A 55,121-nucleotide genomic window follows, 5' to 3' on the forward strand; every position below is an offset into this window, starting at 1 on the left:
GACGCCAGCAGGTCATACCCGAGCCGAAGCCCAACTCCTGCGGCAGGTACTCCCATTGGATGCCGGTGTGCAGCACGAACAGGATCCCGCACAACCCTTGCCGGCCCGGCACCCGCGGCCGGCCCGCCACCAGTTTCGGACCCGGTTCGGGCAGCAACGGCTCGATCAACGACCACAGTTCATCCGAGACAATCCAGGGCTTCGGCTGGTGCTTCCCCACGACTGCACCAACGAGCCATCGCAACGACAGTCACATGATCAACTCACTTCTGTTAGGACCCCTAAGCCGGCCTTGCGGACGGTCTCGACCAGCAGCACACCCCCGGCCTGCGAGACCACCGCCAGGCCGCCGCCCTCGATGCGGACGCGCGGGTACGACCCGATACGCTTCTTCACCTGGAGAGTGCTTCTTTCCGTGCAGCCGACAGGACCCTAGACAAGTCCCATCGTTGCAGGCCAGGAGCACTCTCCGCTTATTTGATCAAGTCTCGGACACCCCGACTCGTGAAAGCGCGAGGTTAGGTGTGGTTCAGAGATAGCGCGGAAGTCCGCCGAGGTCCGGGAGCTCGTCCTCGAAATCGCAGGTGGCAACGGCGTCGAGGCCGCGGTTCCAGACTGCTTTGAGCACGCGGGACACTGCTTCGACGAGGATGGGGTCCGGGTCGTCGGCTTCCGCCTCGATTGTGAACGGCCACCCGATGAAGTCGGCGGCCAGCCCGTCGTCCGGGTTGTGCCGGATCTCGAAGACAGTCCGGCCTGATCGGATCGTGTAGTGATCGTCGGCGGATGCTCCGAGGGTTGCCGCGACGAGCGCGGTCACGGACTCGCAGTTGCCGCCTCGCAGGTAGATCTGGCAGCTGCCGTAGTCCTTTGCCGTGTTCACGTTGCCTGCTCCTGTCGCTCGACCAGGGTGCCGTTCTCGAACTGGGCCCCGGTGCGGACCAGGGGGACCAGGTGGGCTTCGGTGATCGCGCGCCAGCCAGTTTCTGGGCGGGCTCGATGAGCTTGACAGGCACGGTCCCGGAGGGGGCGGGGGTCGGCTCGGATTCTCGTCGTACTGGTGTGGTCCGGCTCTGGGACTCGGTTGGGTATGGCACCACCGTCTGCGGCACGTGAGCCGGGTAGGCTGCGCGTTCGCCGCAGCGGCTTCGCCCGCGCCGGGAACATGCCAATGCAGGTTCTGGTGGACCACCGCGGGATGGAACTCGGAGCGGCAGGTCAGGTGTCGTCGGTGATGGGTGTGAGGGTGTCGAGCCAGACGTCGAAGACGAAGCGTGTGCTGTTGGGGCCGCCCTCCAGCCACCAGGTGCTGACCGTGGCGACGTCGTCGGTGATCTCTTCGATCGTGCACTGGATGCTGGTGGGGCATGGGTAGGGCGAGGTCGGCTGCAGCTCTCCGCCGAAGTAGACGGTTTTGCCGACCAGCTGGTGGGGGCGGTCGTAGACGTCGGCGAACTCCACCAGGATCAGGCCCGGGAACGGATCGTCGGTGAGCCAGCAGACAGCGGTAGCGGGCAGTTCGCAACCATCAGCCTCGCCCAGATTTGTCCCCATGTCCGCACACTACCCATCGGGTGTCGCACGGCACTACGGGTGCAACGGCACCAACGAAGCACTACTGCAGGCTGGGTGCCGCCGTTGTCCCGGGGGTGTTGAGGAGTTCACGGATGAGGTCTTCGGTCTCCGTTTCCAGTGAGCAGTCCAGTGTCTGGTTGATGTGTTGGATGCGGGTGATGGTGGTGCGAAGTCCGTGCCGGTTGCCGGCGGCGTGTTCGATCCGGAGGGCGTCTCGGTACAGCAGCTCTGCCGTGTCGTCGACTTCGAGCCCTGTTGTCACAGCTCGGCGGGCCTTGTCCAGGTCATGGTGTGGGCCTGCGGTCATGCGGTGGGTGGCGATGGTGTGGGCGACGTCGATGATGCGGGTGATCATTTCTTGTTGGTAGGGCTCGGCCCAGGGCAGCGGTTTGCCGCCGAAGGGGCGTCCTCGTACCAGGCTGAGGGCTTTTTCCAGGTCTGGCAGGCCGGCGGGTCCCTGGGGCAGCGCGTGTTCGGCGAGCTGGAGGAACCTCGTCCAGTCGCACCGCACTGCGGGGGCCAGGCGGTAGGGGTCGTCGCCGGTGTGACGGCGCGGAATGTAGGGATTGCCGGAGGGGTCGCTGCCCAGGGCGCCGCGTAGGCCTCGCAGCCGCGCATTGAGGGTGTTCACACTCCACGGGTTGAGCGGGTCCATGTCGGTGCACAGCACGTCGGCGGAGCGGCCCGGCCGGAAGTACAACAGTGCGGCGAGCTGGCTGATGCGCGGTCCGTGCCCGGAGGCAGTGACGCCGTCCACCTCGACCGGTCCCAGGACGCGGATCTCCGGCGCGCGCAGATCATGCGCCGCACCCTCCGCTACCGCCGCTGGCTCCGTACTGTTCTCGGCGCTGTCCTTGCGGTCGTCGTTCCCCGCGGCCTCTGCGCCGGAAGCCGGCTCGGTAGCCGTCGGCGGAGGTCCCTGGGTGTCCGGCGCATACTCGTCGCCGGCTGAAGGTGACGCCCCGGGCAGCGGACGCAGTCCGGACGGATCGGTACTGGCAGCGACCAAAGCCGCAAAGACCCCACTAGCCAAGCCGGCATCCGCAGCGGTCTGCGGGTCCGGGGCCTCGGCAGCGGCGGCCGCCGGTGCGAGGGGCTCGTCGGTTGGCGTCGGCTGGGGCAGCTGGTCGGGTTCGGTGGGGACGTCCTTCCAGGGGCCTTCGGCGGGCTGGGCTGGCTCCCCGGACACTGCGAGTGCGGTGGTGATCTGCTGGTAGGCGGCGTATTTCAGGCGCTGCACGGTGATGTCGGTACCGGCATAGGCAAGGCGCTGCGGGGTGTGGAGTGAGGCGTTGAGGATCTCGGCGTCGGGGAAGTGCGCGGCGGTCGAGGATGCCGGGGCGATCAGGGTGACGGGGACCGGTCCCGCCTTGTCGATGACATCGGCGAACCGCCACGACGTGTCCGCGTCGAGCGACGACGCGCACAGCAGCAGGTAGGGCTGGTCCTGGGTGTCGGGCATCTGGTGTGCTTCCAGCAGCCGCTCGCCGAGGTCACGCAGCGCGTGCGCGGCTTGGCGCATGTGGGCGATCCGCGCGGTCGGCAGCAGTTGCGGCAGGTCTTCGCCGAATCCGATGGTGACGATTTCGACGTCGCTGGCCCACGGGCTCATCCCCAGCTCAAGGGCGAGGGAGGTGCAGACTTCGGTGATGTGCACGGCGCTGCCGTCGAGCAGCAGGGCGGGCAGGGCGGCGAGGTTGAGCAACTGCAGGTCACCTGTGTCCGTGTTGCCGATGGTGACCAGCCCGGGGTAGGGGGCGGGCACGTCGCGGGCGGCTTTCTCGTCCAGGAGGTCGGCGTCGTCGGGCAGAGTCCACCAGCCCGATGTCCCGGACACGAACGGTGCCACCGGCTCCTGGGCGAGGTCCTCGGGCAGGACGTCGATGGTGTGCGTGCCGATTCGCGCGGCCCGCAACGCCGGCAGTCTCGGCGAGGGGTGGTCGGCGGGCAGTTGGTGGGCCAGGGTGCGCAGGGCCCGGTCCAGGCGGACGGCGCCGCCTACCTCGGCGCTGCCCACTTCGGCGGCGGCCGCCAACTGGGCCTCGGCCGTCGAGGTTTCCGGTGCGATGGCGATCTTCTGGCCGGGCTTGCGGCGGCGGCGTTGCAAGGTTCTGCGCAGGGCGAGGGCCCCGGTGATGGCGGCTGCCAGTAGTGCGCCGGCGCCCAGCACGACGCGCAGGTTCAGCGAACTGCCGGCCGGAGCTGGCTCGGCCGTGGGTGCCGCGGTCGGGGAAGACGCGTCGGAGGCGGACACCTCGGGTGATGCCGGGGGAGAGGCGGTCGAGGGCGCACCGCTGCTGCTTGGCCCAGGAACCGTCGAGCCGGCTGGAGAAGGAGCGAGCTGCTCGTGGTCTGGCCCGGGGCGCGCGGTCGGCTGGCTGCTGGAGTCAGACGGCTCTGGTGCAGCGGTGGTGGACGGGCTGGGGGCCGGTGGCTGCGCCTCTTGGTTGTTGTCGTGTCCGGGCTGGTGCTCGTCGTTGGGGGCGGGCGCGGGCTGCTCGGAGTCCTGCTCGTCCTCTCCGGTGTGGTCGCGTGCTGGTGGCGGGGCGTCCGGGGTGCCGGCGCCGGGCACGGTGACGTGCTGGCCTGGGTAGATGACGTCGGGGTCGGTGATGGCCGGGAGGCCGTCCGGCTGGGGCTGGTCCTTGGTCGCGGTGAAGAGTTCCGGCCACCGGTTGCCGTCATCGAGTTCCTCCGCGGCGATGGTGGACAGGGAGTCGCCCGGTTCGACGACTTCCACCTGCGCACGCTTGTCGGCCGCCGCCGGAATGACCTGGTCGAGCTGCGTGTGGAGGTCTCTCGCTGGGCTGTAGGAGGCGGGCATTTTCAGCTGCCAGCCGGGCTGCAGGAACCCGTTGGAGCGGAACACCTGGCCATCGGTCATGGTGTGGCCCTCATTCAGGGCGGCGATCTGACGCCACTTTTCGCCGTCGCCCAGTTCCTGCTCGGCGATGCTCCACAGGCTCTCCGCGGGCCGCGTCTGGCGCACCGTGTAGGTCGGGGACGACGTGCGCCCGGTTGCCGTGGACGCTCTGTCGGCTCCGGCGTTGTGCCCCGCCTGGGTTTGGGCGGGAACGTGGGCCGCCGATGCGGCCGGGGCGGCCTGCGCGTCGGAGGCGAGAGCTGAACTGGTGGGCAGCAGTACCAGGATGCTGCCGATCAGCAGCGCCGCGGCGCGCTGGGAGGAGCCGAGCCCGCGTGGGGCGTGCCAGGTCCGGCCGCGTAGTTGCGCGGACAGTTCGCGCACCGTGCAGTACGTGAACTGCGCCCACCCGATCCAGCCCACCGCGATGATGAGCAGCAGGGCTGCCGAGCCGGTGTCCTGGCGGTCGAGGAGGTGCGCGAGGTCGTCGCGTCCGGCCTCCCACAGCACCGGGGTGGCCCAGGCCAGCAGCAGCGGCAGTCCCACGACCGCGCCGGCCAGGACCAGCAGGCTCAAGCCGGCTGTGACCCCACGGGCCACGCGGCGGCCTGTGGTGACGGTGGGGGTGGTGCCCATCAGGTGTTTCCTTCGGGTGCGTTGACGCCGTACAGGAGAGTGGCCTCGCCATGGCCGGACACCGGCAGCGAGCCGATCCCGGCGACGGAGAGGAAGGTCGTGTCGTAGGCGTCGTTGACGTCGACCGTGAGGGTGGTGCCGTCCCCCGACACGGTGACGGTGCCGGTGGCGCCGGCGGAGGCGAGGTAGGCGCGGGCTGCGGCCACCGCGTCCTGCGGTTCCACCACGACCGCCTCACCGGGGATGGCCTGGGCGGGGTCGATGGCCTGCCCGCCGGCCCGGGCCGCTTCACCGGCGAGGAAGTCGGCGCGTTCCAGGGCGCGCATCCTGCTGCCCCCGTCGACGGCGATGCCGATGATGCCGATCAACGCGATGACGCACACCGCGACGAACACGGTCACCCCGCCCTGGTCATCGAACGCGGCGTGCCGGGCTCGCCGTTGGACGCTTCTCCTCATCAGGGCCTCCCGTGTCGGAAAGGTCGTCAGTTCGGCAGCTGTCGCTCCACCGTCGTCGTCGACCACCCGGCCGTCGCCGCCGCCACCCCGGCGCAGTGACCAAGCCTTGCCCCCGCCGAGCTCGCGGCCGGCCCGCCCCGTAGCCTTGCGGCTATGCCCACCGCTCCCAGCGTCTGTCACTGCGTCGTCTGCCAGGACATCAACGAACTGGACTCCCGCACCCAGTCGACCGTCGACACCATCCATCAGCACGGCTGGCAGGTCATGATGATCCCCGCCGACGGCCTGGGACCGGGCTGGGCCTACACCATCGGCCTGTGGCACCAGCACCGGATACCCGAGCTGGCCATGTTCGGCCTGGACATCTCGATGATGCAGACACTCCTCAACGACCTCGCACAGCGATCTGGTGAGGGGCAGTTTCTGGAAGCCGGCCAGGAGCGGCACGACATCGCGAACGTCCCAGTCGTCCTCAAAGAGGTCGACTACCGCTGGTACAAGGCGTTCTTCGGCACCGCGATCGGCTACTACCGCAAGCCGCCGTTCCCGTTCCTCCAAGTCGTCTGGCCCAACCGCGACGGAGCCTTCCCCTGGCAGCCCGGTGGAGAAGACCGCCTGGACCGCCAGCCCCGGTTGTCGCTGAGTCCCGACGAACACCCCGTCGGGGTCTGGACGCAGGATCTGTGAACAGGCAACTGCAGTGTCATCGCGGACAATGACGTCATGACGCGCTGGTTCCGCAGCTACTGGGCCGAGGAAGACACCTGGTTCTACTTCGAGGCCGACGCCGACGGCCTTGTCACCCGCCAGGTCGAACTCCACGGACCACTCGAGAAACCCGTCGCCGCAGCCTCTTCGACCGAATGGGAAGCCGCCCGGCAGGCCGGAACCCTTCGAGACTACGAAGCGACATACGGGGCCACGGCGGAGGTTGCTGTCCACGAGTGGGACGCGCACGAGCCGCAGGATCTGACCGCCGAAGAGTTCGAGACCGTCTGGCTCGCCGCACGAGCAACCTGCCAGGCAAGAGCCCGAGCACGCTCCACGCACCGCCCGTGAACCCAAGCGCTCCCGCGCCGTCACTGCTCAACACCTGCACTTCGGTTCGTACGCCATGGCACGTCAGAATTCGCGAACCCAAGAGCTCTCTGCCGGTACTGATCCACTACCGATGTGGCAGTGGAGGTGAGGGTGCGGGTTCCCGGGACCGGCAGCAGCAGGTCGGAGAGGGTGACGGTGCAGGTCACCGTCACGGTGACGGTTCCGACCTGACCGATGGGCACGGCCAGTCCGCCGGCGTCTACGGCCACACTGGTGGAGGCGCACGCGATGCCCTGGTCGGTGAGGGTTTCGGCGGCCGCGGCGTACGCGGCCTGTTGGGCGGCGGCCACCGTGCGGTGGATGGACGCCTCCCGAGCGGCGTCCTCGGCCGCAGCGTCGATCTTCGCCCCGGAGGTGACGATCCGGCCGCCCGCGATCGCCAGGCACAGGAACATGACCAGCAGCGGGACGATGATGGCTGCCTCGATCGCCACGCTGCCGTCATCCGCCCCGCCCCGCTGCACCCAACAAGCCCTGCGTCGCGACGCGTTCATTGACCCGGCACCGTCCACCGTTCCACGGCCCCGGACGCTGACTGCCTGACCTGCAGTCCTGCTATGCCCGGGATCATCGACTGCGCCGTGCCTGAGACCTCGATGCGCACGCGTTGCCCGGTGCTGCCGGCAGTGGAGACGGTGTAGCCGAGCAGGCTGTCACCCGCCGCCCTACCCAGGACCTCGCGGGCCTTGGCGGTGCCGTCGGCGGGCGAGGCCTCGTACGCGCGGGCTGCGGTGAGGCCCTCGCGGGCGGCGGTCAGGGCGATGGAGCGGGCGTAGTACCACATGGACGCCTGGATGACGGCGATCGTGGCCAGCAGGATGAACGGGTAGACGATCGCCATCTGGAGGGAAGCGTCCCCGCGGTCGTCGCGCCATCGCTGCCCGCGCCACCAGGCTCTGAGCCGGTCGCCGTTCAGCATCAGATGCCGTTGAGGCTGGTGTTGTACTTGTTGATCACGACGGCGATGGTGCCGGCGATGAGCAGGGCGCCGGTGACGGCAGCCACCCAGATGATGACGGTGGTGATGCTGATGTCACCCCGGTCAGGGCGCCGGCTCAGCTCGGCCAGACCTTCCTCCAGGCGCTCGGTCAGCAAGCGGACGGCACGGTAACTACGGACTGCCAGGTGCTTCATCGGAGTGCTCCTCCACCAAGTTGAGTGAGTTGCGTTGGACGGGTTGTTCAGACGGTGAGCATGCGGATCACTGCGGGGAACGCCATCAGCAGCATGACCAGCACAGCGAGCAAGGCGCCGGGGGCGGTCATCTTCTCGCTGGCGGCGTTCGCCTCGGCGGCCTGCGCGGTGAGCAGCTCGGTGTTGAGCGCGGCCGTTCGTGCGCGCAGGGCTTTGTAGACGGCGGCGCCGTCGGTGGCCGAGCCGCGCATGATGTCGGCGACATCCGCGAGGCCTGGTAGGTCGTAGGTGTCGGCCAGTTCGGTGAGCGCCTGGTAGGGCGGGATTTTCTCCAGGCGGGCCCGGCGCAGCGCCCCCTGCAGATACAGGAAGGGCCAGCCGTGGCCCACCGCGGCCGCCTTCTCCAGCGCTTCGGTCGGCCCGGCGTCAGCGGCCCGCTTGAGTGCGACCAGGTCGAGGTAGGCGGACAGGGCGTGCGCGAACTCCTCCCGCGCCCGTTTGGCCTGGTCGCGCACCGCGAGGTCGGGAGTGATGAACAGCAGCCCCGCGATGGCGAGTCCGACCACGGCCGGCACGTAGAACGGCAGCGAGATGCCCGCGATGATCCAGGGGATGGTCACCAGTACCGGGCACAGCAGTCCCAGCCCAGCGAGCGACGTCTTCTTCAGCATGAAGGTGCCCGGCCCCTGCCCGAGCAGGGCAAGGTTGGTGGCCGGCACCTTCACGCCGGGCAGCCGCTCCAGGCGGGCCAGCAGCCAGCGCCCCCAGACTTCGTCCCGGTCGAGCACCTCCTCCTGCGGCATGCTCAGCGTCCCGGGTGCGCTGCGGGCCAGTGCGGCGGCCAATGCGGGCTGCGGCTGCAGCAGTTCCCACACGAACAAGGCCACGCCCCCACCCACCAGGCCGCCGGTGATGACGACGGGAAACAGGTTCACGACCGGGCTCCTTCCGGCTCGAGCCCGACCACCGCTGCTGACGTCTCCACGCTGGGGGCGGGCAGGCGGACGGTGCTGCGGGGGTCGGTGATCAGGAAGCGGGGGATGCGGCGGAAGGTGCCAAGTTGCCGCATCATCGCCAGCACCGCGACGAACCCGGCGGTCAGGAAGCCGAGTACCAGCTGGCCCAGCAGGGTGGAGTACGGGCGGGTGTAGGAGGGCACGAAGAACCCGGCGACGATCACGCCCAGGGTGATGATGGTCATCCACCGCACGGTGGTGCGGGGCTTGGCCCGGTCCGCCTCGATGGAGCGTTTGCGGCCGACCTCCTCGCGGACCGTGCCCGCCAGATCCTCCAAGGCCTGGGCCAGGCCCGGGCCACGGTCGTTCACGGACAGGATCAGCGCCGCGGTGACCTTGTCGGCGGTGACGTCGTCGAGTTCGGCGGCGAAGGCACGCAAGGCTTCCTCGGGCCGCCAGCCGCGGCGCAGCCGCTCCGACAGACTCGCGATCTGCGGAGCGAGGGCGTCCGGGGCCCCCTTCCGGCTGGTGATCATCGCCTGTTCCAGGCCCATGCCCAGCCTGAGCAGCCCGGCCAGGCGTTGGGTCCACTCACTCAACGCTTCCAGCTGGCCGATGCGCTCGGCCGCGATCTTGGACGGCGTGATCAGCCCCGGCACCCCCACCACGGCCGCGCCCAGCAGCAGGCCGGCCACAAAGTTCCCGGAGACCAGCCACACCGCGCCGAAGACCACAAGCGCGCAGACGGCAAGGGTCCGCCGGCGCAGCCGCACCTCCTCACCCTGCTCCTGGCCCGCGCGCAGCGCCTGCCAGCGCTGCCCCAGCGGGGCCCGGCGGGGCGCGGTGGTGCCGACGATCCCGGCGACGGTGCCAATCAGCCCGCCGACCACGGCCATCCCCGACAGCAATGCGAGCATCAGGGTCATCGGCTGGCCCCCACCTTCAACGCCAGCGGCGCAGTCCAGGCACCGTAGGGGTGCTGCAGGAGGGTGGAGTCGAAGCCAACCCGGCGCAGGTCATCGACGCAGCCGGGGTCCATCCGCGGCACTGCCCGCAGTTCGCCGAACTCGATGCCGGGGGAGAAGATTTCGTTCATGGCCGGGCGGCCGGACTCCCCGATCCCGGTCAGCTCCAGGACGTGGGAGACATAGCGGTGACGGCGGCCGCCGATCCGGGTCTCGTCCGTCATGTCGACGAACACGATGAAGTCCAGCCCGTTCGCGGTCTGCCGGTAGGCGAGTTGTTCGGACAGGTTGCCCTGGGCGAGCGCATACAGTTCGGCGATCCGGTCGACGATGACGTCGGGGCGACGCGCGTGGATCGTGCACAGGTTGCCGCCCGCACCATTGGTCAGCGCCTGCATCATCGCGACGATCTCCGGGCCGCGGACCTCACCGACCACGATCCGCTCCAGCGACATCCGCAACGCCGGATGCAGCAGGTCCAGTAGCGTCACCTCGCCCGCGCCGCGGCCGGTGGCGTCCTTCTCGCCGTTGGACTCGCGTCCGATGAGGGAGACGACCTGGCGGTGGTAGCCGTTGGTGTGGGCGAACAGTTCGTCCTCGGTCTGGATGGTGGCAAAGCGGGTCTCGGGGTCGAACTCGCGCAACATCGCCCGCAACAAAGTGGTCTTCCCCGCTTTCTGCTTGCCGGCGATCATGATGTTCTTCTCCGCCCGCACGCACGCGCCCAAAAACTCGCGCAGGATCGGATCGATGGTCCCCAGGCGGACCAGTTCGTCCAGGTCGGCGTGGGAGACCCGGTGCCGGCGGATGACCGCATACGTCATCGGCCCGAGCCCGGTGATGGCCTGAAGCCGGGAGCCGTCCTGCAGCGACAGCGCGAGCGTCGGGTGCGCGGTGGAGATGGTGCGCTCGCTGTGCCCCGACTCCCGCGCCAACTCCCGCAGCAGATCCAGAAGTTCTTCTTCAGAGTCCGCGATCGGGCCGACCCTGCGGCGCTCGCCGTCGCCGTAGTCCAGCCACACCTCATCCGGGCCCTGGATGATGATGTCCTCGACCCGCTCGTCATCCAGGTACGGCTGCAGCCGCCCGGCCCGGTAGAGCAGGTCGTAGACGGCACGCCGCAGCGCGTCGTCCTCCTGGGCAGTCGTGCTGAGGCCGCGCTCGAGGCCCTGGGCATCCGCCCACAGCGCAACGGCCTCATTGATCCAGTTCAGGCACTGCTGTTCCTCGGTGGCCCGGTCCGCCTCCGGGTTTTTCTTCAGCAACTCCTCACGCTGGCGGGCCACCTGGCCGGCGATATGCCGTGCCACCCGGTAGTCGACTCTGGTCTGAGGAACGGCAGCCCCCAGGTGTTCCCCGCTTGCCGCGGACCCGAGGGGGACGCCGTTCGTCTGGCGCGGCCACCCTGGCGCGCGGCCGGGCGGCGGGGTCACTGTCGGGTTGTCGTGCAGCGGCCTACCGCGCATGGGACACCTCCCCACTGGCCGCCCCGGTGCCTGCGCCCGTGCCGGGGGCGATGCGGGCCCGTTGCACGGCGGCCCGCTGCACCAGCAGGGTGGCGCCGGTGCGGGCCGCTTTCATCAGGCCGGATTTGGCGAAGCGGCGCGGCTGCTCGGCGCCGTCGGACAGCACCTTCGCGTCCTGCGGGGCGTAGGGCAGGGTCGCCACCACCGGCGCCTGTAGCACCCGCTGCACCTCACCAGCCGGGTAGGGGCCGTCATCGATCAGGATCAGGCCGACGCCGCCGACCCGCTCCTCAAGTGCGCTCACCCGAGCCTGCGCGGCCTGCAGGCAGCGCAGCGTATTCCGCACCACCACCAGCGTCGTGTCGGCTTGTTCGGCCAGCACACCGGAGGGGCCGAAGGCTCCGCTGCGGCCGAGGTCGATCAGCACGTCGTGTCCGTGCTCGGCGTCGATACCGCGGAACATGACCGCCAGGGCCTTCCATACCGGCGTCAGGCTTGCCGCTTGCGCCGGATCGGTGATGCCGGGCAGCAGCATCCGATCCCGCGGCGACTCCGCGGTGCCGTCCTCGCTGCTCAGGTCGATCAGCTGGCGCCAGAACGCTTCGCCGAACTCGCCCTTGCGGACGGCAACGCTGAGATTGCGCAGCCCGTAGCGGTCGCCGAGCGTGCCCTGCAACAGGCCGTGCAGCACCGCCCCGCCGTCCGGGTCACACTCAGCCAGAATCATCTTCCGGCCCTGCCCGAGCGGCCAGTTCAGCAACAGGGCCAGCGCACTGGTCGTCACCCCCGGCGCGCCGCTGCAGCCGGCTAAGGCGATCACACTCATCAGCTGCCACCCGGAGCATCGAGCACCAGGCGCAAGGTGCCGGCCGCCACCCACGCCGCGACCCTCGGACCGTCCGCGGCAGCGGTGGCGACATCAACCACCACCACACCGCTCCCGGGAGCGGCCTCGGAGGCCTTCACCACCCGGCCCGCGAGCGTCTTCGGTGACGTGTCGCTCTCCGACTCCGACTCCGACGCCGCCGCGCCCTGGGCGGGGACATGAACCAGGCGGACCTTCTGGCCCGGCACCAGCGCGGTAGCCGGCACCTGCTCCGGCTTCAGACCGATCGGCACCAACTGCTCGCCCGCCTTGACCAGCGAATCCTTCGTCACCTGCGACGGGGCCAGCAGCGAGCCCGGCTTGAGCTCGACCGCGGCCCGCTTGCCCACCACCGTCTCCAGCTCGTCGGCCTCGACCGCCTTCACCGCCGGGTCCAGTGCGACGGACGCCCGGCCCAGATCCTGCTCGGTGAGCACCTGGCCAACCTGGACATCGCGGACCACCGTCACCACATCGGTGCGCTGGGCAACCTGCAGCAGCAGGACCGCCACCCCTGCCCCGCCCGCGGCAATCAGCGCCAGCGACAAAGCGATCATGCCCGGGCGGCGTCGGCGCGCCGAGACACGTGGCGGCCGCACCGGGCTGGCAACCTGCCCCTGCGGGGGCACGCCGGTCGAGGGCGCGGGACGGTCATGTGTAGTGCTCACCACTTCATCCTTCCGGCGGGCTTCACCTGACGACCTGCAGCTCACCGATCGCTACCTGTGCCTGGGACTGTCTGACCTCGGTGAACTGGCCAGCTTCCCCGCCACCGTTAACCTGCCAGTCCACCGTCCACGTGGACGTGGCCGTGACGCTGTACTTGCCGCCGGCTTTGGAGACGGAGCTGCGCGTGTAGGTGTGGCCGCAGGTCGGCGACTCCTGCTTCCCGTACGACGCCGCATACGCGGTGCCAGCACCATTGCAGGAGACGGTCGCTCCGTCGCCCATACCCCAGACGATCTTGGTTACCTTGGCGGTTGCCGTGACGGTCACCCCGCCTGCGGTGGCACTGGTGGTGTTCGGCCCGAACGTAGTGGGGCTCTTGTTCACCCACATCCACATGGGAATGCCCACGACGTACTTGCCGACGCCGCGGGGATTCGCGATATCCGGACCGGTGAGCTGCATCTTGCTGACGGCCTGATGAGCCACAACAACGGGGTCGACCGCTGGGACGTCTGCAGCACCGTCAGCGACGAAGTAGGTGTAGACAGGGGTGCCACCCTCTCCGGTAGCGCAGGCCCGCTCGTACACGGCCTTGCCGTCTCCGGGAGACTCGCCCTTCCAGTACATGCTGCCCTTGGGCGGCTGTGGGTCGAGCTTCCTGACCGTGCACACAGGCTCCGCACTGTCTTTCCCGCTGTCGGCGCCGGCTGGTTGAGAGCCCGATCCCGGAGCTGAAGCGTCGTTGTCGGCCTCGCACACCACCCACTTGCCAGCTCCACTGCACTCACCGCCCTCGGGCGGCCCGGCTAATGCCTGTGAGGGCCACAGCAGCGACAGGGCGGTGACGGAGGCGAGTGCGAGGGTAGTGCGCCTCAGCAGGCGTCTTGCTTCGGCGTGACGTTGACGATCTTCCACCGCTTCCCCCACTTCTCAGCGTCTACTTTCGTGACGTAGCGAACGAGCCTCTTCTCCGGCATCTGCACTGGCTTGCGGGTCTTGCTGTAGATGAACTTCCAGTCGGTGCTGTTCAGGCAGTCCGTCAGCTGAGCCGAGGGGACCTGCTTCGCCGATGAGAGATGGTCGACTTCGGCCTCGTGCGTAGGGGCACCCGTCGTCACGATGCCCTTGGACCGCAGATCCTTGAGGTCAGCCTCAGTGCTCGACTGGGCTTCGGCGGCGGCGTACTGGGCGAAGTCGGTCCCCTTCGTATCCCCCTTGGAGTACGCCTTGACCTGCTCCGCCCAAAAGGCCGCATAGGCGTCCAGGACGGCCGACTTTTCTACCGCCTGAGGGTCTGTGCTGATGGAAGGCGTAGGTGTAGCAGTGGCCGGCGCGCTCGTGACTCCTGATGGAGATGCTGATGCGGTGCTGTCGGAGTCCCCGTCGGAGTCGCTGCACGCGGTCAGCAGGGCCAGGCCGGTCACGGCCATCAGAGCGGCGTGCTTTCGGATGCGAACGGCGGAAGGCCGGGATGGGTGTCGGTGTGCTCGTGTCACGTTGTCTCCCCGTACGACGCGTGCGACATGACCGCTGTCTGCGCCCGCCGCTCATGGGCGTTCTGGGCGCACGGCCGCTTCCAGCTGCTGTGATGCTTGTATGTGACCGCAAGGTAACGCATATGCCAGCCAACTAGGCCGCGGGCTCGGTGAGTTGACTCAAATCCCTCGGGTCGTCTCTGGGCACATGTGGGACCAGAAGGCGATCGACGGGGGTGTGGATTCGTCTGTTTGGGCCGCGCACGATTCCCGATACCCGCAGTACCGGGACGCAGCGCTTGGGCGAACGTCACTGCTTCTCCTTCTCCGGGGCCTGCCGGCGCTCGGCACCGTCCTGGTCCGCGATCAGCTGAGTGATGTCGGCCCGATCGGATCCGATATCGAGGATCTTGGGCGGAGCGAGGGTGGCCCCTGTGCGCAGCGCGAGGCCGGAATCGTTCGTGCCGCGGTCGGCCCTTGCGGCATCGGCGGACCTCAGGGTGCCGGGAGGGGGTGTCGTGTCCGTGGAGGGCGTGGCGCCGGTCGCCGCGCTCAGGGCGATTGCCGCGGCGGCTCCGGCGGCGAGCAATGCGGTGAGGACGAAACGGATCGATTGCATGAAGACCGTCACCTCACCCGGAGATCGTGATGTTCGCGGTGTCGAACAGGGGCAGGTGGAAGCCGACTGTGGCGGTGCTCGGCGGTGGCGCGGGGAACTGCATGAAGACGCGCACGCTCTCCCCGGGCTCGAGGGTGGACAGGCCGGTCGTGGTGAGCGGGCGGTCGTCAGTGTCGCGCAGGACGTAGTAGCGCTTGCGGGCTGAGAAATCGACGACCGTCGCACCGGCCAGCGACGGCCCGGTCCTGAGAACGTCCGTCTCGTTGCCGCGCAGTGCGGCCGGGACCGCGGTCGTCTCGGATCGGGTGTTTGTCAGGTTGCCGCGGACGGTGAGGTATCCGGCCGCCCGGTCCCGCTCGGCCACCGTGATTGTCAGGACCAGCCCGTTGCGTCCGGCAAGCTCCGCCTGCGGATCCGGCGTCCGTTCCTGCGGGTTGGGCGGTGCGGCATCGCCCTCCTGCGGGGTGGCCGCTGCCGCACGGTCCGGCAGCGTGCTGCTGCCTGAGTCCGTGCAGCCGGCCATTGCCAGCATCATCCCCACCGTGATTCCCACGGTCGACAGGCGCGTTCTGTGCTCTGTGGTGTCCCGTCTCCTCATGGCTCTGTGTCCTTTCGGGTCGGATGGACGATGCGCAGGCGTTTGTGCGACAGGTTGCGGGGGCCGGCCGGTCATCGGGCGGGCCCGGTGGGCGGCCATACGGTGATCACGTCGCCGTCCAGGGTCACGTACCGGTCGGGGAAGCGGTGGCGGACCGCAGCGAGGTCTTGCGGGTCGAAGTCGCCGGTGCCCTGGATGACGCAGGCGCTCCCGACGCAGGAGACGGTCCGCGTCAGGGGCGGCCACTCGTCCACGCCACATGCTTCGTCGTTGCGAATCGGTTCCGTTGCTTGCGCCATCAGGAACTCCTAAGTCCGGCTATACGTAAGGAGTTAGCCCTCTCAGTCTCGCCGCGTGGCAGACAATTTATGGTTCGCGTGCGCAAACTACAAGGGGTTTCTGGGGTAGTTGCAAGGCTGCGACATTCACCCCTTGAGTCCCACGCGCCGCGTCACAACTGCGTCAACGGGCGGGAGTCGCCGCCGACCAGCGATACCCACACGTCGGCGGTAGGGCCGCGCTCTTCGGGGGCGTCGACAGCGGCTCCCAGTGGTTAGTTCCATCCGTGCTCCTCGTTCGACTGGTGGGCGGCGGTGCCGGCAGGAGTGTGCGCGGTGAGGAAGGCGGCGACTTTCTCCAGTTGCTGTGCGGCGCGTGCGGTGAGCTGGTCCAGCGGGAGCGCCCCGGCCTTGGCCTGGGCGGCCCGCTCCAGTTCGGGAACCCGGTTGGGGCGGGCCTGGGCGGCGAAGACGGTGTCGAGGTGGGGGCCGCGCAGTTGGACGGGCCCGACACGGTGGCCGCGCACGGTCAGGGAGATGTAGTGCTCGAAGCGGTCCATGGTGGCGACCCGGTCCGGGCTGGGGTTGTCGCCCCACTCGGCGGTGACCGGGGCGATGGCGGATTTCGATCCGGCGGTGGTGGCCAGGGTGGAGGCGTTCTGCAATAGGGACAGCCGGACCGGGGTGGGCAGGCGGGACAGCAGCTGGGTCATGCCGTGGACGTGGCAGCGGTACTTGCGCAGGTCCTCGAACATCGCGGCGATGGTCTCCGGCGCGGCTCCGGTCAGGGTGATCAGTTCGTCGAAGTAGGGGCGGAACGGCACCCGCTGCTCGGGGGGTGTGTCGCGCCGGGAGCGTGCAGCGCGCAGCAGGTCTCGGGCGAGCAGTGCGGTCAGTAGGCGGTCGGTGGGTCCGTTGCCGCCCGGGCACACCCACACGATCATCCTCGAGTCCATCGCCGTGCGGATGTTGTAGGCGCCGATGGGTTGGCCGAGGAAGGCGCGGGTGACGGGGTTGGCGGCCAGGCGGGCGATCGGGTTGAGGACCACAGCGAACGCGTCCGGCGGCAGCGTCGGGAACACCGCCTTCCACCACGCCCGGGCTTCCCTGTCCAGCTGGTCGGCGACCGCGGCGAGCGCGGCCGCGCGGAACCCGGCGTCGGTGAGCAGGGCCCGGACATGGAAGATCGTCGCCTGGTCCTCGGGCCGGCCGGCCTGGCAGGCCTTCTCGTTCACCGCGACCAGGACGGTGAGCGCGGCGGTGAGGATGGTGAGCGCGCGCGGAGCCGTCGCGTCGTCCCAGGCCAATGCGGCCCCGTAGGCGTCGGCGATCGCTTCGACGACCTCATGGGCTGCCGGGCCGTGGTGCATGCCGAGCGGATTCCAGGAACTGACCCGCGGGTTGGCGCCGAGGCCGTTGAGGTCGACGAGGGCGATCCGCGACATCACATGGTCGTGTGCCAGGAACGGGGTGGCCCGTGGCCAGGAATCGCGGTGCGGGTCGACGAAGACCAGCCCGCCGCCCGCGTGCGCCCAGCCGATCGCCTGCGCCAGCGCCCGTTCGGTCTTACCGCCGCCCGCCTTGCCCGTCCCGACCTCGAACAGCGTTTCCTCGGCGTACGTGGCCACCAGCCGTGGCTTGCCACCCGGACCACGGTAGATGCCCTGCAGCAGCAACTCGGGATCGCCGAAGATAAAGGTCGGCAACTCGCCGGCCAGCACCGGCAGACGACAGTTCACAGTCGGCGGCTTGAGCAACCCCGTGAGCTCTTCCAGCCGCACCCAGTTCGCGCGGGGCGGCTGGCAGTGCCCCAGGGTCCAGCGGCGCTCGAAAGCGCGGCGGGTGGGCCAGTGGTCGGCGCCGACACGCCACGGCCCGAGCCGCCAGCCGCGCATCGCCCACCTCGAGCGGCCGCCGAACACATCGAAAGCGGCCTGGAGTTGAGCGAGGCGGGCGTGGGCACGGCCTTCGACGTTGGAGGCACACATCACGAGCAACTGCACGCGCACCAGGTGGTCGTCCTCGGCGAGCTTGCCCAGCGCCTCGGCCGGCTCCACCCGGCGGGGCACCGGCGGCATCACCAGCCGCCGCCCGGCACCGGAGCCGGAGCCGGGTCGGTCACTGAGGAGGTGCTGCAGCTGCCAGCTCAAGGAGTCCTCGATGCCGCCGGCGTCCTGCCGCAGCCACCGCGCGGCCCGCTGCGCCTCCCGGCGTTCGGACCGGCGCGCGGCACTCATCAGCTGCAGGCGGCGCGCCCGTAAGGCCCACTTCGGGGCGCGCTGGATGTCCAGGCGTATCTCGGCGAGGTCGCCGAGCTCGGCCCGCAGGTCGGACACGGCATCCACGAGCGGCTGCAACGGATCGGGGTCGAGTGGCACGTCGCGCAGCGGGGCAGTGAGCTTGCCGCGCAGGATGAACTCGGCGCGCACAGTGTGCTCGCGGGGCTTATCCACGATCGGCCGGGCCCGGTTGACGGTGATGTCCGGCCCGAACGGGGTGATGGACAGCAGCCGCTCACCGCCGGCCGGCCCCTCGACGCGGTAGCGCAACGGTGCACTGCCGTCCGCACGCAGCCGGATCTGCACGCTCTTCGCCCGGCGCGGCGCCCACCAGGGCATCGCCGTGGACGCGCGGGCGAGCTGGACACCGCGCCGGAAGATCACCTCAAAGCCCGGGTCGAAGTGCCGGTTGGGCACAAGCTCCAGCGCCATCCGCTCGGCCGAGGCGTGCGCCGCGATCACACGGACCGCCCACTCACCCGCACCCCAGCACACGGCGATCACCCCGGCGAGCAGATACCAGTGGGCATAGAGCCAGCCAGCGGTGTCCATCATGCTGGTGAGCAGGCCGAGTGGCTGCCCGGCGGCGGCCTGATCGGCCCGGTGGGTCAGGTACGGGGCTGCGGAGTCCATGCCGGTGTTCCCTTCTGCGTGGTGCGGGTGAAGTACCAGTCGGTGACACGGAGGTCGGTGAAGGTGCCGCCGCGGTCGATGCCGGCCCACACCAGGTGGACCACCGCCCGGTTCGGGCTGTTGCCTCGGCGGGCGATGGCGGCCTGGATACGGAAACGGGCGGTGGCGAATGCCGGGGCCACGGCAGGGGAGTGGGGGAAGAGCTCTGGCCACTTCTCGCGGCCAACGCCGGTGGCGTCTGCGCGTAGCAGTGCACGACCGGTGGCGAGCAACTCGCGTTCGTCGGGGGCGGGAAGGTCTGCGGGCCACGCCGATTGAAGCGACTGCTGGATGGCCCGGTCGCCGACGGCGCCCTCGCCATGCGGCGGCAGAGCCGACGGAACAACCGACGATGGCGGGGCACCGCTCGGCTTGGACGGCGCCGCCGCGACGGTCGGCGCGATGAGCGAAGGCACGGCGGCCGCCGACGACGGCACCCGGGTCGCGAGGGCCGGTGACGAGCCAGGGGCCGGCTGCTCCTGACCATTCGGCACGGCCAGCAGGGCGACGCCGCAGACGGCGAGGACGACGGTGCTCAGCACCAGCAGACGCGGCGGGCGCGGGGGAGTGGTCACAGCAGCCGTGCACCCCCCGCGTAGCCGGACATGGCGTCGACCGCGTCGAGGCGGACCACCGTGCCGGGACGGGCGGCGTTCACCATCTGCCCGCCGCTCAGATAGATCCCGACGTGATAGATCGTCGAATCGCGGCCGGGGGCGTACGCGTAGAAGACGAGATCGCCGGGCTTGAGCGCGCTGGTGCCAAGGGACGCGGGTATGCGCCGGCCGGTGCCGGCCTGCGCGGCCGCGGTCCGCGGCAGCCGGATGCCCACCTGGGCGTAGGCGTAGGTCGTCAGCCCCGAGCAGTCGAAGCCCTTGATGTTCGCGCCGCTCTTCCCGCTGGGCGAGCAGCAGATCCCGTACGACGGGCCCTGCGCGTTGCCGCCGCCCCACGAGTACGGCACACCCCGCTGAGAGAGCGCCGTCTCGAGGACGGTGCGGACCGTGCCCGAGACATCCCGCAGATCCGGGCCGATGGTGGCTGCCGTGTACTGGTCGATCCACCCGAGCACGTTCGCCACGTACTCGCCGGAGTGGTTGTACTGGAAGATCGCGGCCTTGAGCTGGGCCCGCTGGGTCAGGTCGCGTCCGTTGCCGCACAGGTAGATTGCGGCACCGAGCGCCGCGTCGTCGGCGTTGTGCGGATCGGCGACCCTGTCACCGTTCGCGTCCTCACCCACGCCTTCCCAGGTGGAGGGCAGGAATTGGAACGGCCCGACCGCACGCTCCCCGCTCGCGGTGCCGTCCCACCGGCCGCCGTCGGTGTCCGGGAAGACGCTGGTGTTGCCGCCCGCCCCGGAACCGTTGAGGAGCACCCCGTAAATTCGGGGGCGGATGTCGCCGCTGGCGGTGATGCCACGGCCGGTCGCGTGGTTGGACTCGACTTTGGCGATTCCGGCCAGGACCGGCCAGCGCATGCCGCGGCACTTCGTCACATGCGTGCCGACCAGGTGCACGGCCTTCTTGTACGCCATCAGCATCCGGGCCGGGATGTCCGCCGCACTGCCGCCCTCGGCGATTCCGCCGTCCTCCTGCGCGCCTGTCTGCAGCGCAACGTAGGCGCTGATCGCGTTCCCGACCGGCGCGGCACAGCACACGGCGGCGAACATCAGCAGCGCCACCACACATCCCCACCGCCTGACGCGGCGTCCAGGCCGGGTCACTCGTCTTCACCGTCCTCAGTGCCCCAGCGCTCCCGCACCTGGCGCAGGCGGTTTTGCCGGTCGTCGTCGGGCGCGTTGTGCCGCATCAGCTCCCGCATCCGGGCCTGCGCCTCGTCGCGCGGGTTGCGCGCCCTGTCGCCCTCGGGACGACGAACGGGTCCGTCAAGTCGGCTGCCGGAGCTTGGCGGCGGCGTTGGGCTGTCGCGGTGGGGGAGCGGCGCGGGAGGCAGCCCTGGCTCAGGACCGGCAGTCGGCCGGGAAGGCCGCGCGGGGGCGGGCGAGGTGCCGCCTGACGGGCGGCTGGCGGTCGCACGCCCAACGGAGGAGGCGCCCGATGCAGTCGTGGTGGGCAGGCGGCGGCCGGTGAACGGGCCGGTCCCGCCGCTGTCGTCGGTGTGCTCGCCGAGGATGCGCTCGACGTGCCGCCTCGTGTCTCCCCAGGCGTGGGCGTCTTCGCGGACGGTGTTGCCCCACACTCGTGCCTGCTGACGGGCATCTTCGGAGTAGCGCGAGCCTCCTGCCCGTGCCCGGCGGACGTTCGTGGGCAGGCCGGCCGTCGCCCCGTACACCATCCGGCCGCCGCGGTTGAGGATGCGGTAACCGCGGTAGCGGACCAGCCGGTTGTGAGCCCGCGTGGACAGCAGGGTGCGATCCGAGTGCTGGTCGTGCAGCACCTCGCCGGTGCGGGCGTCGACGACCTCGCCGTCCTCGTTGCGGTAGCGGTCCGGCGGCCCTCCGGGCCGCCGCGGCCCTCGACCACCCGGGCCTGCGCCGCCGTCCGACGGCCCGCCCTCGTACGGGTCTCCATCGGTGGTGGGCTTGCGCCAGCGGTCCAACTTCTCCGCATCCGGGCGGCGGCCGATCAGCAGCCAGTGCGCCCCCTTCGCCCCCAGGCGGGCGCCGGTCAGCCCGAGCCTGGCCCCCAGCCCGCCCGCAGCCACCGCCGCAGTGACCGGCGCCAGCCCCCGCCCGGCCTCGGCCCTCGCGTCGGCGAACACCCGGCCGGTGTCCACCGGCATACCCGCCCCGTCGAACACCGAGGTGAGCGCACCCATCAGCCGCTGGCGGGTGCCGAGCATGGCGAACCGGCCCCCGCCGCCGGTGAAGGCGCGCAGACCACCGCCGCCGTACCCGCCGAGCGCGGCGGGGGAGTTCATCGCGAGGGCGGCGCCGAGTTCGGAGGTGTCGCCGGGCAGGTGAGTGCCGCCGATCTTGGCGTAGCGCATCCGCATCGCCATGCGCCTCCCGAAGGAGGTGATACCGGTCAGCAGGCGGCGGTGCCCGGCCGCGCCGACGATCGCCAGCACATCGATCAGCAGGATCCGTTCGACCATCAGGTCGGGTCCGGCGGTGATGGTGGCGTCCACGGCGATGCCGAAGAACGGCACGAACGCGCAGATCCCGACCATCGCGAGGATCGCTATGCCCCAGATCGACAGCCACTTCCACACCGATTGGCGCGCCGGGCCGGGCAGCATCCCCGCGATGAAGGCCAGCCCTCCGGCGGCCGCCGCGGCCGCGCCGATGCCCTGCGTGCCCAGCAGCACGATCGCGCTGGACAGCAGCATGCCGCAGATGAAGAACGCCGCGATCAGCAGGAGGGCGGCGCCGCCGACTCGCCACCAGGTCGGCTTCTGCGCATAAGCGGCACACGCTTTGCCGACGGCCCCCGCGTCTTCGAGGTCCTCGAGGAAGGCGGCGAACTGCTGGCCTTCCTCACTGAACTGCGCGCTGTCGATGTCCCCCAGCGACTGCCCCGGCGCGAGCCCCACCGCGGGCGGATCCGCTGTCGGGTCACCGGCGGCAGCACCGGGGTTGCCGTCACGCTCGCAGTACTTCTTGGCCGGCCCCTTGATCCGATCGCACGTGTCGTCGTCCTGCCCGCTTTCCCCGTCCTGGTCTCCTGCCTTGTAGCCGCCGGTGATCCATTTCAGATGGACGGCATAGGCCTTGCGATCGGAGGCCTTGGCCGGGTCCAAGATGCGGCCGTACTGCAGCAGCATGTACGGCTTGACGATCAACGCATTGCTGATCGAGTCCTGCAGCGGACGGGACACATCCGTGGAGGCAACCGGCGCAGCAGCCTCCTCCTCAAGGCACTTGGCCTCCTGCGCACCGGCCATCCGATCGCACGGACCCAGACTCGCCAGCTTGCCGCCCCAGTCATACGAGGCGACGCTCTCCTGCGCCACCTCAGCCGCCACCTGCTGGGTCTGCCCGAGCGGACCGTCCTGGGCGAGCAGGTAATCGGGGCGCACGAATGTCGACGCGGCGAACGCCGCAATCAGCAGGGTCAGGAAGATCTCGCCCAGACCATGGCCGACCCGCCCCCGCACGATCATGAAGGCGGCGAACACGAACGCCCACGCCAGCAACAGCCCCTTCAGCCCCAGGGTGTCGACAACGACCGTCTCGTACGCGTCAGCGACCCGTTGCGCCGGTTTGATGAGGATCTTCAGCAGCGGGAACCGGAACGCGAGCTCGATCGCCCACCCGGCCAACCCGACCAGCAACCGAATCACGGTGAACAGCCCAGACAGGGCGAAGGCGAGGGACTGCGCCTGGAAACTGAAGATGGAACCGCCCTGCGCATTGAGCTCGTAGCCGTTGATCGGCACACCTTCGGAGGACGTGATGTTCAGCGGGGACAGCAGGTCTCCGGTCTCGCCGGTGCTGCTCGCCGCGTACACGACCTGGCTGTTGACCGTCACGAACACACCGGTGAGGACCACCACGAAGCCGGCCGAGCGGAGCGTGGCGCGGTCTGGACGAAACATTCAGGCCCGCCCTCGCGCCGCGGCGCTGCGGCGCCGCCAGATCACCAGGGCTGCCAGGCCTGCTCCGGCGGGCACCAGGCGCCACGCCGCATCACCAAGATCCTGGCTGGCAGCAACAGGAGACGAGACCGAGGCGGACACCCCGCGCTCGCAGTACTCCCTGGCCGGTCCCGCGATCACCTCGCAGGGATCCTGCCGGGGAGCGGAGGACGAGGGCTCGGTGGCGAACGCGGCTCCGGTGCGCGGCCACCACGACTCCGGCAGGTTCGCCCCCACCACCAGGACGACGATGGCCGCCGCCACGGCGCTCAAGGTCAGCACGCTCGCCACGGCGGCCAGCCGCGGGGAGCGGGCAGATGGGGAGAACGACGAGGCAGTGGTGGGCATCAGGCGTATCCCTTCGGGTGTGCACCGACACGCTCGCCGCAGGGCTGTTCGGTCGCAGCAGACGCAGACGCGCTCGTGCGGCCTCCCGGGGTGGTGGTGATGGACGTGGCGATGCGCGTGATGCGGGGGATGACGGCTTTGATCCGGCCGGTGTTCTGCCGCGGGCAGGTCAGCAGAAACTCGCCTTCACGGCCCTTGTGACCGACCGGGGACAGACCCGTGGTCACCAGCCGCAGCAGCTCTGGGTCGTCGGGGTCGAGGCCAATGAACTCCAGACCGCGCCGGGCGCGTTCACGATCCGCGGTCCGTGCGAGAGCCCGGTAGGCCATCAGCCCGCGGTCCGGACCGAGCTCGGCCGCGTCGTGCGAGCCGGCCAGCAGCCCGGCACCGTGCTTGCGGCCGTCGTGGAGGATCTCGTGGACCAGTGCGGTCCCCTCCGCGGAGGAGGTCAGCCAGTACAGCTCGTCCAGGACCACGGCGGTGAACCGTGCCGGGTCTTCGAACGCGGTCTGCCGGGCGAGGGCTGCGATCAGGTAGAGGACCGCCCGCCCGATCAGCGCTTCCAGCGGCTGCTGGTGCAGCACTTCCGGATTGACGAAGGCCGCCTTCGGTGGCAGCTTCAGACCGGCCGTCGTGATGACGATCATGTCGTGGGCGGTAGAGGCGTCCAGCCGCACCGGCGGCAGCGCCGGGTCGAACACCATCGCCGCCAACGGGTTGGTGGCAACCACGCGGATGAGACCGGCCAGGGTGGCGGCCGCGTCCTGCCGCCTGCTCGCCTCACCCGTGGCCATCTCGTCCAGGACCTGAAGCACCCGATCCATGGACGGGCTCTCGCTCGCAGCGGCCTGTTCGACGGCGTGGTGCAGGACTTCGCCGCCTGTGCTCATCGGGCCGATGCCAAGCTGCAGCGTCAGATAGGACAGGGCGTAATGGCGGCCCTCAGGCCCGGGAAACATCCGCAGTGGATCGATGGACACCTCGGCCTGCGCGGCGTCAATGATCTGCACCCGGCCCTGGGCGGCGGTCCGCGCGAAGGTGGCCCACTCGCGTACGGGGGTGCGGTCGATGCAGATCGCGCAGCCGCCGCGCGCCCACACGGCCTCGGTGATCAGCTTCTGCAGGACACTCTTGCCCGCGCCGAGGTCGCCGACGATGCCCATGGAGGCGGAAGCGTCCTGCTTGGGCGCATCCGCGACGTTGATCATGACGGGGCGGGTGGTACCGCAGTCCAGGTCGATCCCGAGGAACATCCCGTTCGGATCACCGACCTCGCCGAGGGTGAAGGCCCCGGACAGTGCCCAGTCCTCACTCACCTGATGCTGGGTGAACTCCCGCACCACACCGGGCCGCACGGTGCCGGGCAGCCCCAGTATGAAGAGAGCTTCCTGCAGACCGGCCGGCCGCACCGCCCGGTAATCGGCCCCACCGAGGAGGGCCGCCAGGGCGCGGGCCCGGGAGTCGCAGATCGCGGCGGTCGGCCCCCACACCGTCAGCACCGTCACCGACTGCACCTCGACCTCCACGCTGGTGCGCGACAGCCGCGCATCCAGTTCGCCCAGGTCACGTGCGGCCTCACTGAGTGAGGCGGGCATGCCGGTGGGGCGGGCGTCGTACTGGTCGGCCTGGTCAATGAGTTCGTTCTTCTTGCGCTGCACCTGCGCCCGCGCCTTCTCCGCCGGCACCAAGGTGAGGTCGATGGCGTAGTCGACCGGAAAGTCCAAGGACTCCAGCTGGGCAAAGAGGTCCGCGGCACCCTGGCTGACCGCGGGCGGGCACTCGGCCAGCGCCAAGTGGGCCTGGTAGCCGGTCCCGGCGTCAGTTTCGACCTGCAACCAGCGCCGCCCCAGCGGAGAGCCACCGTTGATCCGCCACCAGGCCGTGCGGCCCGACCGGGTAATCGGGCCCGCGCTCTTGAGTTCACCGACGTCGTCCAGTTCGGGGTCGATGCCGCCCTCCTGTAGACGGACCTGCCCGAGGTCGGCATAGCTGGGGGAGCGCAGCACTCCGTCCCGCAGCTGCCCGCCATAGAGGTCGCTGTCCTCTGCCTCCGCCAGCAGAGGCTCGGCAACGCCGCGGTGCAGGGCGTGCCGGATCATCCACACGACCTCCGCCGGGCGGGCCGGACGGAACGCGATGCCGCCGGCCAGCGCGGCCTCCACCCGGGCGGCCTGCTCCTGGTAGGCGCTCACCTCGCGGCGAGCGATGGGGCCGGGGCGCATGCCGAGGGTGGGAGCCAGTTCTGCCCAGGCTGAGCCGAGCGACGCCGCCACCTGAAGCCCGGTGGTCTCGGTCTGCAGGGGCACCGCGAGCCACAGGGTGCGGCGGTGCATCTCTTGGTCGTCCAGGAGATCCAGGGTGGCTTCGACGTTCTCCACCCACGGATGGTCAGCGCCCGGCACGATGCCAGCGGGCTTGATGCCCTCGATCATCTTCAGGACGACCTCGCCGGGATCAACTTGCGCGGCCAGCCCGAACAATCTGGGTGCCCCGGACAGGGAACGCACCATGTGTGTGATCTTGGCGAGCTGTTCGTCACGGACCGCGGCAGGCACATAAGTGCCCTGGACGCTCTCCTCGACCTGCCCGCGCGCATCCGGGCCCGGGTGCAGGCGGTAGAGAGCCCACACGCTGCCGTGCGTCGACCACACCAGGTGCCCGGCGATGTGACGGATCGGAACCCTCACCGCAGACCCCCGCCCTGCCCGGCGCGCGCGAGCAACTGCTGCACACCCGACACCGGACCCGCCGGCGCCACGCAAGCAGCCGGCTCCGCGCGGCGGCCCGGGTACGGGCGTCCTGCGGCCGGGCGCGCTACCCGGGAGGCACGCGGCACACCCGCACGCGGTGGTGCGGGCGCCGCGGCGAGTGCGGGCGCACCCTCGATCGTGAAACCCCCGAGCAGGGGGCGGACACCACGATCGCGGGCGGCCCGCCCACCGATGCGCCCTCCGCGTGGCTGCCAGGCCAGCAGCACCCAGCCCAATGCCGCCTGCATCGGGGTACGCCCCCGGAGCCTCGGGCGGCGGAGCACCCAGATCGCCAGCAGCCAAGCCGCGATCGGGACCGGCCCCAGCACCGACCACCAGCTGATGGTCTTCACCAGAACAATGCCGCCGACGACGGCGACCGCGATCTGCGCGGGCGTGTACGGGCCGAGCGGGATCTTCCAGTCGGCGACCTTGCCCAGCACCCACGGGTGGCGGCGCGCGGCGGTGTAGAAGCGGCCCACCCGGCCGCCGCCGGCGGTCACAGCCAGCCCCCGGCGTCGGGCGAGTGCACGCGGGATGTCGGGAACTCCGGCTGGACCGTGCCCGGGACAGCGGGTCCGCCCTGGGAGGGGTTGTTCACCTCGTCCTCGAACATGTCCGCGAGGCTCTCGCGTGAGTTGTAGAGCCCCAGCGCGATGATCATCAACAGCAGGGCGCCGATCCCGGCCTTCAGACTGAACTTCTGGATCATGATGATGACGACCAGGACCAGCAGACCGGCCTGCAGACCCTTGGTCGCCCAGTCCTGGAACATGGTGATCCACGAGTCGCCCAGATCGTCCAGCTCCCCCGCGACCATCAAGCTGTGCACAGTGGTCATCGGGCACCCCCGCCCTGAGCGGTGCCCGACTCCAGCGCGGACACCTCCCAGCGGCCGGAGCGGGCAGCGAGCGCGAGCTCGTACGCCAACGGCCACCGCCCGTCGGCGTCCCGGGCCTCCACGCGGACCATGACCCGCACCCGTGTCCCGTCCGCGGGGACGGACTCGGCGGCCGCGGCCTCATCGGCGGCCAGCAGCTGCTCGACCATGACGGTCTTGTAGGGGGCGGGGGAGATCGGTGACAGGCGAACCCCGGGAGCGAGGTAGCGGTCGACCTCCCCGGCACCGGTCAGGTAGCCGGCGAGGAACTCCCCAACCGCGGACGGCAGATCACCACCCGTCGGCACCGTCACCGTGTACGGCGACGGCGGCCCCTCGATGCGCGACGGGGACGCCACGACCGCGGGGGCGGCGGACACCGTGAACGAGGCGCCTGCGCGATCGGCGAGGACCGGCACGGCGAAGTAGCGCACCCGTCCGTCGGCGTACTGCGCAGCCAGCGTCACCGACCACGCCTGGTCACTCTGCTGAGCAGTGCGCACCGCCACGACCGACTCGGGCCCGGGCTGCGCAGCGGCCCCCTCGGGGAGATCAACATTGGGAGCCATGGACTGCGCAAGCCGGGCCTGCGCACTGCTCTCATCCCCTGCGCGGCTGCGCAGCCACGCGGTGAGGAACACCGAGGCGTATCCGCCCGGGTTGCCCGGCACGGCCACCTTCACGGGGACCGGCTTCGTGGCGGGCGCCGCACGCACCACGGTCGCCGGGCTGGCCACCGTGACGGCCAGCGCGACAGGCCCGGCCGCCATCACGGCCCACACGCTCAGCCGGGTCAGGCGGACCCGGCGCCGCATCTGCTGCAGCCGAGCCCCCGCAGCGGTCGCAGGAACAGCTTGTTCCTCCACTGCCTGCTTGGCACGAGACATTCCGAACTCCCAGGTCAGAACCAGTCGTTGCTTCTGACCCGAGACAACCCGCCACCCCAGACCACACCGCAGACCACGAAGGCCGGACCACGATCACGAAAGGGATACAAAGCCGTGGTACGGCCTGTGGCACGGCCAGACCACGAGCCGCACCACGACATTTCGACACCCCACGACGCCCTGCGCAGAGGAGGACCTCCGCGCGGGTTGCCGGGAGGCCAGATGCGCACTGCGCAACCGTCTGAAGCGGTCCGGCAAGCAGTGGCACGTCCCTACACCGGCCGGGCTGCGCAGTCACCCGCACAAGTCGATTGCGCACAAGCCGCCGCCGGTGCGCAGGACCCGACCAAGGCTGAGCAGTTGGCTGCGCAGGACGCGGGCCGGGTTGCGCAGTCACCGGCACAAGCCGATTGCGCAGGATCCGCGCACCGATTGCGCAGGACGCCGGGCATGGCTGCGCAGTCGGTCGTGCGCACCGATTGCGCAGGAGAGCTGGGATGCGTGGTACGGCCCGACCATGGGCGTACCAGGGACGTCCACAGCGCAAGTTGTCGGATCGTGACCGTTGGTCGGCCCTGGTGGTCTGCAGTCTGGTCGGGGGTGCTGGGTGAGCTGACGGCATGGATCTCGCCCACGTCTGTTGGACAGACGCCCCGGTCCGCCCCGCTCCCTCGGATAGGCAGCAGCGCGTCGGCGGCCGCGGGTGCCTAGCGTGCGAGGGACCGTGATGAGCCGCTTCGGGGCGGGGATCCGGCGCGGGGTGATGGCAGCGGATCAGTTCACGCAGATCGCCAACGGTCTCTTCCGTGACGAGCGGCTGTCCTTCAAGGCCAAGGGCATCTTCGGCTCCATCAGTACCCACCGCAACGGCTGGCAGGTGACCGTCGCCGATCTCATGCGGGCCGGGCCCGATGGCCGGGACGCGGTACGGGCCGGCTTGAGCGAACTGCAGACCTACGGCTACCTGGTGCGCGAACAACTACGGCGAGACGACGGGACCCTCGGCGAGATCGTCTACTCCATCACCGACCGTCCCGCGACCAGCGACACCCATCTCCCGCAGCCCGGCGCGGTGTTGACCTCCCTGCCCGCGCAGGGGCTCGGTAGCGGGGCGGGGATCCGCCGGGGGGTGATGGCGGCGGATCAGTTCACGCAGATCGCCAACGGTCTCTTGCGTGACGAGCGGCTGTCCTTCAAGGCGAAGGGGCTGTTGGGTCTGATCAGCACGCACCGGGACGGTTGGCGGGTATCAGTCTCCGACCTGACGCGCCGCGGCCGTGACGGAGATGCGGCCGTGAAAAGCGGCCTCAAGGAGCTGGAGCAGCACGGCTTCCTGCTGAGGGAACGGGCCCGCAACCAGGACGGCACCCTCGGTGCGGTCACGTACTGCATCACGGACCTGCCGAGTCTGGAAAACAGCAGGTCGCAACCGATGTCGGGTTTTCCACCAGTGGATGAGCCGACGTCGGTCAATCGCTCCCTTAAGAACACCAACAGAAAGAACACCACTCAGCAGAACACCAGCCCCCTCCGTCCGTGCGTGCGCGGCCACGCCGCACACACCCTCAGCGGGACACCAGCCCCGGATACGTCCGCCCCCGTGCCGCCGGCCGACGACCTCCATCCCGGCATCCGCCTGCTGCTGGAGATCGCAGCGAACCATCCCGAACTCCTGCTGACGGGGAAGGCGCTGACCGACCAGGGCCGCGTCTGCACGGTGATGATGGAGTCCGGCTGGAGCGGCGAGCAGCTGCAGCACGTCATCACCGGCCGGCCCTTGCCGCAGCCGGTGCGCACCTCCGTCGGCGCGATCATCGCCGCCCGCCTGCGAGCCGCTCAGGCCTATCCCCCGCCCGCCCAGGCATACCCGCCCGCCCTCGCCGCCGACCACCACGACGAGCCTGCCTGGGACGACCGGCGACCGCCTGCGGCCAACTCCGCGGCCGCGCGCACCGTGAACGAGGCCCTCACCTACCGAGCGCTCGTCGAATGCACCGGCTGCGGCAGGCCCGGCACCGCCCCCGGCGAGGACCTCTGCCCGGCCTGCCTCGACTGGCCGCCGTGCCGCACCTGCCCCGGCCCCACGCCCCGGCGCGCCCACCCCGACAGCGACGGCCGCTGCACGACATGCGGCTCCGCCGGAGCCGACCCGACGGAAAGAAGCACCCCGTGACGAATCCCCTCCGTACCCCGCGGCCAGCCGCGGCTGCGCATCACGAGCGCCCCTTCGCCCGCAACCCGGCACAGTGGGCCAGGCAACGTTCCCGCGCCCTGCGCACCGGCCACGTTCCAGGCCCCACCTGCTCGCCCGCGTGCGAACTCGTCCTCGTCCACGAACGCACCCCCTGGGGGTGGCTCGCCTGGACCGTCCCCGGCGACGGCAGCCGGCCCGAGATCCCCCATCAGATCGCAGTGCTCACCCCAGGTGCGAGCCGCAGGCAGCGCATCGTCCTGCGCTGGCTGACCAGACGCCCCGCCAGGCATCTCACCCTGGACACCGTCCCTGGATCCCTACGGTTCTCCACCGCCGCCGTTGCCCTCATCAGCGTCATGGCCGGCCTGTTCGCCCTCAGCCGGGGGGTCCCCACGCATGTCACGGTGCCGGCGATGCTGTTGGCTCTGTTGCTTGCCGAGCACCTGCCTGGACGGCTGGACGCCCAGGCCCGCGCATACGTACACATCGTCGAGGGCGACGGTCCGTGCCGCTACCTGCAGCGTCTCGCCACCCTGCACGCCTTCCTCGTCCAGGCCGCCGCCGGCAGTGACCGGTACGAACTGCGCCGCTCGGCCGAGATCGGCCAGCAGCTGCTGTTCGACGCAGCCGGCCTGCTCCAGGGCGTGGACACGCTGGCGGCCTCGGAGCACCTCATCACCCGCGAGCGGTTGATGACTCAGCTCGCCGACCACGTCACCCAGACCCTCGAGCGCACCCGCGCCGCATCAACGTCCGGACAAGCGGACCAGCCCTCTGACGGCGAAGGCCCGTTGGGCCCACTCCCGCCCGGCTTCGAGCCTGCGGCTCGGCCAACCCCTGCATCCGCGCCCGGCACTTCACTACTGAAGGGAAACCTCCCCATGCCCCAAACGCAGACTCAGACTGGCACCGCGGACGTTTACCTGCTCTTCGCACACGAGGCGTACTACCCCGACACCGGCACGGGCACCCAGGAGATCAACACCACCGTGGTCGCCGCCGACTCCCTGCTCCACCCCCGCCTGCGACAGCCCGACGGCGCCCGGATACACGAGCGGCTCACCCGGGGACGCCAGCCAGGCGAGATCATCCCGCTGTCCACGCTCACCCACGAACTCGACGGCGGCACAGGCTGGCCTTCGGTCGGTGACTGGGAGACGGTCACCACCGACCTCGTCCAGCTCGTCCGCACGGGCCAGTGCGACGCCCTCAGCCTCGGCCTGCCCGAGATCGGACGCGCCCTCGTCTGCGCCGGCCCCACCAGCCACGTGCGGGCCTACGACACCGCCGCCGACCAGTTCATCACCTACGGGCCCCAGGAACGCGCCGCGCTCCTGGCCGAGGTCGACATGTTCCTCACCGCCCTCGTCGCCGAGCGGGAGTTCTGGCCGGGCGACGGTCTGCTTACCCCGCTCTTCCGCCCCTGACGGAGTCTCGCCAGCACTGCACGGCGCCCCAGGCCTTGGCCTGGGGCGCCGAATTCGTTAAGCGGCGGCCGAACCGTTGGGTTCTGTCCGGCCGATCTTGGGTGGTGGGAGGATACGGTCCATGACGTGCATCCGAAGGGCCCATGCCGCGTAGAACACCAGCCGCACTTCGGTTGCGGGAACGCAGCTGGCGAAGACCCTGGGTGCGGTATCGCGATATCCCGGGTCTGTCAGGAGCGGCGAACGCCGCGGTCCGTGTACTCGAACGCGAGTGATTGTCTCCAGGCATCGTGGCAGTGGCGCTGAGCGTGTGGTCCGTGCGCGTCCACGGCACCAAGCGCCGGTGGAGGCAATGGGAGGCTGAGTTCACCTGCTCCTGCTGCGGCGAGGGGTGGGCCCGGGACAAGCTGCAAGAGGCTCTGCTCATGCTTCCGCCAAAAGCCGCCGGCGAACTCCGAGCGCAGGTGGAGCACCTGGACGCGGTGCTCCTCGGGCGAACGCATCACGAGTCGATGGCAGATCCGGAGTTGGCGTGGTGGCATCGCAGATGCTGAGCGCACCCATGCCGCCCACTGATTCGTTGGCCGTTGTATGTGCTCACGGCGGGCCAGTAGGCGGACTGCACGCAGTTCGAGCCGGTCGTGGAGCGCATTCGGGTGCCGCGCATCGGGCTGGTCCCCCCCGGCACTACACCGGACAGCGTGAGCGCCGATAAGGCCTGCAGTAACGGGCGGACCAGTCGCTATCTGCGGCGACGAGGCATCCGCCCCACGTTATTCCCGAGAAGAGTGATCAGACTGTGCACCGCGTACGCCGGCGTCGCGCAGGGTCTCAATGCTGCGCGGCACAGCCGGATGAGCGGCTTGAGCGTCGTCCGACTGTGGCCCTCCCGTCTCACTGGACTGTGGGCATCTCTGATCATCGGCCCACGACGCCCGGACCCATCTGAGAGGGAACGGCTCGGCATCGGCCGAGACCCATGGGACGCAGCCGAGCAGTGCCATGGTTGACCTTCACCTTGGGGGAGCCCACAGCATCGGTGGGGCCGGGCGACGGGCTCGGCAGGAGGAGGAACGAGCATGGGGTTGCTCACCATCGGGGCGTTCGCGAAGGCGTCTCGACTGTCGCCGAAGGCACTGCGTCTTTACGACGAACTCGGTCTGCTGACCCCGGCTCGTGTCGACCCGGTGACCGGCTACCGCCTTTACGCGCCAGAACAACTGGAGCAGGCCAGGCTGGTCGCCTGGCTCCGCCGCCTGGGAATGCCTCTGGCCCGCATCCAGCACGTCTGCACGCTGGATGCAGGCGCGGCAGCCCAGGAAGTTCGCGCGTTCTGGGTCCAGGTCGAGGCCGACACCGCCGCACGGCGGGACCTGGCCACCTTCCTCATCGACCATCTGTCTTGGAAGGACCCTGTCATGTCCCCGACCACCAAGCCCCTGGGAATCCGTTACGCCGCTCTGTCCGACACGGGTCTGCTCCGCGAGAGCAACCAGGACACCGCCTACGCCGGCCCGCGTCTGCTCGCCGTCGCCGACGGTTGTGGCAGTCGAGGAGCCCCTGCCAGCGCAGCCGCCGTCGGCGCGCTCAAGCATCTCGAAAGCGACAGCATCCCAGCGGGCAATCTCCTCAACGTCCTCGAAGACGTCATCGAACAGGCCAAACAGGCCGTCCACGACGTTGCCGGAACCGGCTGTTCGCCCGAAGGCACCGGCACGACACTCACCGCGATGCTCTGGACCGGATCGCAGCTGGGCCTCGTCCACATAGGCGACTCCCGCGTCTACCTCTTGCGCGACGGAGAACTGTGCCAGATCACGCACGACCACACCATGGTCCAGTCCATGGTCGACGAGGGACGGCTCACCCTGGAAGAAGCCGCGTCCCACCCCCAGCGGTCGCTGTTGGTCCGGGCCTTGGGGCAAGGAGCCGACACCACCACTGACATGCGCCTCCACGACGCCCGACGGGGGGATCGATATCTGCTCTGCTCCGACGGTCTGTCGACCGTCGTGCCGACCGAGGAAATCCGCCGGGTGCTCTCCGAGATCCGCGAGCCCGAGCAGGCCGTCCGCGAACTCATCACCCTTGCCAACGGCGCCGGCGGCCCCGACAACGTCAGCTGCGTGGTCGCCGACGTCACGGAGTTCCAGCAGTAGGAGCGAGCGCCATGCACTTCGAGTTGCACCAGATCCGCTCTCAAGAACTCATCAGTGATGCCGACGAGCACCGACTTGCCCAACAAGTCACACGAGCGAAGTCGGCTCCCCGAGCTACGGCAGTCAGCACGTCGCGACCCACTCCACGGCGTCTGCTGGCCTGGCTCCGCGGATGAACACCACACTGCCTACGGTTGAGCGGGACGCCTCCGTCCCGACCTGTCCCACGCAACCGTAGTCACCACAGGTCAGAGCCCCGCCCTGCCCACAGTCATCTGGGACAGGACAACCTGCCATGCGGACGTCGTTGCACGGTGAGTCGCGAGGAACGTGCCGTGACGAACTGCTTGCAATGGTGGCCAGGACATCGTCGTCGTGCCGCTCGCGCGGACTCGCCGCACTCGACGCGATGGAGGAGCGGTGGGGGACGGCTCTGCGCTCATCGCCGACTACCTACACGGAAAGCTGCTGACGGTCGTATCTCGCGGCTGGGGGCACCACTGGGCGGATGTGCCGGACGTTCGGGTCGTGCCGATCGGCGGATGGGTCGTAGTGCCGACCCCCGGCAGCATCGGGTCGCGCTGAGCCTGCGTCCCCCACATCCGTCGCCTTCTTGGGAGGATCAAGTCGAAGGGGAAGACGGTGCGGACGAGACTCTCGTCGGGCTTCACCACGGCCGTCTCCATCCTTCGATGTCTGCCGGCGCCCTCAACGCTCACCGGTCGTTCGAGGCATTCACCGATTCTTCCGCAGAATCCAGCGTGGTGGCCCAGCCAGCGCGCACTCCGATTGCCCCCGATCCGCCCGATGCCTGTGCCCCATGGGCTCGGGCGCGGGAGCCCCGGCCGGCCGTTGCACCCGGCCCGGTTGGGGGCTCCTCCATGTTCACAGCCAGACGACAACGAGCCTGCGCACCTGTCCTTGGACCTTGATGAGGACCTCTGAAAATGACTTCCGTGAAGCCGTGGGATCGCTAGAGCGGGATCTGGCCCAGCGTGATATCGACGGCGCGAGCCGGCCCGAGGGGGTTGTCCACGGCGACGGTGACACGGTGTCTGCCAGGCCGACCCACGAGGTTTGTGGTGAAGCGGCTTTGGCCGATGACGTCTCCGACGACGAGCCGTCCATCGAACAGGAGAAGGGAGCCGTCAAACACGGTGGTGAAGCCATCCTGTGTCGTCCCGACGCTGGTGATGTCCTCGACAAACACTCGCACCTTGACCAGGGTGACCTGTGCCTGGACGCGGACGACAACGTGGGTTTCGCACCCAGCGGCCGGCCGATCCTGCAGCGCGAGTGTGGTTGGGATCCACTCGGTGGAGCCGAGAGCCATCACAGGATGGTTCAGGTACAGGTCCAAGCCTGCGATCTGCACAGCTCGTGCTCCGTTCATTCCCTGGGCGTCTCGCGAAGGATAAAGCCACGCTGTGACAGTGGTTGCGAGGTGTCAGCGGTCATGCATTTCCCCAGTTTCGGCCGCCTGAGCGTCACGTAATGGGCTGTGGCCCGCATTTCGTGACGATCACGTCTCGTCCGGCCCCGGTCTCGTGACGCGCCTGGACCGGCCCGCCGAGGGTCGCCGCGGGCTCGCCATGCTGCAGGTCGTGGATCGCGAAGACCTTGCTGCTGCCTTCGAATGACATCCGACCGATGCCGCCGGTCACGCCCGATGCCGCCGGTCACGCTGCCCTGGCCTTGCGGGCGGGCGCAGCCTTCAAGGTATGGGGCGAAAAAGTGCATCCAGCTCGTCAATACCTCGACGTCTAGGCATGGCGGGGGTGTGCACCAGGTTGTACACGAGGCGCTCAGGTTCGACAGCGGCGTGGAGACGTCGTTGCCGAGGTCGCCGCGGCTGGTGCCGCCGGCGGCATGGGTGGGGTTGAAACGCCCGAGGAGTTGGCGCAGCCGACCGTGGATGCCCGGCTCGCCGTACGCGGGAGCGACGGTGACCTGCTTGCCCACGTAGGCGTCGTTCAGGCAGGCGGAAATGTCCCGGTCGGGGGCCCAGTCGGCGTCGACCAGGAGGTCCCGACCTACTGTGGCGCGGGAGCGTTGAGGTGATCGTCTTCGTAGGCTGGCTGCCCTGTAATCCAGCTGCCCCGGGGTGGGGCCGTCGGTAGGCTCCCCGCACGGGAGGTGTCATGGACCCAGCGGGTGGGGCTGGTCAGGGATGTAAATACGCCTTGACCAGTGACGAGGACGATGACGAGTTCTGGGGGTTCGTGCGGGACGCCAAAGGGTTGTTCGAACCCCAGGAAGACGGTCTTCGGCAGGTTGAACTGCTGGGGTGCTCGCCGCAGGGAAAGTTCCTGACCAGCCTCGATCATCTGGGGAGCCGGAGAGCGAGGGCGGGCGGGGCCCATCTGGCATTTCTCGACGTTGACGGTATCGAAATGGGTTCGTACTTCGTCAGCGGGGTGACCGCGATGGCTGCGAGGCCGTCCGTGCACGGCGATGGCCTGTTCGATGTCGAAGTACGCCTGTGGTGCGATGAACTGCTCCCTGGGGCCGCGGAAATCTGGGACCTGCTCCGCACGGGGAGTCTCGACCGCAAGGGCTTGTGGGAGGACCTCGACGCGGTAGGCCGGAAGGCGTGGTTGTCCGTCGCGCTGTGGTCCCGCACGTACCAGCGTCGCGGACACCCTGAAGATGCCGCACCGGGACAGGTGTTCACCCTGGACGGTCGGCAGGTCGCCGATATCAGCAGCTTCTACTGCGCGCTGGGAGAAGCGATCAACGGCCCCGGCGGGTACTTCGGATGGAACCTCGCTGCCGTGGACGACTGTCTGCGCGGAGGCTTTGGCGCCAAGCCACCCTTCACCCTGGAATGGCTGTACCCGAACGCCGTGATCACAGACCTGACCGGTCATCCCGCGGCGCGCAGTGACACCGTCACCGAATTCCAGATGCTTCTTGAGATCTTCGCCGACCGCGACGTCACCGTCCTCATGCGGTGAACAAAGGGCTCTCAAGGCCCAAAGAAGGGGCCGCACAGCTCGCCGCCCACGGCCAAGGACTGGGGCGCCGAGTCTCCTGCGGGGAGTGGGACAACCTCTCATCCCAGGGCTGCCCCACCCTGACGGGCGGCGGTGCCCCTGAGGCGCGCGCGAGCATGTGGGCGCCGGACGGGAGCGCGGTCAGAACCAGGTCATCGCGGTAGTCGGACACCTGCACGTAGCCCCCCGGCATCGTGTCCAGACGCAGCTGGTCGGGCGTTCAGCGACACTCAAGATGTTTATGTAGGCGGGGAGTTGACGGCATGCTGTGTCCCGACGGATTCGGACGCATGTCTGCGCGATTGTGGTGTTGGGCGGGCCAGGAGCCGTCCCCGGCGGCCAGCTATGCACGCGGCGAGGCGGCGAGATCACAGGTCTGTTTTCAGCGGGGGGTTCCATGGGATCGGATGAACAGTGGTACGTGCTGGTCGAGAGGAACTCCAGCTCCGGGTCCGACTCCTATTGGGAGTTGCGGGATAAGCACCATGTCGAGGGCGGCCGGGCGGCGGCACTGTCCCGGGCGGAGGAAATCTGCCGCATATGGGACCCAGGCTGGGAGCCGGAGGAGAAGACCGGTAGGACCGTCTTTCAGATCTCCGAGACGAGCTGGCTGGTGGAGGTGACCAGAGAGTGGTGGAGCGAGTTGTACGATGAGCCCTTCACCACCAAGGGACTCTTCCGCGTCACGGTTGCGCGACTCGTCCATGCCAAGGAGACCCCGCCAGCACGTCGGCCTGAGAAGAAGGCCGGGGTAATGCGTCGAGCTTTTGGTGGCGGACGGTAGCGGGCTCGTGGTGGTTGTGATCGTTTTTCCGGGCATCTCGATGGTCGCGATCGGTCTCCTGTGAGCCACCGGTCCCTTGCCGACGACAGCGACACCTCACTGACGGCCGCTCTGCCGTGGCGCCCTCCTGCGGGGCGTCCCCGTCGCCGTTCGTCGGCATCGTGATCGCCGCCTTCGTACGTAGGCATTTTTAACGCCAGGCGACAGTTGGCCCCAGTCTTCGATCACTGGCCGGGAGCAGGGTCTCGATGTCGTCCGCCTGCGCCTGTCCCGCATAGGCGGTCAGTTCGCTACCAACCCTGCGCCGCCATTGCCGCAGGATGGGGAGAGCTGACCGCATCCACCGACCAGGGCGATCGCGCGGGCCTCCATCGGCCCAGGACACTCGGCGAACGCGGGGGCATGGCCCGTGGGGTGCTGATGGCGACCTTCGCCTGTGCCGGAGCAGGCGTGGGAGATCATGTTGAGGGTCTCGCAGCACGGCAATCAGCAGGCATCACCAGCGCCCTCGACCTCATGCTGTCCCTGGTCCAGGAAGACCACGGCCAGCCCCTGGCCCGCCACGTCTCCCGCCACCTCGTCATCTATCTCCAACGCCCCGGCACCCAGGCACAGATGAGCGTGTTCACCGCTGCCCCTCCGCCCGACCACGACGTCGTCCGCCGCCTCGTTGACCACATCCACGCCCACCTCGACGGCGACCTCACCACCGTCACCCTGGCCAGCATCGCCCGGGTCAGCGCCCGGCATCTGAACCGGCTGTTCGCGGACCACCTCGGACGGGCACCAGGCCGCTTCATCCGCCAAGCCCGTCTCACCGCAGCCGCACACCTGCTCACCTCCACCACCCTCCCTCTGCCGGGAGTGGCCGCACGCTGCGGTTTCGGATCAGTCGAAACCCTCCGTGGCTTTGTTCACTTCTAGGGGTTCTGGCTCAGGTTCTGTGGAAGGTGACACTGTGTCACCGCTCGACATCGAACAGCGGGATGGGCGGTGATGGCGGAGCGAGAACTGCGCGAAGGCGGTTGAGGTTGGCTCGCCACTGCTTCCAGTCTTCCGGGTCGACCCAGTTCGAGGCTGCTCCGGCCTGGTCGCTGATGATGCGGGCGAGAACCTTGTCCGCGAGCGTCCGGAGATCGTCAGGGAAGGCGGGCATGGGTTCTTCAGGGCCGTAAGGTGTGTCGATTGGCTCGCCGCCAGGGCATTGCGCCGCAATCAGTGCGGCTGCGGCCACCGCTTCTTCTCGTTCGGTGAGCCAGCCCGTGGCGTCGACGGTGCGCGTCAGGACGCCACGGATCAGTGCCTCGCGGTCCTCGGGTTTCGCGTCGTCGAGATCGCCGGCGAAGTCCGCGGCCGAGTCGTTGTCGAAGGGGCCAGTGTCCCAGGTGCCCATGTTGATCTCCTCGTGTAGTTGCCGCCCGGATCTTCGCATCAGCCGCTGACATTTCGATCACTGTGCGAGCAGGACGCGCTTCCGCAGAAGGGCCAAGCCAGCACGCCCGAACATCTGGCGCTTGAGCATCTTGATCCGGTTGACATGGCCTTCGACTGCACCCGAGCTCCAGGGCAGGGTCAATCCGGCGATGACGGCGTCGAGGTCGCGATCGATGCCGGCGGCGAGGGTGTGGAGACTGGGCAGGTCGTCCTGCCGGACGGCGTTGAGCCAGTCCGGGAGACGCTCGCCTGGCGCTCGGTGAGCATCACCGCGAAGGAACGGACGTGCCGGGTGAGGGCGTCGAGCTCGGGGCAGTGGGTGCGGACAGTCTTGAGCTGGAGCCGTTCGGGCTCGGTGAGGGTCTCCGGTTGCCTGAGGATCCATCCGGCGACCGTTCGGGGCGACGGTGGTCGGGCGGTCACCGGCCGCGGCGAGGTGCGCTTCTTGTGCAGGTAGGCGCGGACGCGCTGGTAGCTGCCTTTGTAGCCGAGCGGCACGGTCTCCTCCCACAGTTTCCAGGCGTTGGTGAAACCCTCGTTCCACCGGTCGTCCAGGTAGGGCTTGTAGTCGTCGAGGACTGAGGGCCGGTTCTGCCATTGGCCGGTGAACAGTTCTTCCGGGACCGCTGCGTCGGCGAGCTGCTTGACGGTCCGCCAGGTCATGCCGAGCTGTCGCTGGATCGAGCGGCGGCTGTGCCCGGCCTCCACCAGTGCGTGGACGGCAGCGTGCCGGGCCCGGGTACGGTCGGCGAACCGATGGCCGGTCGGCCAAGGCGAGTCGGACGGCTCTTCTTCCGGATCGGGCTCAGGCTCGGGTTCGGGGGCGGTCGGGACGAGAGTGCTGAGGCAGCGGCGGTGCTGGGCGACGGCTCTTTCGGCGGCTTCGCTCAGGTTGTGCCAGAGGTGCCACCGGTCCGCGACCTGGACGGCCTGCGGTGCGCCGGCGGCGGCGCCTTCGGCGAAGAACGGCGCCCGGTCCCGGCAGATGACCTCAACGCCTGGTCGTTCGGTGAGCCAGGCCGCGAGGCTGGATGCCTCCCGGTCGGGCAGCAGGTCGATGGGGCGGCGCGTTTCGATGTCGACCAGGACGGTTCCGTAGTGGCGGCCCTTGCGGGTGGCGTACTCGTCGACGCCGACCACACGTGGAGCGGCCACCTCGGGCTCGGGAAGAGCGTCCACCAGCCGGAGCACCGTACTGCGGCTGACGGACACCCCGAGAACCCGGGCGATGCGGGCACCGGCCCGGCCAGCGAGGGCCAGACCGACCGCGGCCAGGGTCGAGCGCAGCCGTTCGGTCCGCTGACCGTGCCGGCGTGTCAGACCGGGTATCTGCTCGACGAACGTACGACGTGCGCAGCCCGAGTTCCCGCAGATGAACCGACGGACCCTCAGCTGGAGAACAACACTTCGGCCACCGCTCGGCACATCAGCGGGAAACCGCAGGTAGGAACCATGAACCCGGTTCGACCAGACCCCGCAGACCGGGCATATGGCGCCGTCCGCGATGCATCGCGCATCAACACGCACTGTCTCGATGTTCACGTCCACCGACAGCACCGCGACGTCCGCGATCGACGGGAACAACAGCTCCTTCAGCCGGAGCACGACCTCTTCCACGGTCCCGAACCGTCAGCCCAACCACCTTGCCCACGAACCATTTTCGGGCGACTTCAGGTACGGCTCGAAGGTGCCCGGCTGTCACTCAGAGTGGCCGCGCCACACAAGTTGAGCCAGAACCCGAAAATTAGCAGCGCCCGTGGGGCGTCACTGCCCGGCGGGCGCTGGCCGGGTGAGTCCGGCTCCGACCCTGGCCAGCATCTGGCCGAGGAGGTGGAGAGCTCGTGCCCGTGTCGGCGCTCCGCGCACTGTGCCCGTCCAGTAGGCGTCGGTGAGTTCCTCGGTCACCGCGAGGGTCTGGCTCTCGTCTTGGGCGGCCAGCACGAGGACGAATCGCAGGTAGTCACCGATGTCGGTGCCTTGGGGGTGTTGGTTCATGAAGGTGTGCAGGCGCGTTTTCAGGGCGGGCAGAGTGCGGTCCGTCGGGAAGACGACGGCGAGGCCGACGAGAGCCAGCCGAACTGCTAAGCACTCGGCTGACCAGCGGGTCAGCAGATCAGGGGTGTGCAACAGGGCTGCGTTGCGGGCCCGGGCCTCGCTGTCGGGATCTGCATGATGCGGGGTGGCTGGCCAGGTCTCAGCGAGGTGGCGCTCGGCGACGGTGGCGGCGCGGAACAGCAGGCCAACGGCTTCAAACCGCTGTCGGGCGGGAACCCGGTCATCAACCGCCAAGGCCGCGAGCAGGACGAGGCCGTCGGCGGTGTAGGGCTGACAGGTGTCCTGGTGGAGGATCTCGTTGTAGAACTCGGCGAGGAAGGACCGGTTGTTCCAGTCTGGGTTGATCTCTGAGCTGAACAGCATCGCCGCTTGGAGCGGCATTCGGTCCGGCAGGCGATCGGCGATGACGTCCCGGAAGAGCTTCCGGATCGGCGGACCACAGGCGACCGCGTCGTGCTGGGTCTGCTCGGGTGCGGCGCGCGTGTCCATGACCAGCGCAGCCTACTGGAGCATCTTGGGCTGACGGCCCGGCGCCCTCTGGGCGCCGGGCCGTCGAGGCAGGCAGCGGCAGCGGTCAGCCGGTCTTGGCCGACTCCTCAGCGCGAGCTCGGGTGCTGGCGAGTCGGTAGGAGTCGGGTCCGGTCTCGATGATGGTGCCGTTGAAGATGAGGCGGTCGACGATGGCCGCGCAGAGGCGGGGGTCGGTGAAGGTCTTGGTCCAACCGCCGAAGGGGAGCGCGTCATCATCGACCTGTTGCACCTCGTCCGAGCCGGGACTGCGATGCCCTCAGCCTTGGCCTGCCCGAGATCGCGCGCCCTCGTCCGCCCTGAGCGTCTGTCACAGACCCGTCGCAGGCTCCTCAAGCTCGGTCAGTGAGGCGTCGATACCAACAGCTCCTGGCTGACCGCATCGAAGCCCGGTTCACCGCCCTGAGCTACTTCACTCTCGACGGCACCGACCACGCCAGCCACGCAGAGCAGGGCAGCATGATCCGCCGCTACATCATCTGGAGGCACTGTCACGCCGCCAATGAACGCCTGCGCAAGGTTGTCGCCGGGACCAATATCGTTTGAATCAAGTGACGACTCGGCGATAAACTTGCCGCGATCCGCCTTCCGGGCCCGGATCGGCGGACTCAGCTGGGGCGAAACCAAGACGCTCGTAGAAGACGCGTGCGCCGCTGGCGATGGCGCCAGGGTGGTCGCCCCCGAAGGTGACCACCTCAATACTGCCGGGACCTCGCATCCACCTCCGCGTCGCCTCCTCCACGAGCGCACGACCGGCGCCCTTCCCGCGTTCCCTCTCCGAGACGACGAGCCAGTGAATGTGGTAGGTCGGAGCCTTTCCACCGAACAGCAGGCCGCCCAAGACATCCGATCCCGGTGCGGTGGCGACGAGCGCAGTAGACCGGCGAATGTGCTTGTTCACGGCGCTATGGAAACCGGAATCCCCGACCATCGGGCCGAACCACTGCTCGACCTCGGCCGCCAGGCCAAGAAAGCCCGGGAAGTCCTGCTCTTGGGCGAGTCTGACGATCACCTGAGCAGTCTGGCAGGCGACGCAGACACTGTCTGATGCGGCACTAGACATCACATCAGCAGGGCTCGCGGCGGTCACAGGTCGGTCCACGGGCGGGGCTCGCCTCCGCTCAGTGGTACCCAGACCGGCCCGGAGGGAGTGTGTTCCTCGATGTCTTCGAGGATGGCGGCGCCGAGTGGGACTTCGCGGGCGAGGGCTGTGACGAGTGGGTGGTGGGCGACCATCGCCTGCAGGTCGCTGATGCGGTCCTCCAGGCGGGCGCGGGAGGCGCCGGTGAGGATGAAGAGGATGCGGGGGAAGACCGGATACCAGCGCAGCCAGGCCGGGCCGGGGGAGACGGGCTTGCGGCGTCCGACGGGCTGGGCTTCGTGGTGGAAGAGTCTGGCGTATTCGATCAGCTTTACGGCGAGGCGTTCGCTGCTCATGGTGGTGCGGTCGACTTCCACGAACGCGCGCAGTTTCCGCCGGTGTTCGCTGTCGATGGCGGTGTAGTGCATTACGGCGTCGGCCACGAGCCGTTCGCCTTCACCAATGGGATGGGCTACCTCGGGTGTCCAGTCCCAGGGGCCGTGTTCGTGTCCGAGGCGGCGGGCGTCTGCTGCGAACGGCAGGTGGGTGCGTACGACGGTGAGCGTGTGCGGTGTCTTCAGCGACGCTGCCGTGGTCGAGGTGATGGGGTAGGGCGGGCGTCCCCGCAGGATGGGGTGATCGCGGGTCAGGCGCACCCCTTCGGGGGTGAGGTACCAGGCGTGCGTACGCGGCCGGCCTGCGTCCGGCAGGGGGGTGAGGTCGACGAAGCCTGCCGTGCGCAGTTTGTTCAGCGCCCGGGAGAGGAGTTGGCGGGAGCCGGTCGGCCGCAGCATCTGGAGGAGTTGGCCGGTGGTGGCCATCCGGTGCAGGGCGAGCGCGGTCAGGACCTGCAAGCGCAACGGTTCACAAGGGCTGGGGGCCAGTTCGGCGGCCGAAACACCAGAAGGGGAACGGGTCATGGACGACAGACAACCGGCCGGCCCAGACCATGGCCCCGACCACGAGAGGCCGACCACGGTCACGATCCCAGAACAACCTGATGGTCTGTGCCATGGTACGGGCAGACCACGCCACTGGCGGATGACGCTGTGGAGCCCTCCGCGCGCGCCGTCGAAAACATGAGCGATGGCCGGTCCGCGGCAGCAGGTGCTGCTGCGGGGCGTGGTGGCGAAGCCACGCCATGCCGGCCATCGCTTGCGACCCCGGCCCGCAAGGGACCAACTCCCCACACCGGGAGCCGCGTTCATGGGGTGGTGCGCGGAAGGTCCGCTCACCGGGTGGGTGCTACTTCCTGGACCGCTGGGCGGCCTGGTCCAGGATGCGCCGGCGTGTCCACCGCCGACGCCCCTTCTGACGGCCCGCTTCGGCGACACCGTCCACAGTCTTCAGCAGCGGCAGGTTGCCCTGAGACAGGGCGCTGGAGAAGGAGCCGACGCTCTTGTACCCCAGCAGCGCGGCCGCCTGGCTCGCCCCGAGCAGCTCCTCGGGGTCACCGTCAGCGGAGACCTCGGGCAGCGGTGGCGCCGGCTTGGTCCCGGCTCGCCTGCCGCGGCCGGGCCGGCTGGCCATCCACTCCTTAAGGGTCGCCACCTTCCACAGCTGGCGGCGGTAGGGATTCTCGGCCGTGCCCATCTCTTCGACGACGTCCGGTTCGGGGAAGTAGCCAGGGTGGTCCCGCACGAAGGTGGTGACCTGGTTGGCGTTCTTGTAGCCGAGGTACCTGGAGGCTTCCGCGGCGTTCAGCAGCGTCTCCACATCGAGGGAGGGCGGCCTGTGCTGGGTGAGCCGCGCCGGGGAGCGGTGGGAGAACCACTCGGTGACCTCCGCGTGGTCCCACAGGCGGGCCCGGCCACGCTTGTCGACCGGCTCGGGAAACGCCTTGCCAGCCGTGTTCTGAGTGCGTTCGGTGTAGAACTGGCCGATCCGTGCGGACGTCAGACCGTGTGCAGCCGCGATCTCGGCAGCGTCGGCCAGGCGAGGCTCACGGCGCGAGGTCATGGCAAGCCGTCCCTTCTCTCAGCAGTGCGCCGGCCACCCCGACCCACAAAGCAAATAATGGCAGAAGTTCCCGTGAGAGGTCCAGCCCGCGGCACAGTGATTTCTCGACGGCGGCCGCGCTGACGGCTCGAGGCCCACTGTTCGGGGATCAGGCAGACCCCGCGGCGCGCGGCGGCCTCGGCCACGTCTATGCACGCCATGGCGGCTGGCGTTCTCTCCCATTCGGCCAGGGCCAGCAGCAGGATCATCTCGTCGCGGTCTGGTGAGGCCTCACCGGGCATGCCGGCCGTCTGTACTGCGGCCAGCAGGTCCGCGGTGGCCAGTTGACCGAGGCGTTCTGCCGTCTCCCGGTGCAGATCCTGCAGGCCCTGCTGGTACAGCTCCTTCGCCTCGCCCATGAGCAGCACCAGGTACTTTGTTTAGTAGGGGGCCATCACCAGGTCGCCGATCACCGTCAGACCGACCTGAGCTGCGAGCCACGGCGCGCGTTCTGCCTCGACCTGCTTGACGTGGACGAAGACTGTGTGATCCGCCGAGGGCTCCTCCAGATCGACATCGCGGACATTCACGCACAGCGTCACGAACGCACCCCTTGTACCGCCGACACCCAGACCCACTTCAGGAGCCTCGGGCCAGGCGTTGAAATCCCATCGGGCTGACGCAGGGCTGTCTCCCACCGCTTTGAGGAACGGGTCCACCGCTTCGGGAGGTATGGCCCAGCCCCGCAGTCGGATGGGGAGATGCGCCGCAGGATCATCCCCTTCCTCCGACGAGCCGTCCCGGTCCCCTTCGGCCCACCATTGGGCGTTCGGAAACAATGCCAGCAGTGCTGAAAGGACCTGCTCCGAGGAGACCCGTACCTCGAAATCGACTTCGAGGCCCTGGAGATCGGCGATTCCGAGCAACCGCTCGACAATGCGCAAACTCTCGGAGAGGTCCGCTGTTCTCAGAATCGGTTGTGCGTACGAGTTGGCCATGACGACGATTCTGCCTCCGACACCCAGGGCCACGGGTAGTGGTCACGTCCCCAAACCTGGGTGCTTCGGCGTGTGATGTGGTGTGCTTCTCCGGCCAGCACGCCCACAGGTCCGTAGATGCCCTCCATGCCTGCACTCGCGTCAAAGGCGCCGACGGTGCTGTAGGACTTGAGCACGGTGATGCTTTGACCAGCGCCCCGACCTTTACATGGGACCGGTCGACGGCCATGGGAGGTTCAGCTCGCGGCGCAGCGTTTCTTGGCCGGCGGCCGGGCTGACAGCTCCCGGCCTACTCTTCGGGGATCAGGCAGATGCCGCGGCGCGCGGCGGCGTCGGCCATTTCCGCGTACGCCATGGCGGCCGGCGTCCTTTCCCATTCGGCCAGGGCCAGCAGCAGGATCACCTCGTCGCGGTCCTGCGAGGCATCACAGGGCATACCAGCCTTTTCCGCAGCGCCCATCAGGTCCGCGGTCGCCAGTCCGTCGAGGCGCGCGGCTACCTCCTGGTGCAGCTCCTGCAGGCCCTGCTGGTACAGCTCGTTGGCCTCGCTCAGAAGCAGCACCAGGTCCTCGCCGTGGCTGGCCGGTGCCGCCGCGGCGAGGTCGAGGATGCGCTGGGTCGTCGTCATCGTCATCGAGTATCCCTCCCGGATGGGGATGCGCCGGTGTGGTGGTCGGCTGCAGCCATCGCACCCGGCGGCACGGTGCAGGAGCTCGCCCGGCCCGGTACGGGCTTTGGAGTCCCACGTGGGCGGCCTGCGTAAGGCGGCGTGGACGCCGCGCTCCATCCGCTCGAAGTCCTCGCTCTCCTCAACCTCGATGCCAGGGTCCGGGGCGTCGCGCCGACGGGACAGCGCGATGAGCTCGGCCATGGTGATGTTCGGATTGAACGGCACCTGACGGACGCGTTCGACCAGCGCGCACAGCTCGGCCAGCCGCGCGGCATTCCGCCGTTCGCCGCCGACTTCCTGCTCGACACCACCCGGGCCGCCTTCAACCTGGTGCGGCACAACGTCCCACGGCGGTTCCCGGGCATCAGGTTCATCCTCGGCCACGCCGGCGGCTTCGTCCCCTACGCGGCGCACCGCCTAGCCTTGAGCGTCTTGGCCCAGACTGGCCGCGACCTCGACGAGGTACTGGACGATCTAGCTGGTTTCTTCTTCGACACAGCCATGTCCGCCGGCCCTGCCGCTCTGCCCTCACTGCTCGCCTTCGCCAAACCCGGGCACGTGCTCTACGGCAGCGACTGGCCCTTCGCCCCCGAACCCGCCGTCGCCTACTTCACCGCACCGATCCAGCACGCCGAGGACATCGGGAACCGCAACGTTCGGACGCTGTTCCCACGCCTCGCCTGATCACGCCAACCACTGTGAAGTCAGATCCACAGCTTCGCGCTGAGTTTCCGGTGAGAGTGGGCATTTCGGGTCGGTGCCACGAGGCTTGGCGCGTGTCACGTCCACCGGGCAGCTGATCGTCAGCGTTTGGTACGGGGCTGTCCTGTGGTCCAGTCCCAGTTGGTGATCGTGGTGCGCATCAGCCGGGCGGCGGTGGAGAGGTGGTTGTCGGTGCCCCAGTAGAGGGTGACTGTGCGACGGCAGTCGGGGCTGTCGACGGGGATCCAAGCGACGGGGGCCTGCGTGATGCTGCGGCGGGCGAACGCGGGGGCGAGACCAATGCCCAGTCCGGCGCTGATCAGGTCGGCGATGGCGCTGTGTTCGTCGCTTTCGCAGACGATCTTCGGGGTGAGGTCTCGTGCGGCGAAGAGTCGGTCGAGCAGCCGGCGTAGCCAGTGTCCCTCGCGGGCGGTGATGAGGGGCTGGTCGGCGAGTTCGTCGATGGTCACCGACGTGCGGTCGGCCAGCGGGTGGTCGAGTGGGGTGCCCACCCCCACTGCCTCGTCGAACAGCTGCACGGACTCAAGGCCCTCGGCGTGGATCGGCTGCGAGGCGACGCACAGATCGACTTCTTGGGCGCGCAGGCGGCGGCCCATGTCCTCGGGCGGCGACCAGTGAAGCTCGATCTCGACAGCGGGATGCGCGCGCTTGTGGGCCGCCAGCGGTCCGGTGAGGGTGAGGAAGGTTTCCGACGCCAGTCGCACGGTGCCCAGGCCCTCGCTGGTGGCCTCGGCGACAGCGCGCCGTCCCGCGTCGAGTTCGCCCAGGGCGCGTTCGACGTGATCGCGGAAGAGCTTGCCGCTGTCGTTGAGCCGGAGCCGACCGCCCCGATCGAACAGCGGTACGCCTAGTTCGCTCTCCAGTCGGGCGATGGTCCGGCTCAGCGACGGCTGGGCGATGTGCAGCTCGCCGGCGGCCCGACTGAGGTGCTCCAGCCGCGCCACCACCAGGAACTGCTTGAGCGAGTTCAGCTCCATCATACCTCCGAGCGCATAACACCATAGCAATATCGATCTTAGACACGATAACAGCTGAGTCATAGTCTCTCGTTCATGAGAAGCCAAGACGAAGCCACGATCCGCCAGCACATCCATCAGCTCGCCGAAGGAATCCAGGGCAAGGATCTCGACGGCCTGAGGCGGTTCTACGCAGCGGACATCGTGTCCTTCGACGTCCAGCCGCCGCTCCAGCATGTGGGGATCGACGCCAAGCTCAAGAACTGGGCGCCCGTGTTCACGTCCTTCGAGGCCGTCACCTACGAGGTTCGCGACCTGACGCTCACCGTGGGCGACGACGTGGCGTTCGGGCACGCCTTCGCTCGTCTCGGCGGCACGCTCAGGGACGGGACGGCGGTCAGCGGTATGTGGGTCAGGGTCACGTACTGCCTCCGCAAGCTCCACGGCACCTGGTTGATCGTGCACGACCAGGTCTCGGTGCCGCTCGACATCCCCACCGGCGCAGGAGCGGTCGACCTCGAGCCCTGATCCCACCACCCCCGCCGCGTTCCCGCGGCACCACAACCATGGAGGAGACCATGAACCCCGCCCCCGCGACCATCGAGATCCCGGGCTACCTGGCCGGCACCTGGAAGGCCGACCCGGCGCACTCCGAGATCGCCTTCTCCGTCCGTCACCTCATGATCAACAAGATGCGTGGCCGGTTCACCGCCTACGACGTCACGATCATCACCGGCGAGGACTTACTGGGCTCGTCGGTCACCGCGACGATCGACCTCGCGTCCATCGACACCGGCAACGACACGCGTGACAACCACCTGCGCACCGCCGACTACCTCGAGGTCGAGAAGTATCCGACGATGAGCTACCGCTCGACCGGCATCCGCCGGACCGGCGACGGTTGGGTCATCGACGGTGAGCTGACGTTGCACGGCGTCACACGGCAGGTACCGCTGGCCGTCGAGGTGAACGGCTTCGGCTCAGATCAGTGGGGTGCACAGCGGGCGGGCTTCTCCGCGACCGCGGAGATCAACCGGCGCGACTATGGCATCGACATCAGCACCCCGCTGGACGCCGGGCGCGTCGCGGTCGGCGACAAGGTGTCGATCAGCCTCGAGATCCAGGCCGTTCTCCAGAAGTGACCCGGATGGGCAGCCCTCAAGGCCCCATCAAGCGATCGTGCGGTGTCCCGATTCCGCGGTTCGACCGAGCGGGATCGGGACACCGCCGCTCTGATCCAGCGCCCCGAGAGGTCCATTGCGATGGCAGTTTCCGAGTTCTCCCCTGGCAGGCACAAGTCTTGGTGGGTGTTGCGGGCGGTCGTCAGCGCGCACGCGGTCGCGATCGTGGGTCAGCCCGTGTTCGCCGGCGTCTTTCTGAGCGGTGACTACGACGCCCTGCGCTGGCACACAGTCGGCGCCAACGTCGTCACCTCCCTCGGCTACGTGCAGTTGATCGCGGCGATCGTGGTCTGGGTCCGGCTGCGCCAGGCCTGGCCGTTCGCCGCCACGCTGACGTTGGTGGCGGCCGAGACGGTGCAGTACCTCGCCGGTATGGACGGAGCGCTCTGGCTGCACTTTCCCCTTGGCGTGCTGACCATCGTCGCGCTCGCCGTACTGTTCATCGCCGTATGGCGGCAGCCCGTTCCGCGGCCGGCCGCACACACGGCGTCGGCTCCGCGCAAGGAGAACGTCAATGTCTGAAACTGGTGGAATCGGCAGGCGCCAGTTCCTCGGCATCGGTGGTGCGCTCGGGCTGATGGCGGTCACCGGGCTGACGGCCGCGGCGGCCCTGGCGCGCCGCCCGGCCTTCACCGGCGACGAGTTGCGCAGCGGTGTGCCGTTGCCGCCCGCGTTCGGAGTGCCGTTGCCGCTGCCGTCCGTCCTGAAGCCGGTCAGCACCTCGGGCGGCGTCGACCGCTACGAGATCACCCAGCGCGAGGCGCTCCTGGAGATCCTGCCCGGCGTCAAGACACCAATGTGGACCTACGGTGGCACGTTCCCAGGCCCGACGATCGAGGCGCGGCGCGGCCGCCCGGTCACCGTGACGCATCACAACGAGCTGCCCGTGCCGACCGTCGTGCACCTGCACGGCGGACGGACCCCGGCCGCCTCCGACGGCTACCCGACCGACCTCGTCCTGCCGAAGAACTGGCAGGACCCCGCCACCCACATGACGCACAGCGCCCATGACATGGGCGGCATGCAGGGGATGCAGGATCCGAAGGCCGTGGTGACCAGGCTGACGCGGGACTACACGTTCCCGATGGACCAGCGGCCGACGCTGCTCTGGTACCACGACCACCGGATGGACTTCACCGCCCCCGCGATCTGGCGCGGTCTCGCTGGGCTGCACATCATCCGTGACGACGCCGAGGACTCGCTCGGCCTGCCCTCCGGCGCGCGCGAGCTGCCGCTCATGATCGCGGACCGAGCGTTCGACGATCACGGCAACCTGGACTACCCCTCCCTCGACCCGACCCTGCGCCAGCGGCCGGGCGTCCGCGAGGCCTTCTTCGCCGGCGTCCTCGGCGACGTGATCCTGGTCAACGGCGCACCGTGGCCCGTGCACGAGCTCGACGCGGCCCGCTACCGGCTGCGCATCCTGAACGCCTCGAACGCCCGCTACTACGACCTCGAAGCGGTCACCGATGACGGACACCGCCTCGACCTCGTCCAGGTCGGCGCCGACCAGGGCCTGCTCGCCGCGCCAGTCACCCACCACACCCTGCCGATCGCCCCGGCCGAACGCTTCGACGTGATCGTCGACTTCGCGAAGGTCCCGGTCGGCGGCCGCGTCAGGATCATCAACCGGCTGGGCTCCGGCCGCACCCGCGACGTCATGGCCTTCCGCGTCGCACGCAAGGCCACCGACCACAGCCACATCCCCCGCATCCTCTCCCACGACCTGCCGACCTGGCGCCGATCGGACGCCACACGAACACGCGACTTCTCCTTCCGCGCCGGACGCATGCACGACGGCCACGGCTGGCTGATCGGCGGACTCCCGTTCGACCCGGCCCGCTCCGACGTCACCACCCGGCTCGGCGACGTCGAGGTGTGGCGGCTGATCGCGGACGTCCACCACCCCATCCACATTCACCTGGCCGGGTTCCAGGTGCTGTCACGCAGTGGAAAGCAGCCGCTCCCGCACGACGCGGGCCTCAAGGACACGGTCTCGCTCCGCCCAGGCGAAGCGGCGGAGATCATCACCTGCTTCGACGGCTACCGCGGCCGCTACCTCTTCCACTGCCACAACGCCGAGCACGAGGACATGGGGATGATGGCCAACCTCGAAATCATCTGACCCCTCGCCGGCGAACGAGTCCCGCCGGCCGCACCAGCACCCCGCCTGTCCAAACGCCACCTCCTGGACACGACCACGTGGATGCCGGATCGCCAAGAACGCGGGCAACCAGGTCGACCTCATCCGCGTCGGCGACCTGCCACAGCTCATCGAGGCAGGCCGCGAAACGGAAGTGTTCGTCCGGCTCCTGCAGGATGTCGTGGATGTTCACGCCGCCCGCTCTCCGCGCTCGACCAGAACGCCGCTGTCGAACCAGGCTCCCGCACGGACGAGAAGAACCAAGTACACGCCGGTGATCGCGCGCCATCAGGCCAAAGCGGCCTCGACGAGCTTGAACACCACCGCAAGCGCTGCGGCAGGACTGCCAGCACCGCAGGTGACCTTGATGCGGAGCTTGACTGTGGAGACCGGACCAAACCCGTACGGACACCACCACGGGTGGTGGCACGCGACTTGTGCCGCGCGCCACACCTGTGACAGGGCACGGTGAAACCACTGTGCAATTGTCAAAGATCAAATCTGCAACCGACGACAGCGGCCGGCGGCATGGGGAGTCCTCACAAGGCTTCAAACACGACCGTCATGGCGACGGCAACCAGACACACCTCAGCCAGACAGGCGTCATGGACAATGGACAGATAACAATCCAGCGACATAAGTCGGCGTTGAAGCCCATGATCTGCCGGAACGGCCGACCGCCGAAGACCTGCTTGAGCCACCAGTCGCCGACGTCGCCCTTCGCCCACAGCGAGCATTTGCGGGTGCCAGCCACCTGGGGCACCGTGCCGACGGACTCCTGGTCGTCCCACAGCGTCCATGGCCCCCGCGCGATGAGCTGTTCGGGGTGGCGGGAGTCGTCCAGGATCGTGATCCCGTCGGACAGGAGGTGCCCGTTGCGCGCCAGCTGGACGAAGCGCACGCCGTTCTCGCGCAGCAGCGGGAGCATGAACTCGTCGGCCAGGAGCCGGGTCTCGGGCCACTCGCTGCCGGTGGCCATGTAGAGGACGGCGGTGCGGTCGCGGTCGATGCCGTGCGCGTCCGGGGCGGTGAGCATCTTGGCGAGGTAGGCCGAGGAGTCAGCGCCGGCGCCCAGTTGATGATGGTGTCGAGATCGTCGTCGTCGGCGCTGAGGCCGGGCAGTGACGGCGTGTAGGTCGTAGGGGGCGTGGCGGCTGTCACTCCTCGAAGGGCCGGTCGGGCAGCCGCTGGGCGGGGACGATCAGCAGGGGGTCGTTGGCGGGCCACGGATCGGAGGACTCCCAGGGGCTCGCCCTGGGACAGCACCACCACCTCGGTAAGGCTGTCCCGTAAGTAAGGGCGCCCGGTGGGTTCCATTGGGAGCGAGCAAATGCTGGGCAGACAACCAGGTCGACGGGGATCAGTGCGATGCCCGATCATGTGCTCATGCCCTTGAGCGAGACCCTTGCCCGAGTCGACGCAGACCTGGCCGCCGGCCGGGTTCCTGTTGCGCGCCAGCGTTTGCGCGGTCTCGTCTCGTCCTTCCCGTACGACCTGACGCTCCGTCGGCGTCTGGCCGAGGTGTACCGGCTCTATGGGGATGCCGCCGAGGCCGGGCGGTGGATGTACCTCGAAGAGGACCGAAACGCCGACGAGACCGTCGCCTTCGAGGCGCGGTATGGATCTCCTGCGCGGCGGATGAAGGCCCTAGCCTGGCGAGGTCCCGAGGCGATGGCTGCCTCCTCCTTCGCGGAGAAGCAACTGGTCGCCGAACGGACCGCCTGCGCCGAGGAGCTAGGGCACCCTGTCGACTGGGACGACCCCGCCTCCTACCTGGACGGCCTGGAGGACAACTACGAGGAGGCGCCCTCCGAGCCGTGGACGGTCGGCGGTGTGCTGGCGGGTGGTGGCTGCCTGGTGGGCGGCCTCGCGTTTCTCGCGATCTGGGTGAATGGAGTCGTTGCCCTCTTCGACTGACCCAGGTCATCAAGGGGTGGTGGGGAGCGTTGCTCAGGTTCGGTAGGGCGTCGAGAACTACCGTGAGCGGGACCCTGGCTACGAGTGCGATGACCTCGCGATGTCTGCTGTGATTGCGGCGTGGCAGCCGTCCTGGATAGCTCCGTTCGCCGGGCTGAGTCCCCGCTGTTTCAACACGCTGGTGGCTCTGCGGCACGAGGTGCTGACACGGTCCGCAGAGGCCGGCCGTGGAGCCTGCCACTGGAGGATCGGGTGCTGCTTGTCACGACGTACTGGCGCACCAACTTAACGCTGCGGCAGCTCGCACCGCTGTTCGGCGTGTCGAAGTCCGCGGCTGACCGCATCATCAGTCACCTTCGTCTCCTGCTCGCGCTCAAGCCCCGCAGGCGGTTCCGCAGCGTGGCCACCCGGCTGGACGACGAGAAAGCCGCTCGGTTCGCCGTCTCCGAAGTCCTCGACTGAGCGGCTGCGAGAACAGAGCGACCGCCGCTGCTAACCGACCGTGTCAGGAAGGTCCGGTGACTTTGTGTCGGCGACCAGCTCGGCAAGCTGGAAGAAGTACTCGAACTCATTGAGCCGCCCGTTCACCCGAACAAGGTAGGACCGGTCCGAGCATCGGAACACCTCGCGCCGCTTGACCTTCGTGACGTCACGGTCATAGGTGTTCACCCTCTTCGCGAACTCCGTCATCGCCTCCTCCGCACTGCCTTCAAATTCGGCCAAGGTGCGAACGCTGGACGCTTCAGCGCCGACCCCTCCAACGGGCGTGACAAGCACTATCCATCGGGACATGGCTGAACCTTGACTCTCTCGTTCTGCTGGTCAATGACGGTCACGATCTTGGCACTCCCACGACGCCACTGTCCGGCACCTTGCCGACCTAACCGGCACCTCGCCGACGATCGCCCTGCCGGCACCACCCCGGCAGGGCGATCTCGCTTTCACTCGTCGGCACGCTCAGTGCCGCGCCGGTCGGCAATTTCAACGTCGCCCAACAGGGCAGCTCGGCCGGGCAGGGCGCGTGCGGGCCTGGGAAGGCCGGCCTTTCGGACAGTGCGCGGCACCGGCGGGCGATCCGGTGCCGCGTCGGGGCGGACGAAGGAGGACGTGGTCAGGGCCGACTGGAAGGGGAGTGCCGTCGGCGGCTGCGGTGGAGTGGCCGGGCTAGGACCGGTTGGTGGACCGCTTCTGCTCCCACCAGGCGGGTGGGCCGCCCGGCCCGGCCTGGTGGGACGTGGCGGTGGGCTGGGGCGTTGGGGGAGCGGTGTAGGGGCGGGTGGCGATCGGGCTGGGGAGGCTGGTTTCGGTGTAGGCGATGCGCGTGCGCAGGCTGATGCCGAGGTCGTCGACGCTCAGGTAGAGGGAGTTGTCCCTGACCTTGGTGATGCGGCCCTTGACCAGGACGCTGGTCCCGTCGACGAGCGATTCGGCGGCGTTTTTGGCCAGGTCCCGCCAGGCGGTGCAGATGTAGGAGATCGGGTCCAGGTCACGCCACTTCTGTGCGGTGGCATCCCACTGTGTGGGGGTGTCGGTGAGGCGGAACCGGCAGACGGCGATGCCGTCTTGGGTGAAGCGGACTTCCACGCCACCGGCGACGGTGCCGCTCACGTGCGTGACGGACGGGGCCACGCGAACACCTCCTACAGTAAATAATGGTGTCGTCTTGGGGGGAGGGGCATCCCCCTGGTCGGGACGTCCTGCTGCCGGGGTGTGCGGTACGGCCGGTCAGGCGCCGGAGGCTGCCTTCCCTCCGGTCGGCTGTGCCGGGGCCGGCGGCGGGGTGAGGTTGTCGAACACCGTGGTGTCCGCGATCTCCACCAGCATCGGCACCGTGCCGTCGGCCCGGACCAACTGCTCGTCGGTGGTGTCGAGATGGACAGAGACCCGCACGGCCCTGTGGTCGGCGTCGAGGTAGGCGAACACG

56 protein-coding genes and 5 pseudogenes (1 of these 61 running past the window's edge) are annotated in these 55,121 nt (G+C 69.1%); 15 read left to right on the forward strand and 46 right to left on the reverse strand.

Annotated elements, in window-relative coordinates; all coding sequences use genetic code 11:
- The 6 genes from ACZ56U_RS37240 to ACZ56U_RS37265 all read right to left on the reverse strand — a co-directional run.
- Nucleotides 1-193: transposase (locus tag ACZ56U_RS37240; RefSeq protein ID WP_469088443.1), on the reverse strand; the 193-nt coding region annotated here is incomplete at its 3' end.
- A 65-nt stretch (nucleotides 194-258) separates the two neighbouring features.
- Nucleotides 259-396, reverse strand: a complete 138-nt coding sequence (locus ACZ56U_RS37245; protein WP_469088447.1) for a hypothetical protein — start codon at nucleotides 394-396, stop codon at nucleotides 259-261.
- 133 nt (nucleotides 397-529) lie between these two features.
- The gene (locus tag ACZ56U_RS37250) at nucleotides 530-883 is read right to left on the reverse strand and encodes a hypothetical protein (RefSeq protein WP_469088366.1); all 354 of its coding nucleotides are present in this window, start codon (nucleotides 881-883) and stop codon (nucleotides 530-532) included.
- Between the two features lie 335 nt (nucleotides 884-1,218).
- A complete protein-coding gene (locus ACZ56U_RS37255) occupies nucleotides 1,219-1,554 on the reverse strand; it encodes a hypothetical protein (protein WP_469088367.1) in 336 nt (111 codons plus the stop codon).
- Between the two features lie 61 nt (nucleotides 1,555-1,615).
- Nucleotides 1,616-5,074: a LysM peptidoglycan-binding domain-containing protein gene (locus ACZ56U_RS37260; RefSeq protein WP_469088368.1), complete on the reverse strand. Its 3,459-nt coding sequence runs from the start codon at nucleotides 5,072-5,074 to the stop codon at nucleotides 1,616-1,618.
- Nucleotides 5,074-5,532 (reverse strand): pilus assembly protein TadG-related protein, encoded by a 459-nt coding sequence (locus tag ACZ56U_RS37265; RefSeq protein ID WP_469088369.1) that lies wholly within the window; start codon nucleotides 5,530-5,532, stop codon nucleotides 5,074-5,076. The genes ACZ56U_RS37260 and ACZ56U_RS37265 overlap by 1 nt, the downstream gene beginning before the upstream one ends.
- Nucleotides 5,533-5,685: 153 nt before the next feature.
- On the opposite strand from ACZ56U_RS37265, the gene ACZ56U_RS37270 reads away from it, so the two are divergent.
- Together ACZ56U_RS37270 and ACZ56U_RS37275 are read left to right on the forward strand one after the other, a co-directional pair.
- Nucleotides 5,686-6,219: a DUF4262 domain-containing protein gene (locus ACZ56U_RS37270; RefSeq protein WP_469088370.1), complete on the forward strand. Its 534-nt coding sequence runs from the start codon at nucleotides 5,686-5,688 to the stop codon at nucleotides 6,217-6,219.
- A 36-nt stretch (nucleotides 6,220-6,255) separates the two neighbouring features.
- Nucleotides 6,256-6,591, forward strand: coding sequence for a hypothetical protein (locus tag ACZ56U_RS37275; RefSeq protein ID WP_469088371.1), 336 nt, complete (start codon nucleotides 6,256-6,258; stop codon nucleotides 6,589-6,591).
- Nucleotides 6,592-6,611: 20 nt separating this feature from the next.
- Here the strand turns inward: ACZ56U_RS37275 and ACZ56U_RS37280 are convergent, their stop codons facing one another.
- From ACZ56U_RS37280 to ACZ56U_RS37385, 22 genes are all read right to left on the reverse strand, one after another.
- Nucleotides 6,612-7,127 (reverse strand): TadE family protein, encoded by a 516-nt coding sequence (locus ACZ56U_RS37280; RefSeq protein WP_469088444.1) that lies wholly within the window; start codon nucleotides 7,125-7,127, stop codon nucleotides 6,612-6,614.
- Complete coding sequence (locus ACZ56U_RS37285) at nucleotides 7,124-7,552, reverse strand: TadE/TadG family type IV pilus assembly protein (RefSeq protein WP_469088372.1); 429 nt, start codon at nucleotides 7,550-7,552, stop codon at nucleotides 7,124-7,126. The genes ACZ56U_RS37280 and ACZ56U_RS37285 overlap by 4 nt, the downstream gene beginning before the upstream one ends.
- Complete coding sequence (locus ACZ56U_RS37290) at nucleotides 7,552-7,767, reverse strand: hypothetical protein (protein WP_469088373.1); 216 nt, start codon at nucleotides 7,765-7,767, stop codon at nucleotides 7,552-7,554. Before ACZ56U_RS37290 ends, ACZ56U_RS37285 begins: the two co-directional genes overlap by 1 nt.
- 47 nt (nucleotides 7,768-7,814) lie before the next feature.
- Nucleotides 7,815-8,702 (reverse strand): type II secretion system F family protein, encoded by an 888-nt coding sequence (locus ACZ56U_RS37295; RefSeq protein ID WP_469088374.1) that lies wholly within the window; start codon nucleotides 8,700-8,702, stop codon nucleotides 7,815-7,817.
- Complete coding sequence (locus tag ACZ56U_RS37300) at nucleotides 8,699-9,649, reverse strand: type II secretion system F family protein (protein WP_469088375.1); 951 nt, start codon at nucleotides 9,647-9,649, stop codon at nucleotides 8,699-8,701. The genes ACZ56U_RS37295 and ACZ56U_RS37300 overlap by 4 nt, the downstream gene beginning before the upstream one ends.
- Nucleotides 9,646-11,154 (reverse strand): CpaF family protein, encoded by a 1,509-nt coding sequence (locus ACZ56U_RS37305; RefSeq protein WP_469088376.1) that lies wholly within the window; start codon nucleotides 11,152-11,154, stop codon nucleotides 9,646-9,648. The genes ACZ56U_RS37300 and ACZ56U_RS37305 overlap by 4 nt, the downstream gene beginning before the upstream one ends.
- Complete coding sequence (locus ACZ56U_RS37310) at nucleotides 11,144-11,980, reverse strand: hypothetical protein (RefSeq protein ID WP_469088377.1); 837 nt, start codon at nucleotides 11,978-11,980, stop codon at nucleotides 11,144-11,146. Before ACZ56U_RS37310 ends, ACZ56U_RS37305 begins: the two co-directional genes overlap by 11 nt.
- Nucleotides 11,980-12,576 carry an SAF domain-containing protein gene (locus ACZ56U_RS37315; protein WP_469088378.1) on the reverse strand — a complete coding sequence of 199 codons (597 nt, stop codon included), beginning with the start codon at nucleotides 12,574-12,576 and terminating at the stop codon, nucleotides 11,980-11,982. The genes ACZ56U_RS37310 and ACZ56U_RS37315 overlap by 1 nt, the downstream gene beginning before the upstream one ends.
- 133 nt (nucleotides 12,577-12,709) lie before the next feature.
- Entirely contained in the window at nucleotides 12,710-13,315 is a 606-nt protein-coding gene (locus ACZ56U_RS37320; RefSeq protein ID WP_469088379.1) for an ATP/GTP-binding protein, read from the reverse strand.
- Between the two features lie 245 nt (nucleotides 13,316-13,560).
- Nucleotides 13,561-14,118 (reverse strand): hypothetical protein, encoded by a 558-nt coding sequence (locus ACZ56U_RS37325; RefSeq protein WP_469088380.1) that lies wholly within the window; start codon nucleotides 14,116-14,118, stop codon nucleotides 13,561-13,563.
- A 355-nt stretch (nucleotides 14,119-14,473) separates the two neighbouring features.
- Nucleotides 14,474-14,794 carry a hypothetical protein gene (locus ACZ56U_RS37330; protein WP_469088381.1) on the reverse strand — a complete coding sequence of 107 codons (321 nt, stop codon included), beginning with the start codon at nucleotides 14,792-14,794 and terminating at the stop codon, nucleotides 14,474-14,476.
- Between the two features lies 1 nt (nucleotide 14,795).
- On the reverse strand, nucleotides 14,796-15,305 hold the full coding sequence (locus ACZ56U_RS37335) for a hypothetical protein (RefSeq protein WP_469088382.1): 510 nt from the start codon (nucleotides 15,303-15,305) through the stop codon (nucleotides 14,796-14,798).
- Nucleotides 15,306-15,451: 146 nt separating this feature from the next.
- Nucleotides 15,452-15,679 carry a hypothetical protein gene (locus ACZ56U_RS37340; RefSeq protein WP_469088383.1) on the reverse strand — a complete coding sequence of 76 codons (228 nt, stop codon included), beginning with the start codon at nucleotides 15,677-15,679 and terminating at the stop codon, nucleotides 15,452-15,454.
- A 254-nt stretch (nucleotides 15,680-15,933) separates the two neighbouring features.
- Nucleotides 15,934-18,570, reverse strand: a complete 2,637-nt coding sequence (locus tag ACZ56U_RS37345) for an ATP/GTP-binding protein (protein WP_469088384.1) — start codon at nucleotides 18,568-18,570, stop codon at nucleotides 15,934-15,936.
- The gene (locus tag ACZ56U_RS37350) at nucleotides 18,546-19,184 is read right to left on the reverse strand and encodes a hypothetical protein (protein WP_469088385.1); all 639 of its coding nucleotides are present in this window, start codon (nucleotides 19,182-19,184) and stop codon (nucleotides 18,546-18,548) included. The genes ACZ56U_RS37345 and ACZ56U_RS37350 overlap by 25 nt, the downstream gene beginning before the upstream one ends.
- Nucleotides 19,181-20,290, reverse strand: coding sequence for a C40 family peptidase (locus tag ACZ56U_RS37355; protein ID WP_469088386.1), 1,110 nt, complete (start codon nucleotides 20,288-20,290; stop codon nucleotides 19,181-19,183). Before ACZ56U_RS37355 ends, ACZ56U_RS37350 begins: the two co-directional genes overlap by 4 nt.
- A gap of 38 nt (nucleotides 20,291-20,328) precedes the next feature.
- On the reverse strand, nucleotides 20,329-23,109 hold the full coding sequence (locus ACZ56U_RS37360; RefSeq protein ID WP_469088387.1) for a hypothetical protein: 2,781 nt from the start codon (nucleotides 23,107-23,109) through the stop codon (nucleotides 20,329-20,331).
- The gene (locus ACZ56U_RS37365; RefSeq protein ID WP_469088388.1) at nucleotides 23,110-23,496 is read right to left on the reverse strand and encodes a hypothetical protein; all 387 of its coding nucleotides are present in this window, start codon (nucleotides 23,494-23,496) and stop codon (nucleotides 23,110-23,112) included.
- Complete coding sequence (locus ACZ56U_RS37370) at nucleotides 23,496-26,183, reverse strand: ATP-binding protein (protein WP_469088389.1); 2,688 nt, start codon at nucleotides 26,181-26,183, stop codon at nucleotides 23,496-23,498. The genes ACZ56U_RS37365 and ACZ56U_RS37370 overlap by 1 nt, the downstream gene beginning before the upstream one ends.
- The gene (locus ACZ56U_RS37375; protein WP_469088390.1) at nucleotides 26,180-26,749 is read right to left on the reverse strand and encodes a hypothetical protein; all 570 of its coding nucleotides are present in this window, start codon (nucleotides 26,747-26,749) and stop codon (nucleotides 26,180-26,182) included. Before ACZ56U_RS37375 ends, ACZ56U_RS37370 begins: the two co-directional genes overlap by 4 nt.
- Complete coding sequence (locus ACZ56U_RS37380; RefSeq protein WP_469088391.1) at nucleotides 26,746-27,087, reverse strand: hypothetical protein; 342 nt, start codon at nucleotides 27,085-27,087, stop codon at nucleotides 26,746-26,748. Before ACZ56U_RS37380 ends, ACZ56U_RS37375 begins: the two co-directional genes overlap by 4 nt.
- Nucleotides 27,084-27,941, reverse strand: coding sequence for a conjugal transfer protein (locus tag ACZ56U_RS37385; RefSeq protein ID WP_469088392.1), 858 nt, complete (start codon nucleotides 27,939-27,941; stop codon nucleotides 27,084-27,086). The genes ACZ56U_RS37380 and ACZ56U_RS37385 overlap by 4 nt, the downstream gene beginning before the upstream one ends.
- Nucleotides 27,942-28,740: 799 nt before the next feature.
- On the opposite strand from ACZ56U_RS37385, the gene ACZ56U_RS37390 reads away from it, so the two are divergent.
- The 3 genes from ACZ56U_RS37390 to ACZ56U_RS37400 all read left to right on the forward strand — a co-directional run bounded on the left by ACZ56U_RS37390 (nucleotide 28,741) and on the right by ACZ56U_RS37400 (nucleotide 33,793).
- The gene (locus ACZ56U_RS37390) at nucleotides 28,741-30,186 is read left to right on the forward strand and encodes a hypothetical protein (protein ID WP_469088393.1); all 1,446 of its coding nucleotides are present in this window, start codon (nucleotides 28,741-28,743) and stop codon (nucleotides 30,184-30,186) included.
- Nucleotides 30,183-31,634, forward strand: coding sequence for a hypothetical protein (locus ACZ56U_RS37395; protein ID WP_469088394.1), 1,452 nt, complete (start codon nucleotides 30,183-30,185; stop codon nucleotides 31,632-31,634). The genes ACZ56U_RS37390 and ACZ56U_RS37395 overlap by 4 nt, the downstream gene beginning before the upstream one ends.
- Before the next feature lie 1,079 nt (nucleotides 31,635-32,713).
- Nucleotides 32,714-33,793, forward strand: coding sequence for a MerR family transcriptional regulator (locus ACZ56U_RS37400; protein WP_469088395.1), 1,080 nt, complete (start codon nucleotides 32,714-32,716; stop codon nucleotides 33,791-33,793).
- Nucleotides 33,794-34,766: 973 nt separating this feature from the next.
- On the opposite strand, the gene ACZ56U_RS37405 is transcribed toward ACZ56U_RS37400, so the two are convergent.
- A complete protein-coding gene (locus ACZ56U_RS37405; RefSeq protein ID WP_469088396.1) occupies nucleotides 34,767-35,168 on the reverse strand; it encodes a hypothetical protein in 402 nt (133 codons plus the stop codon).
- Nucleotides 35,169-35,280: 112 nt separating this feature from the next.
- The gene (locus ACZ56U_RS37410; RefSeq protein WP_469088397.1) at nucleotides 35,281-35,457 is read right to left on the reverse strand and encodes a hypothetical protein; all 177 of its coding nucleotides are present in this window, start codon (nucleotides 35,455-35,457) and stop codon (nucleotides 35,281-35,283) included.
- Between the two features lie 519 nt (nucleotides 35,458-35,976).
- Here ACZ56U_RS37410 and ACZ56U_RS37415 point away from each other — a divergent pair.
- Nucleotides 35,977-36,750, forward strand: a complete 774-nt coding sequence (locus ACZ56U_RS37415) for a barstar family protein (RefSeq protein WP_469088398.1) — start codon at nucleotides 35,977-35,979, stop codon at nucleotides 36,748-36,750.
- Nucleotides 36,751-38,023: 1,273 nt separating this feature from the next.
- Nucleotides 38,024-38,497, forward strand: a complete 474-nt coding sequence (locus ACZ56U_RS37420) for a helix-turn-helix domain-containing protein (protein ID WP_469088399.1) — start codon at nucleotides 38,024-38,026, stop codon at nucleotides 38,495-38,497.
- Nucleotides 38,498-38,534: 37 nt separating this feature from the next.
- Here the strand turns inward: ACZ56U_RS37420 and ACZ56U_RS37425 are convergent, their stop codons facing one another.
- The 4 genes and pseudogenes from ACZ56U_RS37425 to ACZ56U_RS37440 all read right to left on the reverse strand — a co-directional run.
- Nucleotides 38,535-38,966, reverse strand: a complete 432-nt coding sequence (locus ACZ56U_RS37425) for a DUF4259 domain-containing protein (RefSeq protein WP_469088400.1) — start codon at nucleotides 38,964-38,966, stop codon at nucleotides 38,535-38,537.
- A gap of 57 nt (nucleotides 38,967-39,023) precedes the next feature.
- Nucleotides 39,024-40,624 (reverse strand): annotated as a pseudogene (locus ACZ56U_RS37430) (ISL3 family transposase).
- Nucleotides 40,625-40,771: 147 nt separating this feature from the next.
- Nucleotides 40,772-41,551: a hypothetical protein gene (locus tag ACZ56U_RS37435; protein WP_469088401.1), complete on the reverse strand. Its 780-nt coding sequence runs from the start codon at nucleotides 41,549-41,551 to the stop codon at nucleotides 40,772-40,774.
- Nucleotides 41,552-41,636: 85 nt separating this feature from the next.
- Nucleotides 41,637-41,792, reverse strand: a pseudogene (locus ACZ56U_RS37440) (ATP-binding protein); the annotation flags it as partial.
- Nucleotides 41,793-41,948: 156 nt separating this feature from the next.
- Here ACZ56U_RS37440 and ACZ56U_RS37445 point away from each other — a divergent pair.
- Nucleotides 41,949-42,136: pseudogene (locus ACZ56U_RS37445) on the forward strand (transposase); the annotation flags it as partial.
- A gap of 1 nt (nucleotide 42,137) precedes the next feature.
- On the opposite strand, the gene ACZ56U_RS37450 reads toward ACZ56U_RS37445, so the two are convergent.
- The 6 genes from ACZ56U_RS37450 to ACZ56U_RS37475 all read right to left on the reverse strand — a co-directional run bounded on the left by ACZ56U_RS37450 (nucleotide 42,138) and on the right by ACZ56U_RS37475 (nucleotide 46,241).
- Nucleotides 42,138-42,602: a GNAT family N-acetyltransferase gene (locus tag ACZ56U_RS37450; RefSeq protein WP_469088402.1), complete on the reverse strand. Its 465-nt coding sequence runs from the start codon at nucleotides 42,600-42,602 to the stop codon at nucleotides 42,138-42,140.
- A 74-nt stretch (nucleotides 42,603-42,676) separates the two neighbouring features.
- Nucleotides 42,677-43,591 carry a replication-relaxation family protein gene (locus tag ACZ56U_RS37455; RefSeq protein ID WP_469088403.1) on the reverse strand — a complete coding sequence of 305 codons (915 nt, stop codon included), beginning with the start codon at nucleotides 43,589-43,591 and terminating at the stop codon, nucleotides 42,677-42,679.
- Nucleotides 43,592-43,916: 325 nt separating this feature from the next.
- Nucleotides 43,917-44,630, reverse strand: coding sequence for a hypothetical protein (locus ACZ56U_RS37460; protein WP_469088404.1), 714 nt, complete (start codon nucleotides 44,628-44,630; stop codon nucleotides 43,917-43,919).
- Nucleotides 44,627-45,037, reverse strand: coding sequence for a hypothetical protein (locus ACZ56U_RS37465; RefSeq protein ID WP_469088405.1), 411 nt, complete (start codon nucleotides 45,035-45,037; stop codon nucleotides 44,627-44,629). Before ACZ56U_RS37465 ends, ACZ56U_RS37460 begins: the two co-directional genes overlap by 4 nt.
- 12 nt (nucleotides 45,038-45,049) lie before the next feature.
- A complete protein-coding gene (locus ACZ56U_RS37470; RefSeq protein ID WP_469088406.1) occupies nucleotides 45,050-45,607 on the reverse strand; it encodes a hypothetical protein in 558 nt (185 codons plus the stop codon).
- 289 nt (nucleotides 45,608-45,896) lie between these two features.
- Nucleotides 45,897-46,241, reverse strand: a complete 345-nt coding sequence (locus ACZ56U_RS37475; RefSeq protein ID WP_469088407.1) for a hypothetical protein — start codon at nucleotides 46,239-46,241, stop codon at nucleotides 45,897-45,899.
- 135 nt (nucleotides 46,242-46,376) lie between these two features.
- On the opposite strand from ACZ56U_RS37475, the gene ACZ56U_RS37480 reads away from it, so the two are divergent.
- Complete coding sequence (locus ACZ56U_RS37480) at nucleotides 46,377-46,961, forward strand: amidohydrolase family protein (protein ID WP_469088408.1); 585 nt, start codon at nucleotides 46,377-46,379, stop codon at nucleotides 46,959-46,961.
- Nucleotides 46,962-47,080: 119 nt separating this feature from the next.
- On the opposite strand, the gene ACZ56U_RS37485 is transcribed toward ACZ56U_RS37480, so the two are convergent.
- Nucleotides 47,081-47,980 (reverse strand): LysR family transcriptional regulator, encoded by a 900-nt coding sequence (locus ACZ56U_RS37485; RefSeq protein WP_469088409.1) that lies wholly within the window; start codon nucleotides 47,978-47,980, stop codon nucleotides 47,081-47,083.
- 72 nt (nucleotides 47,981-48,052) lie between these two features.
- On the opposite strand from ACZ56U_RS37485, the gene ACZ56U_RS37490 reads away from it, so the two are divergent.
- The 4 genes from ACZ56U_RS37490 to ACZ56U_RS37505 all read left to right on the forward strand — a co-directional run bounded on the left by ACZ56U_RS37490 (nucleotide 48,053) and on the right by ACZ56U_RS37505 (nucleotide 51,262).
- Complete coding sequence (locus ACZ56U_RS37490; protein ID WP_469088410.1) at nucleotides 48,053-48,484, forward strand: YybH family protein; 432 nt, start codon at nucleotides 48,053-48,055, stop codon at nucleotides 48,482-48,484.
- Nucleotides 48,485-48,534: 50 nt separating this feature from the next.
- Entirely contained in the window at nucleotides 48,535-49,098 is a 564-nt protein-coding gene (locus ACZ56U_RS37495; RefSeq protein ID WP_469088411.1) for a YceI family protein, read from the forward strand.
- A 120-nt stretch (nucleotides 49,099-49,218) separates the two neighbouring features.
- Nucleotides 49,219-49,659, forward strand: a complete 441-nt coding sequence (locus ACZ56U_RS37500) for a hypothetical protein (protein ID WP_469088412.1) — start codon at nucleotides 49,219-49,221, stop codon at nucleotides 49,657-49,659.
- On the forward strand, nucleotides 49,652-51,262 hold the full coding sequence (locus ACZ56U_RS37505; RefSeq protein ID WP_469088413.1) for a multicopper oxidase family protein: 1,611 nt from the start codon (nucleotides 49,652-49,654) through the stop codon (nucleotides 51,260-51,262). Before ACZ56U_RS37500 ends, ACZ56U_RS37505 begins: the two co-directional genes overlap by 8 nt.
- Before the next feature lie 207 nt (nucleotides 51,263-51,469).
- Here the strand turns inward: ACZ56U_RS37505 and ACZ56U_RS37510 are convergent.
- Both ACZ56U_RS37510 and ACZ56U_RS37515 read right to left on the reverse strand, forming a co-directional pair.
- Nucleotides 51,470-51,667 (reverse strand): annotated as a pseudogene (locus ACZ56U_RS37510) (IS256 family transposase); the annotation flags it as partial.
- A gap of 175 nt (nucleotides 51,668-51,842) precedes the next feature.
- Entirely contained in the window at nucleotides 51,843-52,316 is a 474-nt protein-coding gene (locus tag ACZ56U_RS37515; protein ID WP_469088414.1) for a hypothetical protein, read from the reverse strand.
- Between the two features lie 350 nt (nucleotides 52,317-52,666).
- Between ACZ56U_RS37515 and ACZ56U_RS37520 the strand changes: the two genes are divergently transcribed.
- Together ACZ56U_RS37520 and ACZ56U_RS37525 are read left to right on the forward strand one after the other, a co-directional pair.
- Entirely contained in the window at nucleotides 52,667-53,197 is a 531-nt protein-coding gene (locus tag ACZ56U_RS37520; protein ID WP_469088415.1) for a DUF6584 family protein, read from the forward strand.
- A 100-nt stretch (nucleotides 53,198-53,297) separates the two neighbouring features.
- A pseudogene (locus tag ACZ56U_RS37525) lies at nucleotides 53,298-53,590 on the forward strand (helix-turn-helix domain-containing protein); the annotation flags it as partial.
- A 99-nt stretch (nucleotides 53,591-53,689) separates the two neighbouring features.
- Here ACZ56U_RS37525 and ACZ56U_RS37530 read toward each other — a convergent pair.
- The 3 genes from ACZ56U_RS37530 to ACZ56U_RS37540 all read right to left on the reverse strand — a co-directional run.
- Nucleotides 53,690-53,989 carry a hypothetical protein gene (locus ACZ56U_RS37530; protein ID WP_469088416.1) on the reverse strand — a complete coding sequence of 100 codons (300 nt, stop codon included), beginning with the start codon at nucleotides 53,987-53,989 and terminating at the stop codon, nucleotides 53,690-53,692.
- 372 nt (nucleotides 53,990-54,361) lie between these two features.
- Nucleotides 54,362-54,826 carry a single-stranded DNA-binding protein gene (locus ACZ56U_RS37535; RefSeq protein WP_469088417.1) on the reverse strand — a complete coding sequence of 155 codons (465 nt, stop codon included), beginning with the start codon at nucleotides 54,824-54,826 and terminating at the stop codon, nucleotides 54,362-54,364.
- Nucleotides 54,827-54,922: 96 nt separating this feature from the next.
- On the reverse strand, nucleotides 54,923-55,121 hold the end of the coding sequence (locus ACZ56U_RS37540) for a hypothetical protein (RefSeq protein ID WP_469088418.1). It continues 563 nt past the right edge of the window; only the last 199 of its 762 coding nucleotides appear in the window; the start codon falls outside the window, past its right edge; its stop codon occupies nucleotides 54,923-54,925.

The sequence above is a fragment of the Streptomyces sp. NPDC034103 genome (genome assembly GCF_055575395.1).

Bases quoted from the DNA above. Each gene is read 5' to 3' on its own strand.
- ACZ56U_RS37460 (WP_469088404.1), bottom strand. From the start codon at position 44,630: ATGACCTCGCGCCGTGAGCCTCGCCTGGCCGACGCTGCCGAGATCGCG.
- ACZ56U_RS37325 (WP_469088380.1), bottom strand. From the start codon at position 14,118: ATGGCCGTGACCGGCCTGGCCCTGCTGACCGCGTGCAGCGACTCCGAC.
- ACZ56U_RS37260 (WP_469088368.1), bottom strand. From the start codon at position 5,074: ATGGGCACCACCCCCACCGTCACCACAGGCCGCCGCGTGGCCCGTGGG.
- ACZ56U_RS37255 (WP_469088367.1), bottom strand. From the start codon at position 1,554: ATGGGGACAAATCTGGGCGAGGCTGATGGTTGCGAACTGCCCGCTACC.
- ACZ56U_RS37285 (WP_469088372.1), bottom strand. From the start codon at position 7,552: ATGCTGAACGGCGACCGGCTCAGAGCCTGGTGGCGCGGGCAGCGATGG.
- ACZ56U_RS37345 (WP_469088384.1), bottom strand. From the start codon at position 18,570: ATGGACTCCGCAGCCCCGTACCTGACCCACCGGGCCGATCAGGCCGCC.
- ACZ56U_RS37270 (WP_469088370.1), top strand. From the start codon at position 5,686: ATGCCCACCGCTCCCAGCGTCTGTCACTGCGTCGTCTGCCAGGACATC.
- ACZ56U_RS37320 (WP_469088379.1), bottom strand. From the start codon at position 13,315: ATGTACTGGAAGGGCGAGTCTCCCGGAGACGGCAAGGCCGTGTACGAG.
- ACZ56U_RS37305 (WP_469088376.1), bottom strand. From the start codon at position 11,154: ATGCGCGGTAGGCCGCTGCACGACAACCCGACAGTGACCCCGCCGCCC.
- ACZ56U_RS37265 (WP_469088369.1), bottom strand. From the start codon at position 5,532: ATGAGGAGAAGCGTCCAACGGCGAGCCCGGCACGCCGCGTTCGATGAC.
- ACZ56U_RS37380 (WP_469088391.1), bottom strand. From the start codon at position 27,087: ATGACCACTGTGCACAGCTTGATGGTCGCGGGGGAGCTGGACGATCTG.
- ACZ56U_RS37385 (WP_469088392.1), bottom strand. From the start codon at position 27,941: ATGCGGCGCCGGGTCCGCCTGACCCGGCTGAGCGTGTGGGCCGTGATG.
- ACZ56U_RS37505 (WP_469088413.1), top strand. From the start codon at position 49,652: ATGTCTGAAACTGGTGGAATCGGCAGGCGCCAGTTCCTCGGCATCGGT.
- ACZ56U_RS37475 (WP_469088407.1), bottom strand. From the start codon at position 46,241: ATGACGATGACGACGACCCAGCGCATCCTCGACCTCGCCGCGGCGGCA.
- ACZ56U_RS37400 (WP_469088395.1), top strand. From the start codon at position 32,714: ATGGGGTTGCTCACCATCGGGGCGTTCGCGAAGGCGTCTCGACTGTCG.
- ACZ56U_RS37340 (WP_469088383.1), bottom strand. From the start codon at position 15,679: ATGGCGCAAGCAACGGAACCGATTCGCAACGACGAAGCATGTGGCGTG.
- ACZ56U_RS37360 (WP_469088387.1), bottom strand. From the start codon at position 23,109: ATGTTTCGTCCAGACCGCGCCACGCTCCGCTCGGCCGGCTTCGTGGTG.
- ACZ56U_RS37310 (WP_469088377.1), bottom strand. From the start codon at position 11,980: ATGAGTGTGATCGCCTTAGCCGGCTGCAGCGGCGCGCCGGGGGTGACG.
- ACZ56U_RS37280 (WP_469088444.1), bottom strand. From the start codon at position 7,127: ATGAACGCGTCGCGACGCAGGGCTTGTTGGGTGCAGCGGGGCGGGGCG.
- ACZ56U_RS37530 (WP_469088416.1), bottom strand. From the start codon at position 53,989: ATGTCCCGATGGATAGTGCTTGTCACGCCCGTTGGAGGGGTCGGCGCT.
- ACZ56U_RS37520 (WP_469088415.1), top strand. From the start codon at position 52,667: ATGCCCTTGAGCGAGACCCTTGCCCGAGTCGACGCAGACCTGGCCGCC.
- ACZ56U_RS37425 (WP_469088400.1), bottom strand. From the start codon at position 38,966: ATGGGCACCTGGGACACTGGCCCCTTCGACAACGACTCGGCCGCGGAC.
- ACZ56U_RS37490 (WP_469088410.1), top strand. From the start codon at position 48,053: ATGAGAAGCCAAGACGAAGCCACGATCCGCCAGCACATCCATCAGCTC.
- ACZ56U_RS37290 (WP_469088373.1), bottom strand. From the start codon at position 7,767: ATGAAGCACCTGGCAGTCCGTAGTTACCGTGCCGTCCGCTTGCTGACC.
- ACZ56U_RS37300 (WP_469088375.1), bottom strand. From the start codon at position 9,649: ATGACCCTGATGCTCGCATTGCTGTCGGGGATGGCCGTGGTCGGCGGG.
- ACZ56U_RS37390 (WP_469088393.1), top strand. From the start codon at position 28,741: ATGAGCCGCTTCGGGGCGGGGATCCGGCGCGGGGTGATGGCAGCGGAT.
- ACZ56U_RS37470 (WP_469088406.1), bottom strand. From the start codon at position 45,607: ATGGCCAACTCGTACGCACAACCGATTCTGAGAACAGCGGACCTCTCC.
- ACZ56U_RS37365 (WP_469088388.1), bottom strand. From the start codon at position 23,496: ATGCCCACCACTGCCTCGTCGTTCTCCCCATCTGCCCGCTCCCCGCGG.
- ACZ56U_RS37435 (WP_469088401.1), bottom strand. From the start codon at position 41,551: ATGGACACGCGCGCCGCACCCGAGCAGACCCAGCACGACGCGGTCGCC.
- ACZ56U_RS37315 (WP_469088378.1), bottom strand. From the start codon at position 12,576: ATGATCGCTTTGTCGCTGGCGCTGATTGCCGCGGGCGGGGCAGGGGTG.
- ACZ56U_RS37455 (WP_469088403.1), bottom strand. From the start codon at position 43,591: ATGACCCGTTCCCCTTCTGGTGTTTCGGCCGCCGAACTGGCCCCCAGC.
- ACZ56U_RS37335 (WP_469088382.1), bottom strand. From the start codon at position 15,305: ATGGCCGGCTGCACGGACTCAGGCAGCAGCACGCTGCCGGACCGTGCG.
- ACZ56U_RS37495 (WP_469088411.1), top strand. From the start codon at position 48,535: ATGAACCCCGCCCCCGCGACCATCGAGATCCCGGGCTACCTGGCCGGC.
- ACZ56U_RS37275 (WP_469088371.1), top strand. From the start codon at position 6,256: ATGACGCGCTGGTTCCGCAGCTACTGGGCCGAGGAAGACACCTGGTTC.
- ACZ56U_RS37485 (WP_469088409.1), bottom strand. From the start codon at position 47,980: ATGATGGAGCTGAACTCGCTCAAGCAGTTCCTGGTGGTGGCGCGGCTG.
- ACZ56U_RS37515 (WP_469088414.1), bottom strand. From the start codon at position 52,316: ATGCTCACCGCCCCGGACGCGCACGGCATCGACCGCGACCGCACCGCC.
- ACZ56U_RS37500 (WP_469088412.1), top strand. From the start codon at position 49,219: ATGGCAGTTTCCGAGTTCTCCCCTGGCAGGCACAAGTCTTGGTGGGTG.